This window comes from Tersicoccus solisilvae (assembly GCF_014643255.1).
Lineage (GTDB): Bacteria > Actinomycetota > Actinomycetes > Actinomycetales > Micrococcaceae > Tersicoccus > Tersicoccus solisilvae.
In genome coordinates, this window is record NZ_BMJI01000023.1 from 1 (window position 1) to 48,817 (window position 48,817).

Annotated in this window: 46 protein-coding genes and 2 tRNA genes; 15 read left to right on the forward strand and 33 right to left on the reverse strand. The window is 72.5% G+C overall.

Annotated elements, in window-relative coordinates:
- The 6 genes from IEX22_RS13650 to rpsB all read right to left on the reverse strand — a co-directional run.
- The coding region (locus tag IEX22_RS13650) for a DivIVA domain-containing protein (protein WP_188668953.1) at positions 1-393 on the reverse strand (393 nt) is incomplete at its 3' end.
- A gap of 83 nt (positions 394-476) precedes the next feature.
- Entirely contained in the window at positions 477-1,457 is a 981-nt protein-coding gene (locus tag IEX22_RS13655; protein ID WP_188668954.1) for a phosphatidate cytidylyltransferase, read from the reverse strand.
- Positions 1,458-2,015 (reverse strand): ribosome recycling factor, encoded by a 558-nt coding sequence (gene frr, locus IEX22_RS13660; RefSeq protein ID WP_188668955.1) that lies wholly within the window; start codon positions 2,013-2,015, stop codon positions 1,458-1,460. It abuts the gene before it with no gap.
- A 99-nt stretch (positions 2,016-2,114) separates the two neighbouring features.
- The gene (gene pyrH / locus IEX22_RS13665) at positions 2,115-2,858 is read right to left on the reverse strand and encodes a UMP kinase (RefSeq protein ID WP_188668956.1); all 744 of its coding nucleotides are present in this window, start codon (positions 2,856-2,858) and stop codon (positions 2,115-2,117) included.
- 143 nt (positions 2,859-3,001) lie between these two features.
- Positions 3,002-3,838: a translation elongation factor Ts gene (gene tsf, locus IEX22_RS13670; protein ID WP_188668957.1), complete on the reverse strand. Its 837-nt coding sequence runs from the start codon at positions 3,836-3,838 to the stop codon at positions 3,002-3,004.
- A gap of 146 nt (positions 3,839-3,984) precedes the next feature.
- Positions 3,985-4,929 (reverse strand): 30S ribosomal protein S2, encoded by a 945-nt coding sequence (gene rpsB / locus IEX22_RS13675; protein ID WP_188668958.1) that lies wholly within the window; start codon positions 4,927-4,929, stop codon positions 3,985-3,987.
- 518 nt (positions 4,930-5,447) lie between these two features.
- Between rpsB and IEX22_RS13680 the strand changes: the two genes are divergently transcribed.
- Positions 5,448-6,194, forward strand: coding sequence for a M23 family metallopeptidase (locus IEX22_RS13680; protein WP_306464463.1), 747 nt, complete (start codon positions 5,448-5,450; stop codon positions 6,192-6,194).
- A gap of 94 nt (positions 6,195-6,288) precedes the next feature.
- Here the strand turns inward: IEX22_RS13680 and IEX22_RS13685 are convergent, their stop codons facing one another.
- From IEX22_RS13685 to IEX22_RS13715, 7 genes are all read right to left on the reverse strand, one after another.
- Positions 6,289-7,476, reverse strand: coding sequence for an acyl-CoA dehydrogenase family protein (locus IEX22_RS13685; RefSeq protein WP_188668959.1), 1,188 nt, complete (start codon positions 7,474-7,476; stop codon positions 6,289-6,291).
- A gap of 181 nt (positions 7,477-7,657) precedes the next feature.
- Positions 7,658-7,731, reverse strand: a tRNA-Ile gene (locus tag IEX22_RS13690).
- Between the two features lie 81 nt (positions 7,732-7,812).
- Positions 7,813-9,009, reverse strand: coding sequence for a glycosyltransferase (locus tag IEX22_RS13695; protein WP_229660044.1), 1,197 nt, complete (start codon positions 9,007-9,009; stop codon positions 7,813-7,815).
- A 124-nt stretch (positions 9,010-9,133) separates the two neighbouring features.
- Positions 9,134-10,063, reverse strand: coding sequence for a DMT family transporter (locus IEX22_RS13700; protein WP_229660045.1), 930 nt, complete (start codon positions 10,061-10,063; stop codon positions 9,134-9,136).
- The gene (locus tag IEX22_RS13705) at positions 10,053-10,670 is read right to left on the reverse strand and encodes a CDP-alcohol phosphatidyltransferase family protein (protein WP_188668960.1); all 618 of its coding nucleotides are present in this window, start codon (positions 10,668-10,670) and stop codon (positions 10,053-10,055) included. Before IEX22_RS13705 ends, IEX22_RS13700 begins: the two co-directional genes overlap by 11 nt.
- A gap of 51 nt (positions 10,671-10,721) precedes the next feature.
- The gene (locus tag IEX22_RS13710) at positions 10,722-11,591 is read right to left on the reverse strand and encodes a phage holin family protein (RefSeq protein ID WP_188668961.1); all 870 of its coding nucleotides are present in this window, start codon (positions 11,589-11,591) and stop codon (positions 10,722-10,724) included.
- 129 nt (positions 11,592-11,720) lie between these two features.
- Positions 11,721-13,379 carry an SDR family oxidoreductase gene (locus IEX22_RS13715; RefSeq protein WP_188668962.1) on the reverse strand — a complete coding sequence of 553 codons (1,659 nt, stop codon included), beginning with the start codon at positions 13,377-13,379 and terminating at the stop codon, positions 11,721-11,723.
- A gap of 123 nt (positions 13,380-13,502) precedes the next feature.
- Between IEX22_RS13715 and IEX22_RS13720 the strand changes: the two genes are divergently transcribed.
- The 6 genes from IEX22_RS13720 (at position 13,503) to IEX22_RS13745 (ending at position 19,248) form a co-directional block, all read left to right on the forward strand.
- Positions 13,503-14,978, forward strand: a complete 1,476-nt coding sequence (locus tag IEX22_RS13720) for a glutamate-cysteine ligase family protein (protein WP_188668963.1) — start codon at positions 13,503-13,505, stop codon at positions 14,976-14,978.
- A gap of 28 nt (positions 14,979-15,006) precedes the next feature.
- Positions 15,007-15,753 (forward strand): ZIP family metal transporter, encoded by a 747-nt coding sequence (locus tag IEX22_RS13725; protein ID WP_188668964.1) that lies wholly within the window; start codon positions 15,007-15,009, stop codon positions 15,751-15,753.
- 171 nt (positions 15,754-15,924) lie between these two features.
- Positions 15,925-16,269 (forward strand): hypothetical protein, encoded by a 345-nt coding sequence (locus IEX22_RS13730; protein WP_188668965.1) that lies wholly within the window; start codon positions 15,925-15,927, stop codon positions 16,267-16,269.
- A 139-nt stretch (positions 16,270-16,408) separates the two neighbouring features.
- The gene (locus tag IEX22_RS13735; RefSeq protein WP_188668966.1) at positions 16,409-17,110 is read left to right on the forward strand and encodes an alpha/beta fold hydrolase; all 702 of its coding nucleotides are present in this window, start codon (positions 16,409-16,411) and stop codon (positions 17,108-17,110) included.
- A 60-nt stretch (positions 17,111-17,170) separates the two neighbouring features.
- Complete coding sequence (locus IEX22_RS13740; RefSeq protein WP_188668967.1) at positions 17,171-17,947, forward strand: trimeric intracellular cation channel family protein; 777 nt, start codon at positions 17,171-17,173, stop codon at positions 17,945-17,947.
- Positions 17,944-19,248: an amidohydrolase gene (locus IEX22_RS13745; RefSeq protein WP_188668968.1), complete on the forward strand. Its 1,305-nt coding sequence runs from the start codon at positions 17,944-17,946 to the stop codon at positions 19,246-19,248. The genes IEX22_RS13740 and IEX22_RS13745 overlap by 4 nt, the downstream gene beginning before the upstream one ends.
- Positions 19,249-19,351: 103 nt before the next feature.
- On the opposite strand, the gene IEX22_RS13750 is transcribed toward IEX22_RS13745, so the two are convergent.
- Positions 19,352-20,260, reverse strand: a complete 909-nt coding sequence (locus tag IEX22_RS13750; RefSeq protein ID WP_188668969.1) for an SDR family oxidoreductase — start codon at positions 20,258-20,260, stop codon at positions 19,352-19,354.
- An 88-nt stretch (positions 20,261-20,348) separates the two neighbouring features.
- Here IEX22_RS13750 and IEX22_RS13755 point away from each other — a divergent pair, with 88 nt between their 5' ends.
- Positions 20,349-20,915 (forward strand): TetR family transcriptional regulator, encoded by a 567-nt coding sequence (locus IEX22_RS13755; RefSeq protein ID WP_188668970.1) that lies wholly within the window; start codon positions 20,349-20,351, stop codon positions 20,913-20,915.
- Between the two features lie 215 nt (positions 20,916-21,130).
- On the opposite strand, the gene IEX22_RS13760 is transcribed toward IEX22_RS13755, so the two are convergent.
- The 4 genes from IEX22_RS13760 to IEX22_RS13775 form a co-directional block, all read right to left on the reverse strand.
- On the reverse strand, positions 21,131-21,637 hold the full coding sequence (locus IEX22_RS13760) for an HtaA domain-containing protein (protein WP_188668971.1): 507 nt from the start codon (positions 21,635-21,637) through the stop codon (positions 21,131-21,133).
- Positions 21,634-22,830, reverse strand: a complete 1,197-nt coding sequence (locus IEX22_RS13765) for a cytochrome P450 (RefSeq protein ID WP_188668972.1) — start codon at positions 22,828-22,830, stop codon at positions 21,634-21,636. The genes IEX22_RS13760 and IEX22_RS13765 overlap by 4 nt, the downstream gene beginning before the upstream one ends.
- A gap of 237 nt (positions 22,831-23,067) precedes the next feature.
- Complete coding sequence (locus IEX22_RS13770) at positions 23,068-23,559, reverse strand: rhodanese-like domain-containing protein (protein ID WP_306464464.1); 492 nt, start codon at positions 23,557-23,559, stop codon at positions 23,068-23,070.
- Positions 23,559-24,446: an aldo/keto reductase gene (locus IEX22_RS13775; RefSeq protein WP_229660046.1), complete on the reverse strand. Its 888-nt coding sequence runs from the start codon at positions 24,444-24,446 to the stop codon at positions 23,559-23,561. Before IEX22_RS13775 ends, IEX22_RS13770 begins: the two co-directional genes overlap by 1 nt.
- A gap of 124 nt (positions 24,447-24,570) precedes the next feature.
- Here IEX22_RS13775 and IEX22_RS13780 point away from each other — a divergent pair, with 124 nt between their 5' ends.
- Positions 24,571-25,419, forward strand: coding sequence for a 3-hydroxyacyl-CoA dehydrogenase (locus IEX22_RS13780; protein WP_188668974.1), 849 nt, complete (start codon positions 24,571-24,573; stop codon positions 25,417-25,419).
- On the forward strand, positions 25,416-26,276 hold the full coding sequence (locus IEX22_RS13785) for an alpha/beta fold hydrolase (RefSeq protein ID WP_188668975.1): 861 nt from the start codon (positions 25,416-25,418) through the stop codon (positions 26,274-26,276). The genes IEX22_RS13780 and IEX22_RS13785 overlap by 4 nt, the downstream gene beginning before the upstream one ends.
- On the opposite strand, the gene IEX22_RS13790 is transcribed toward IEX22_RS13785, so the two are convergent.
- The 8 genes from IEX22_RS13790 to IEX22_RS13825 all read right to left on the reverse strand — a co-directional run bounded on the left by IEX22_RS13790 (position 26,236) and on the right by IEX22_RS13825 (position 35,835).
- On the reverse strand, positions 26,236-28,476 hold the full coding sequence (locus IEX22_RS13790; protein ID WP_438816630.1) for an MDR family MFS transporter: 2,241 nt from the start codon (positions 28,474-28,476) through the stop codon (positions 26,236-26,238). The two genes, IEX22_RS13785 and IEX22_RS13790, sit on opposite strands and share 41 nt — an antisense overlap.
- A 176-nt stretch (positions 28,477-28,652) precedes the next feature.
- Complete coding sequence (locus IEX22_RS13795; protein ID WP_188668976.1) at positions 28,653-28,877, reverse strand: hypothetical protein; 225 nt, start codon at positions 28,875-28,877, stop codon at positions 28,653-28,655.
- Positions 28,878-29,045: 168 nt separating this feature from the next.
- Positions 29,046-29,118 (reverse strand) — tRNA-Asn (locus IEX22_RS13800).
- Between the two features lie 53 nt (positions 29,119-29,171).
- Positions 29,172-31,154: a DNA primase gene (gene dnaG, locus IEX22_RS13805; RefSeq protein ID WP_188668977.1), complete on the reverse strand. Its 1,983-nt coding sequence runs from the start codon at positions 31,152-31,154 to the stop codon at positions 29,172-29,174.
- A 154-nt stretch (positions 31,155-31,308) separates the two neighbouring features.
- The gene (locus tag IEX22_RS13810) at positions 31,309-31,866 is read right to left on the reverse strand and encodes a hypothetical protein (protein WP_188668978.1); all 558 of its coding nucleotides are present in this window, start codon (positions 31,864-31,866) and stop codon (positions 31,309-31,311) included.
- A complete protein-coding gene (locus tag IEX22_RS13815; protein ID WP_188668996.1) occupies positions 31,863-33,149 on the reverse strand; it encodes a deoxyguanosinetriphosphate triphosphohydrolase in 1,287 nt (428 codons plus the stop codon). The genes IEX22_RS13810 and IEX22_RS13815 overlap by 4 nt, the downstream gene beginning before the upstream one ends.
- A 178-nt stretch (positions 33,150-33,327) precedes the next feature.
- Positions 33,328-34,479 carry a tRNA dihydrouridine synthase DusB gene (gene dusB, locus IEX22_RS13820; protein ID WP_229660051.1) on the reverse strand — a complete coding sequence of 384 codons (1,152 nt, stop codon included), beginning with the start codon at positions 34,477-34,479 and terminating at the stop codon, positions 33,328-33,330.
- A gap of 177 nt (positions 34,480-34,656) precedes the next feature.
- A complete protein-coding gene (locus tag IEX22_RS13825) occupies positions 34,657-35,835 on the reverse strand; it encodes an acyltransferase family protein (RefSeq protein ID WP_188668980.1) in 1,179 nt (392 codons plus the stop codon).
- Positions 35,836-36,006: 171 nt separating this feature from the next.
- On the opposite strand from IEX22_RS13825, the gene IEX22_RS13830 reads away from it, so the two are divergent.
- The 4 genes from IEX22_RS13830 to IEX22_RS13845 all read left to right on the forward strand — a co-directional run bounded on the left by IEX22_RS13830 (position 36,007) and on the right by IEX22_RS13845 (position 42,295).
- Positions 36,007-36,987 (forward strand): CPBP family intramembrane glutamic endopeptidase, encoded by a 981-nt coding sequence (locus tag IEX22_RS13830; protein ID WP_188668981.1) that lies wholly within the window; start codon positions 36,007-36,009, stop codon positions 36,985-36,987.
- A 94-nt stretch (positions 36,988-37,081) separates the two neighbouring features.
- Positions 37,082-40,627: a proline dehydrogenase family protein gene (locus IEX22_RS13835; RefSeq protein WP_188668982.1), complete on the forward strand. Its 3,546-nt coding sequence runs from the start codon at positions 37,082-37,084 to the stop codon at positions 40,625-40,627.
- A gap of 13 nt (positions 40,628-40,640) precedes the next feature.
- Positions 40,641-41,480, forward strand: coding sequence for an NAD(P)H-binding protein (locus tag IEX22_RS13840; protein WP_188668983.1), 840 nt, complete (start codon positions 40,641-40,643; stop codon positions 41,478-41,480).
- A 167-nt stretch (positions 41,481-41,647) separates the two neighbouring features.
- Positions 41,648-42,295 carry an NADPH-dependent F420 reductase gene (locus tag IEX22_RS13845; protein ID WP_188668984.1) on the forward strand — a complete coding sequence of 216 codons (648 nt, stop codon included), beginning with the start codon at positions 41,648-41,650 and terminating at the stop codon, positions 42,293-42,295.
- A 102-nt stretch (positions 42,296-42,397) separates the two neighbouring features.
- On the opposite strand, the gene IEX22_RS13850 is transcribed toward IEX22_RS13845, so the two are convergent.
- The 6 genes from IEX22_RS13850 to IEX22_RS13875 form a co-directional block, all read right to left on the reverse strand.
- Positions 42,398-42,775: a fluoride efflux transporter FluC gene (locus IEX22_RS13850; protein WP_188668997.1), complete on the reverse strand. Its 378-nt coding sequence runs from the start codon at positions 42,773-42,775 to the stop codon at positions 42,398-42,400.
- Positions 42,775-43,233 carry a fluoride efflux transporter FluC gene (locus IEX22_RS13855; protein ID WP_188668985.1) on the reverse strand — a complete coding sequence of 153 codons (459 nt, stop codon included), beginning with the start codon at positions 43,231-43,233 and terminating at the stop codon, positions 42,775-42,777. The genes IEX22_RS13850 and IEX22_RS13855 overlap by 1 nt, the downstream gene beginning before the upstream one ends.
- Positions 43,230-43,760 carry a universal stress protein gene (locus IEX22_RS13860; RefSeq protein WP_188668986.1) on the reverse strand — a complete coding sequence of 177 codons (531 nt, stop codon included), beginning with the start codon at positions 43,758-43,760 and terminating at the stop codon, positions 43,230-43,232. Before IEX22_RS13860 ends, IEX22_RS13855 begins: the two co-directional genes overlap by 4 nt.
- A 294-nt stretch (positions 43,761-44,054) precedes the next feature.
- On the reverse strand, positions 44,055-44,975 hold the full coding sequence (locus IEX22_RS13865; RefSeq protein WP_188668987.1) for a GNAT family N-acetyltransferase: 921 nt from the start codon (positions 44,973-44,975) through the stop codon (positions 44,055-44,057).
- Positions 44,972-46,354, reverse strand: a complete 1,383-nt coding sequence (locus IEX22_RS13870; RefSeq protein ID WP_188668988.1) for a glycine--tRNA ligase — start codon at positions 46,352-46,354, stop codon at positions 44,972-44,974. Before IEX22_RS13870 ends, IEX22_RS13865 begins: the two co-directional genes overlap by 4 nt.
- A 136-nt stretch (positions 46,355-46,490) precedes the next feature.
- On the reverse strand, positions 46,491-47,573 hold the full coding sequence (locus tag IEX22_RS13875) for a DMT family transporter (protein WP_229660047.1): 1,083 nt from the start codon (positions 47,571-47,573) through the stop codon (positions 46,491-46,493).
- Between the two features lie 108 nt (positions 47,574-47,681).
- Here IEX22_RS13875 and IEX22_RS13880 point away from each other — a divergent pair, with 108 nt between their 5' ends.
- Positions 47,682-47,897, forward strand: coding sequence for an RNA-binding S4 domain-containing protein (locus IEX22_RS13880; RefSeq protein ID WP_188668989.1), 216 nt, complete (start codon positions 47,682-47,684; stop codon positions 47,895-47,897).
- Positions 47,898-47,918: 21 nt separating this feature from the next.
- Here IEX22_RS13880 and IEX22_RS13885 read toward each other — a convergent pair whose 3' ends face one another.
- Positions 47,919-48,599 carry an alpha/beta hydrolase gene (locus IEX22_RS13885; RefSeq protein WP_188668990.1) on the reverse strand — a complete coding sequence of 227 codons (681 nt, stop codon included), beginning with the start codon at positions 48,597-48,599 and terminating at the stop codon, positions 47,919-47,921.
- Positions 48,600-48,817: the final 218 nt, after the last annotated feature.

Here is a 48,817-nt window from a genome sequence, read left to right on the forward strand (position 1 = left end):
GGCGCCGCGCGCGAGCCGGGCGCGGATGACGGCGGGGGCCTGGTCGGGTCGGCGGGTGGCGGCGGCGTCGGCGCGCTCGCGCCGGGCGAAGGCGTCCTCGAGCCGGTCGAGCTCCGCGTCGACCTCCTGGGCGTCGTACCCGCCGCGGACGAGGGCGAATACCGCGTCGCGTACGTGGCCGCTGCCGATCGGCGCGTCCGCGGCATCGTCGTCCCACGCCTGCCGCACGCGGGCCAGCAAGGCGTCGACCTGGGCGGGGTGGTAGCCGCGGCGACGGTGGGGCACCCGGGTGAACGCGTGCGCCGCGCCCGTCGTGTCCGGATCTGTCGACCGCGGGACGCCCGGCGCGTCCGCCGTCGTCGCGGCGGGGCCGGACTCCCCCGTGACGCTCATCGGCCGTGTCCTTTCCGAGCCCGGGCGGGTGGCCCGGGGGTGGCCCCACGTCGTGTCCGGTCCGGCGGATCAGCGCCGGGGAGTCACAACTGCGGCATCAGCAGTTCGAACATCAAGAATGCCACCGGCGAGGCGAGAACGATGGAATCGAGCCGGTCCATGACTCCACCGTGTCCCGGCAGGATGGTGCCCATGTCCTTGATCCCGACCTCGCGCTTGACCATGGATTCTGCCAGATCGCCGAGCGTCGCGGCTCCGACCGTGGCGACGGCCATGATGGGGCCGACCCACCACGGCTGACCGAGCAGCAGGGTCGCGCAGAGCAACCCGATCACGGCCGCCCCGACGATCGACCCGCCGAATCCCTCCCAGGTCTTCTTCGGACTGACCCGGGGGGCCATCGCGTGACGGCCGAACAGCACCCCGACGATGTAGCCGAAGGTGTCGTTCGCGACCACCAGCAGCAGCATGGTGATCAGCTTCAGCGGTCCGGCGTCGGTGCGCAGCAGCAGCAGGGCGAAGCTGACCATCAGCGGGATCCACGTGAGGGCGAGCACGCCTGCCCGGGCCGCGGCCGGCGCTCCGGGCCGCGGATCGAGCGCACGCCACAGCACCGCGAGCAGGCACGCGCCGACGTAGGCCAGGGTGAGCATCTCGGGGCCGCCCAGGTAGGCGGCGAAGGGCAGCGCGGCGGCACCGATGGCGACCGGGACCCGCGGCAGGAGCACCTGCCGGAACGCCATCGCCCGGGCGAACTCGATGACGCCGACGACGGTGAAGGCCCCGACGATGCCGGTGAACAGCAGGGGCGAGAACAACAGCCCGACGATGAGCACACCGAGCAGGGCCAGCCCCACGGCGATCGCCGCCGGGAGATTGCGGCCGGCCCGGGACGGCGTCTTGCGGGCCGTCCGGTTGGCGCGGCCGTGCGCCGGGGGGAGCAGGCTGAAGCGGCGGATCCCCCGGCCGGGTGTGGCCGTCGTCGCGGCGGCCGGGACCGGCGACCCGGGCGCGGGACCGGCCGGGTGCGACCCCGGCCCGTCCGGCGTCGGGAGGTCGCTCATTCAGACGTCCAGCAACTCGGTCTCTTTGCGCTTGAGCAGCTCGTCGATCGAGTCCGTGTGCCGCTTCGTGGCCGCGTCGAGTTCCTTCTCGGCACGAGACCCCTCGTCCTCCCCCACCTCGCCGTCCTTGACCAGCTTGTCCAGGTCGTCCTTGGCCTTGCGGCGGATGTTGCGGACGGACACCTTGGCCTCCTCGGCCTTGGTGCGGACCAACTTGATGTAGTCCCGGCGGCGTTCCTCCGTCAGCTCGGGCATCACGATGCGGATCACGTTGCCGTCGTTGGCCGGATTCGCGCCGAGGTCGGAGGCGCGCAGCGCCTTCTCGATGTCGTTGAGGGACCCCTTGTCGTAGGGGGTGATCAGCAGGGTGCGCGCCTCGGGGTTCTGGAACGACGCGAGCTGCTGCAGCGGGGTGGGAGCCCCGTAGTAGTCGACCGTCAGCTTCGCGAACAGCGAGGGATTCGCGCGGCCGGTGCGGACGGAGGCGAAGTCCTCCTTGGCCACCTCGACGGCCTTGTCCATCTTGTCCTCGGCCTCGAGCAAAGTGTCGTCGATCACGCGCGTCTCCTCAGCGTCGTCGTTCTCATCGTCTCGTTCGTCATCCTATCCAGCGCGGGGCACCGGCCGGCGCCGGGTGCGCCGCGCGGCTGTCCCACCTCAGGCCGTGATGATGGTGCCGATCTCCTCGCCGAGGATCGCGCGAGAGACGTTGCCGGCGCCTTCCATCCCGAAGACGAGCATCGGCATGCCGTTGTCCTTGCACAGGCTGAACGCGGTCTGGTCCATCACCCGGATGTCCCGTCGCAGCGCCTCGTCGTAGGTCAGCCGGTCCAGCTTCACCGCGGTCGGGTCCTTCCGGGGGTCGGCGGTGTAGACGCCGTCGACCCCGTTCTTGGCGGCGAGCACGACGTCGGCGTGCACCTCGAGCGCGCGCTGGACGGCGACGGTGTCGGTGGAGAAGTACGGCAGGCCGGCGCCTGCGCCGAAGATGACCACCCGGTCCTTCTCCAGGTGACGGATGGCCCGCCGCGGGATGTACGCCTCGGCGACCTGGCCCATGGTGATCGCGGACTGCACGCGCGTCTCGACGCCGGCCTGCTCGAGGAAGTCCTGCAGGGCCAGACAGTTCATCACGGTGCCGAGCATGCCCATGTAGTCCGCGCGGGAGCGGTCCATGCCCTCCTGGGAGAGCTCGGCACCGCGGAAGAAGTTGCCGCCGCCGACGACGATGGCCACCTCCACCTTGCCGGCGGTCTCGGCGATCTGCTGGGCGACACCGCGAACGGTGGCCGGGTCGACACCGATCCGTCCCCCGCCGAACACCTCGCCGGAGAGCTTGAGCAGCACCCGCCGGCGGCGGCCGTCGGGCTCGTGGTCGTGGTCAGCGTTGCGAGTCTGCATGGGCGCCTGCCTTCCGGGTTCACGGTGGACGCGACGACGGGGGTGGTCACCCGGGCATCCAGGTGACCACCCCCGTCGACGCGTGGCCCGGTCCGCCGCCTCAGCGGCGGACCGGGTACTGCTGCTGGTGGGAGGCCGAGCGCTCAGGCGCCGACGCGGAAGCGGGCGAAGCCCACGGCCGTCGTGCCGGCCTCCTCGAGAACCTTACCAACGGTCTTCTTGGAGTCCTTCGCGAACGGCTGATCCAGAAGGGCGACCTCCTTGAAGTACCCGGTGAGGCGACCCTCGACGATCTTCGTCAGCGCGGCCTCGGGCTTGCCCTCCGCGCGAGCCGTCTCGTCGGCGATGCGGCGCTCGTTCTCGACCGTCTCGGCCGGCACGTCGTCGCGGCTCAGGTAGGTCGGGGCCATGGCGGCGGTGTGCACGGCGACGTCGTGGGCGACGGCCTGTGCGGCCTCACCGGTGCCGTCGACGGCGACGAGGACGCCCACCTGCGCCGGCAGGTCCTTCGACGTCTTGTGCAGGTACGCGTCGACGGTGGCACCCTCGACCCGCACCACGCGGCGGACCTGGACCTTCTCGCCCAGCAGGGCGCCGGCCTCGGTGACCTGCTCGGACACGGGCTTGCCGTCGATCTCGGCGGCGAGCAGCGTGTCCAGGTCGGTCGCGCCGGAGGCGATGGCGGCCTCGAGGACCTTGGTGCCGAACTCGACGAACGGGGCGGCCTTGGCCACGAAGTCGGTCTCGCAGTTGACCTCGACCATGACGCCGACGTTGCCCTCGACGCGGGCGGCGATCAGGCCCTCCGCAGTGGAGCGGCCCTCGCGCTTGGTGACGCCCTTGAGGCCCTTGACACGGATGATCTCCATGGCCTTGGCGGCATCGCCGTCGGCCTCGTCCAGCGCCTTCTTGACGTCGAGCATGCCGGCGCCGGTGCGCTCGCGCAGTGCCTTGATATCGGCGGCAGTGTAGTTCGCCATGACATCTCCTCTGGTTGATCGGTGCGGGCCGCTCGGGTGGCGGCCCCAGTCGTGACTGCGGACCGCCCCGATGAAGTGCGGTCCGCAGTCTGGCGGCAGTGCCGCCGGTGGATCGATGAGCAACCGCGGGCGTCAGCCCGCGGTCATCACTCGGCCGGGGTCTCGGTCGCCTCGGGGGCGGCCTCGGTGGACGCGGCCGGAGCCTCGGTGGCCTCGGTCTCGGTGTCGGCCGCGGCGGCGTCGGCCGGCTCGGTCACCGTGTTCTCGGCGACCTCGACGTCCGCGGCCGCCTCGGAGGTGGTCTCCGACTGCTGGGCCTGGGCACCCTCGAGCAGCTCGCGCTCCCATTCGGCCATGGGCTCCTCGGCGCCGGTGGCACCGTCCCGCCCGGCCGCGCGGTTGTTCTTCTGGATCAGGCCGTCGGCGACGGCGTCGGCCACCACGCGGGTCAGCAGGTTGACGGAGCGGATCGCGTCGTCGTTGCCCGGGATCGGGAAGTCGACCTCGTCGGGGTCGCAGTTGGTGTCGAGGATCGCGACGACCGGGATACCCAGCTTCTTGGCCTCGTCGACCGCCAGGTGCTCCTTCTTGGTGTCGACGATCCAGATCGCGGACGGGGTCTTCGCCAGGTTGCGGATACCGCCGAGGGTCTTCTCGAGCTTCTCGTGCTCGCGCTGCAGGAGCAGGAGTTCCTTCTTGGTGCGGCCCGAGGCGGCGACGTCGTCGAAGTCGATCTCCTCGAGCTCCTTGAGGCGGGAGATCCGCTTGGAGACGGTCTGGAAGTTGGTCAGCATGCCGCCCAGCCAGCGCTGGTTGACGTAGGGCTGGCCCACGCGGGTCGCCTGCTCCGAGATGGCCTCCTGGGCCTGCTTCTTGGTACCCACGAAGAGGATCGTGCCGCCGTGCGCGACGGTCTCCTTGACGAACTCGTAGGCGCGGTCGATGTAGGACAGCGACTGCTGCAGGTCGATGATGTAGATGCCGTTGCGCTCGGTGAAGATGAAACGCTTCATCTTCGGGTTCCAGCGACGGGTCTGGTGACCGAAGTGAACGCCGCTGTCCAGCAGCTGGCGCATGGTGACGACGGGCATGTCGACACTCCTTCCGGCAGCGGCGGCCCTCCGGCCTGTCTGCGCTGCCTGTTGACGGTTGATCGCTCCCGGACGTGCGTCCGGGCCGCCCGGCGGGCGGTCGCTCCTGGTGCCCGGGACGGTGGATCACCGTGGACCTCCCGACCGGACTCTCATCCGGACCGTGGGGAGGAACCGTCGGTCAGGGCCACCGGGAACCGGCGACCGTCGACGTCTGCGCGCGGACACGCGTAGTCAGCCGAGGACACTCGGCTGCTGGCACCAGTCTACCGCAGCCGCTGAGCGCTCGCGTCCGCGGCGGCGGCCGGTGGGCCGGGTGCCGGCCATGGGTCGGATGGGATCCACGCGGGTCCGGCGTGTGCCCGAGCCCCGTCCCACGACACACCGGGAATGACCGGGCCATGGCGCTGTTTCCCCCACGGCGTCTTCTCCCTCCCCAGTCCGAATGCGATCACCCGTTGTCCCCATCGCACCACCGCGGACCTCCGGGGCGCGCCGTCGTCGGGCAGGGTCGGCCCATGAGAACCGACATGGGACCGCGGCAGTGCGCGATCGGCCGGCTGCACCTCGATGGTCCCCGGCCGATCGCCGAGAACGGGTCCCGGGAATGCGGCACGAACGATGCCGACACGAGCGGGTCCGGGTCGACCGCCGCGGACGGAGCCACCCCCGCCGCCCGGCGCAGCGACCGGGCCGCCATCGGAGTGACGCGGCATCGTGCCCCGGTGAGCGTCGTGCTGCTCGCGGGCCTGCTGGGTCTGTCCCCCGCCGCCGTACCGGCCGACGCCGCGGCGACGACGGCGACGTCGGTGGCGGCCATGCCGACCCCCGCACCCCGCGGCTGGCAGTGGCCGCTGCGTCCCCGACCACTGCTCGTGCGGCCGTTCGACGCGCCGGAACAGCGGTGGTCGGCGGGTCACCGTGGCGTCGATCTCGCCGGCGCGCCGGGTGCACCCGTGCACTCCCCCGCGGCGGGCACCGTGGTGTTCGTCGGCGTCGTGGTCGATCGCCCGGTGCTGACCATCGCCCACGCCGACGGTCTGCGCACCAGCGTCGAACCGGTGACCGCGGCGGTCGAGCGGGGCGATCGCGTGGCGGCCGGCCAGGTCGTCGGCCACCTGATCGCCGGCCCCTCCCACTGCTCGCCCGCCACCTGCCTGCACTGGGGCGTCCGGCTCGGGGAGGACTACGTCGACCCGCTCAGCCTGATCCTCGACCGGAGACCGTCGGTCCTGCTGCCCCTCTCCCCGGGGCGTGGTCGGTGATCGGCGGACAGCCGCCGTCGCGCGGGGGAAGGACGCGGACGAGGGGTCCGCCGCCGGCCGGACCGGGCCGGCCCGCGAGGGGTGCGACGTGGGATCACACGAAGGCGGAGATGCCCGTCACGGAGCGGCCGGTGATCAGCTTGTTGATCTCCTGCGTGCCCTCGTAGGTGTAGATCGCCTCGGCGTCGGCGAAGATCTTCGCCATCTCGAAGTCGACGACGATGCCGTTGCCGCCGAGCAGGCTGCGGCCCATCGCCACCGTCTCGCGCATCCTGGCGGACGCGAACGTCTTGGCCAGTGCGGCGTGTTCCTCGGTGGCCTGGTCGTTCGCCTCGAGCTGGGCCACGCGGACCAGCAGGCCCATCGAGGCCATGGCGTTGCCGAGCATGGTGGCGAGCTGGTCCTGGACCATCTGGTTCGCGGCCAGCGGCTGGCCGAACTGGTGCCGCTCGACGACGTGCTTGCGGGCGACGTCGAACGCGGCCATCTGCTGCCCGACCGCCTGCCAGGCCACCCCGATGCGGGTGGAGCGCAGCACCTTGTTGGTGTCGCGGAAGCTGTTGCCGTGAGCCAGATGGAACTCGTCCGGCACCACCACGTTCGCGAGGGTGATGTCGGCGTTCTGCACGGTGCGCAGGGAGATCTTGTTCTCGATCTTCGTGGCGGAGTAGCCGGGACGGGAGGTGTCGACGAGGAAGGCCTTGACCTTGTCGTCCGCCACGTCGCGGGCGTAGATGACCACCCAGTCGCTGAAGGTCGCGTTGCCGATCCAGCGCTTCTCGCCGTTGAGCACCCAGCTGTCGCCCTGCCGCTCGGCGGTGGTGCGGGTGCCGCCGGCCACGTCGGAACCGCCGAGCGGCTCGGTCAGCCCGAAGGCACCGATCTTCTTCATCGCGTAGATGTCCGGCAGCCAGGCCTGCTTCTGCTCCTCCGAGGCGAGCAGTTCGATGGAGCCGGTGAACAGGCCGTCGTGCACGCCCATGAAGGTCGCGATCGAGGTGTCGGCCCGGGTGAACTCCGCGTGGATGAACCCGGCCAGCAGCGGCGAGTAGCCGAGCCGGCGCACGGGCGAGACGATGTCCAGCTCGGCCAGCTTCGGGATCAGGTGATGCGGGAACTCGGCGGCGTTCCAGGCGTCGCGGGCGATCGGCCGCACCTCGGCGTCGAGGAACTCGCGGACCTCCTTCAGGCGAACCCGTTCCTGGGCACTGAGGAGGTCCTCGAAGTGGAGGAAGTCCCCGTCCGCGTAGGGGAGGTTGGTCGGATCGACGTCGTGGGCCATCGCGTGCCTGCCTTGTTCGAGTCGGGTGTCTCGCGGTGGCCGACCGGCGTCGGCGGGCCATCGCTGCTGAAAGTTACTACTCAGTAACAATGGCCGATTATGCCAGCTGTGTGCGGAACAGGAAAGGCCGAGGACGCGGCACGGCTCCGGTCGCCGAGACGGCGGCCGGAGCCGTGAAGGGTAGGGCCGGTGGGGCTTGAACCCACGACCAAAGGATTATGAGTCCTCTGCTCTGACCAGCTGAGCTACGGCCCCCTCGCTCCCGCGCCGGAGCCGGAGCATCCTCATCCTAGGCGCAGCCCGGCGGACGGGCGGGTTGACCGGCGGACGGTACGGTCAGACGGTCAGCGCGGTGTAGTCGGTGCCGCGGTAGAGCGCCTCGAAGGTGTCCAGGGTCACCCCGAGGTCGTGCTTGTTGACCATCTCGCGGCTCGTCTTGCCGAGGCTCAGCCGCTCCTGCTCCGGCAGTTCGAGGATGCGACGCAGCTTGTCGGCGAGGTCCGTGCTGTCGTTCGGCCGGAACAGGTAGCCGTTGCGGCCCTCGTCCACCAGGTGCGGCAGCGCCATCGCGTCCGCGAGCACCACGGGTTTGGACGCGCTCATCGCCTCGAGTGTGACCAGCGACTGCAGCTCGGCCGTGCCCGGCTGGCAGAACACGGTGGCCCGCAGGTACGCGCGACGGAGCTCCTCGTCGGAGGCGAGCCCCAGGAACCGGACCCGGTCCCCCAGGCCCACCTCGGCCACCTTCGCCTCCAGCGCCGGCCGCACCTCGCCGTCGCCGACGATCTCCAGGTGGGTGTCCAGGCCGGCCGGCAGCTTCGCGACCGCGTCGATCAGGACGTCGACGTGCTTCTCCTGCGCGAGCCGGCCGACGAAGAGCACGGTGGGGTGCGCCGGCGACTCCAGTTCCTCGCCCGCGAGCTGCTCGTACTTGGCGGCGTCGATGCCGTTGGAGACGGGCAGCACCTGGCGCAGGAACGCGTGGTCGTGCATCGCCTTCGCGGCCAGCGGCGTCGGGGTGGTGACGACGGCAGCCTGCCCCATCACCTTGCCCATGTCCCGCCACGAGTTCTTCGCGACGATGTCCAGGAACCAGCGCGGGAACGGCAGGAACGGGTCCAGGTTCTCGGGCATGAAGTGGTTGGTGGCGATCAGCCGGATGCCCAGCTTCGCGGCCGTGTCCGCGAAGGACTTGCCGATCATGTAGTGGCACTGCACGTGCACGACGTCGGGCCGCTCCTCCTCGAGGATGCGCCGCACCTCGCCGTTGATCTCCCACGGCAGGCAGAGCCGGTAGTACGGGTGGGTGGGGGCCTTGTGGGACCGGAGCCGGTGCACGACGACGCCGTCCTCGATCCCGGCGTAGCTCGGGCCGGCGTCGTTGCGCGCGGCCACCGCGTGGACCTCGTGCCCGCGGGCCAGCATGCCCTGCGCGAGCCGCTGGCAGAAACGTGCGGCTCCGTTCATGTCCGGCGGGTAGGTGTCCGCGGCGATGAGGATCTTGAGCGGTCCGTCGCTGGGCGCTGAGGTCACGGGGAAGAGCTCCTGGTGGGGATCGGGGCCGCCGCGGGCGTCCGGCCCGGGGTCACCCGCGACGCTATCAGAGGGCGGGCGCGCGGCTCGGCTGACGCGCCTCCGGCGGGACCCGGACGCCGGCTCAGCCGCCGGTGCGGTCCGCCGCCGCGTTCTTCGCGTGCCGCTTCTCGGCCTTCCGGCTGATCACGTCCGGGTGGTAGCGCGAGAGCATGACGACGCCGACGATGGCCGAGACGGCCGCGATGACCATGGCGATCGCCACCAGGGCGGGCGGGTTCGCCCGCGCCTCCCCCAGGATGGCGATCCCGATGCCGATGCCGACCATCGGATCGATCACGGTGAGCCCCGCGATGACCAGGTCGGGCGGCCCGTGCGAGTAGGCGCTCTGCACGAACCAGATGCCGAGACCGCCGGCGGCGACGATGGCGATGTACAGGTACACCGGCACGCCCAGCAGGTGCACACCGCCGCCCGCGAACAGGTGGGTGAAGAGCAGCCGCGAGAGCACGGCGACGAACCCGAACAGCACGCCGGCGCCCACGATGTAGATGAAGGCGTTGAGGCGGCCGCGGAATCCGACCGCGAGGGACCCGAAGATCAGCAGCACCACGGCGAGCAGCAGGCACGTGGTCAGCTCCTGCGCCGTGGTGCCCTCGTGCGCCGGGTTGGTGATCAGCAGCGCCATCAGCACGAAGAGCGTGCTGCCGAACATGCACAGGACGATGGAGAAGATGGTCACCCGGTTGAGCTTGAGGTTCTGCTCCCGGGCGTTGACCACGGTGGTGATGACGAGGGCGACGGCGCCGAGCGGCTGGACGATCATCAAGGGGGCGTTGGCCAGGGCCGCGATGTTCAGGCCCATGCCGAGGCCCATCAGCACCGTGCCGAGCACCCACCGCGGATTGGCCAGCAGGCGCATCGCGCCCCTGCCGTGCAGGGAGAGGCCGCCGGTCTGGGCCTGCACCGCGCTGCCCTGCCGCTGGCTCCCGTAGGCCAGGCACACCGCCGAGGCGAGGGCGCACGCGATGGCGATGACGTATTCAGGCCTCACGGTCCACGATCCGTCGGCTCTGGAACTTGCGGATCATCGACCACAGGTATCCGGCGGAGGCGGCGACATGGCAGACGCAGCCGAGACCGAGCAGGACGAGGGCGACCGCGGTCACCGGCGTGCCCGCGAACAGGCTGAGGTGGCCCAGCAGCAGCAGCGGCGCCCCGACCAGCAGGATCGCGGTGCGCGCCTTGCCCATCAGGCTGACCGGCAGGTCCGGGTGATTGCGGAACAGGACGAGCGAGACGACCAGCAGCACCCCGTCGGGCACGAGGATCGCCAGGATCAGCCACAGGGGCGCGATCCCGGAGGCGACGAACGCGATGGCCACGATGATCAGGGCGAGCCGGTCCGCGAGCGGATCGAGGATCATCCCGACCCGGGACACCTGCCCCAGCCGCCGCGCCACGAATCCGTCCACCCAGTCCGTGCTTCCGAGGACGGCCAGGACCGCGAGGGCCCAGCCGAACCGCTGCGCCACCATGAGCGCGAAGAACACCGGGACGAGCAGGAACCGGACCAGCGTGATGACGTTCGGCACCGTCCAGAACCGGTCCACGACCGGCGCCCGTCCCGGGACGGCGGCGCCGGCGCTGGTCAACCGCATGGTCCCTCCGGCACGCTCAGGGCACGCCCGGCCGGGCGCGGGGTGGATGGGTCAGAGCTTCTTGACGAGCCGGCGCACGAACACCGCGAACGCGCCGCTCGAGACGGCGAACACGCTCAGCGGCACCCAGCGATCCCGCAACGTCTCGGCGGGCTCGCCGGCCGTGCGCGGCGCGCCGGCCGGGTTGGTGGCGGACGTCTGCGGGCCGGTGCCGCTGACGCTGCCGGAGCTGGCATGCAGCCGGGTGGCCACGTCGTCGGAGAAGGACTCGGCCCGGGCGACGGCACGGCCGCTGAACGCCTGCCACTGGCTCTTGACGTCGACCTTGTGCCCGAGGTCGTCGCGCAGGTTCGCCAAGTGGGCGCGGCGCTGACCCGTGCGGGTCTTCAGCTCGTGCTCGGTGGCCGGCGGGTTCGCCGCCTTCTCCTGCTCCTTGGCCTGCTTCTTGCGCTCGTCCTCGGCCCGCTGCTCGGGCGTCTTCTGCGCGTCCAGGGTCCGCTCGTCGAAATCGCGGCCCTCCTTGAGGACCCCGATGTCGTACTTGACGCCGCGGATCGCCTGCTCGGGCTTGAGCGGCATCGCCTTCTTCAACCGGGACAGCCCGACCAGCGCCGCGATCGCCAGGATGACGAGGAAGACGGCCCCGACCACGAGGGCGGCCAGCCAGATGCCCCAGTTGAACCAGTTCGCGACGCCCGAGACGAGGGCGATCAGCAGCATGATCACGAGGAAGGCGAGGAAGACCAGCCCGACGACGAAGAACGCCGCCGCGATGCCGACCTGGATGCCCTTCGCCTTCATCTCCAGGATCGCGAGATTGAGCTCGTCGGCGAGCTGCTTGGGCACGAGGCGGGACATGACCGTGGTCATCCCCCCCAGTGATCGGGAGTTGCCGGTGCGGGGGGTGGCCTGGTGACTCATCGCTGCTGCTCCGTCCGTTCGTCCTGACCCTGGATCATGGTCAAAAGTATCACCGGCTGACGGTCTGCCCGGGCAAGGGGGTGCCTCATCGTGCCCGGTCATCGCCCGACCGGGCCGGTGATCGAACGGTCAGCGCGTGGCGGGAGTCCCCGTCAGGGCGCCGTCCGCGGCCGTCGCCGGCCGGTCGTCGCCGGCGTCGTCGCGCCGGGCGGCCTGCTGCAGCCGGGCGGCCGCGGCTCCGATGTTCCGGCTCATCGAGGGGAAGATCACGCCGTGGAAGGGCAGGATCGCCAGCCAGTACACGCGGCCGGTGAGGCCCTTGGGGAAGAAGATCGCCCGCTGGTGGTAGGTGCTGCCGCCCTCGTGATCCGCTCCGGCCGAGTCGCCGGTCTCCTCCGCGTCGGGGCGCACCTCGAGCTCGAGCCACGCCTTGCCGGAGACCTTCATCTCGGCCCGCAGTCGCAGCAGCCGGCCGCGCTCGATGTGCTCGACCCGCCACCAGTCGACGGCCTCGCCCGTGTGCAGGCGCTGGGGGTCGCGCCGGCCGCGGGAGAGGCCCACGCCGCCGCTGAACTTGTCCATCCAGCCGCGCACCGCCCAGGCGAGCGGCAGGGAGTACCAGCCGTTCTTCCCGCCGATCCCCTCGATCACCCGCCACACGTACTCGGGCGCGGCGTCGCAGTGGTGGGTGCGCTCGTCGACGTAGACCTTGTGGCCGGCCCAGTCGGGATCCGAGGGAAGCGGATCGGCGTCGTGGGTGGCACCGCTCGCGCCGGCCCACGTCGTCTCCACCTCGTTCTCGCGCATCCGCAACAGGGCCAGCTCGACGGCGCGCCGGTACCCGGTCAGGCCGTCCGGCGGCGCGGGGATGTAGTCGTCGATGTCGTGCTCCGCGCTGACCGCGTCGTGCTGCAGCGACTGGACCAGCGGGAACGCCATGGACATCGGGATCGGCGTGACCATGCCCACCCACCAGCCGGCCAGGCGCGGGGCGGGCAGCGGCAGGGCGAGGATCACCCGGCGGGGCAGGCCCGCGGCGGTGGCGTAGCCGTTCATCATGGCGGCGTAGGTCAGCACCTCGCGGGAGCCGATGTCGAACGTGCGGTTCAGTCCCTCGGGCAGGTCGAGGGCGTGCAGCAGGTAGTGCAGCACGTCCCGGACCGCGATCGGCTCGATGCGGTTGCGCACCCACGACGGGGCCGGCATCACGGGCAGTTCCTCGGCCAGGTGCCGGACCATCTCGAAGGATGCGGACCCGGAGCCGATGATCACCCCGGCCTGGAAGACGACGGCGTCGGTGGGGCCGTCCAGCAGGACCTTGCCGACGGCGGCGCGGGAGCGCATGTGCGGGGAGAGCTCGACGTCGGTCGGGTGCAGGCCGCCCAGGTAGATCACCCGCTCCACGCCCGCGGCGGCGCAGGACCGGGCCATGATGCCGGCCATCGCGGCCTCGGTGCGTTCGAAGTCCTTGCCGGAGGACATCGAGTGGACCAGGAAGTAGACGGAGTCGACGCCGGCGCAGGCGCGCTCGGTGTCGCGCTGCTCGGACAGGTCGCCCTGGACGATCTCGACGTCGTCGTGCCACGGCACGTCCAGCAGCTTGTCGGCGTTGCGGACCAGCACGCGGACGCGGTGGCCGGCGGCCAGCAACCGGGGCACGAGGCGCCCGCCGATGTACCCGGTGGACCCGGTGACGAGGACATGGTGCTGCCGATCGGAGGACGTGTCCTGACCGGTCTGGTCGTGACCCGTGACGTCGGCCGGGCGGGCATCGCTGAGGCGCTCCATGACGCAACACTACGCGGTCCTCTCGATCATGGAGAGATCCTCCTGCCCGGATCCGGCGCCGGGCGGGCACCGTCGTGGTGGCTCCGACTAGGCAACCCGTTCCGCCTGTGGTTGGGTTGCGCCATGGGTGACGACGTCTCCTCCGCGACCTACAGCCGGCAGCAGCGCACCCGCTACCGCCGGCGCCTGATGGAGAGCCTCGAGACCTTCGACCGGTACCTCTCGGGAGCGACCTTCCAGGACACCGGTTCGATCGGGCTCGAGGTCGAGCTCAACCTGGTGGACGCCACCTCCCGGCCGAGCCTGCGCAACGCCAGCGTCCTCGACCGGATCGCCGATCCCGCCTTCCAGACGGAGATCGGCGCCTACAACATCGAGATGAACTACCCGGTGACGATGATCGCCGGCCGCGGCCTCGCGGACATGGAGGCGGGGCTGCGAGCCCGGCTCAACCACGCGGAGGAGCGCGCCGCGGAGGCACGGGCCGGCATCGTCATGGTCGGCATCCTGCCCACCATCACCGAGCAGCTGCTCACCGACCCGGACTGGATGAGCCCGGAGACGCGGTACGAGGCGCTGAACCTGTCGATCCTGGCCGCGCGCGGCGAGGACGTGCAGCTGGACATCCAGGGCGAGGACGACCTGCAGCTGTACACGGAGAGCGTCTCCCCCGAGGCGGCGTGCACCAGCGTGCAGTTGCACGTGCAGGTCTCCCCCTCCGGCTTCGCCTCCGCGTGGAACGCCTCCCAGGTGCTCGCGGGTCCGCAGGTCGCCCTCGCCGCGAACTCCCCGCACTTCCTGGGCCGCCGGCTCTGGCACGAGACCCGGGTCGTCCTGTTCCATCAGGCGATCGACTCCCGGCCACCCGAGATGCGCGCCCAGGGGGTCCGGCCCCGGGTGTGGTTCGGCGAGCGCTGGATCACGTCGATCTTCGACCTGTTCGAGGAGAACGTGCGCTGGTTCCCGGCGCTGCTGCCCGAACTGCGGGAGGACCGCAAGCTGCCGCCGGACGTGCCGGGCCGGCCGCCGCGGCTGCACGAACTGCGGCTGCACAACGGCACGGTCTACCGGTGGAACCGGCCGATCTACGACCCCGGGGTGGACGAGGCGCACCTGCGCGTGGAGAACCGGCTGCTGCCGGCCGGCCCCACGGTCGCCGACATCGTGGCGAACGCCGCGTTCTACTACGGCGTCGTGCACGTGATGCGGCACTCCGACCGACCCCTGTGGTCCCGGATGGCGTTCTCCACCGCCCGCGAGAACTTCGAGCAGTGCGCCAAGTACGGGCTCGACGCGCAGGTGTACTGGCCCGGCGTCGGGGACGTCCCGGTCGACGAGCTGATCGTCCGGCAGCTGCTGCCGATGGCGGAGACCGGGCTGCACCAGCTCGGCGTCGACCCCGACCTCGTCGCCCACTACCTCGGCATCCTGCGCGACCGCGCAAAGAGCGGGCAGAACGGCGCGCGCTGGCAGCTCGACACCTCCGCAGCCCTCCAGGCCGGAGGGATGGACCGGGACGAGGCGATGCGCGAACTCGTCCGCCGCTACCGGAAGCACATGCACGCCAACCTGCCCGTGCACGAATGGCCGGCCCCGTGACCGGTGCCGTGGCCCCGTTCCGCCGCCGATGATCGACGCCCTGCTGTGGGGGACGGTGGCCGCGTCGTCCCTGCTGATCGGCGCGATCCTCGGCATCGTGCGGTCCTGGCCGTCCGCGCTGGTCGGCGGGGTGCTGGCGTTCGGCGGCGGCGCGCTGATCGCGAGCGTGGCGTTCGAGCTGGCCGAGGAGGGCATCGAACGCGGGGGCCCGTGGCCGGTGGGCGTCGGCCTGGCCGCGGGCGCCCTGAGCTACTACCTGGCGAACCGGCTCGTCTCCGGCGAGGGACTCACGCCGTACCGGCGCCGGCACCCGGGCCGGCGGTCGCAGGACTCGCGGCGGCAGTCGGGCGGCACGTCGCTGGCCGTCGGCGCGGTGCTCGACGGCATCCCCGAACAGGTGGTGCTCGGCATCGGGCTGGCCGGGGGCGCGGGCGTGAGCGCCTCGCTGCTGGTGGCCATCTTCGTGTCCAACCTGCCGGAATCGATCGGGTCCTCCAGCGACATGCTCGCCTCGGGCTCGAGCCGTCGCCGCGTGATCGGCCTGTGGGTCGCCGTCTCGGTGGTGTGCCTCGCGTCGACCGTCCTGGGGTACCTCATCGCCGACCTGGCCACCGGCGGCCTGCGCGGGCTGATCGACGGGTTCGCCGCCGGCGCGCTGCTGGTGATGCTGGTGGATTCGCTCGTCCCGGAGGCCCAGCAGAAGTCGGGCAACACGGCCGGCCTGGTCACCGTGCTCGGCTTCGCCCTCGCCGCGTTCCTCTCCCTCGTGGCCTGAGACCGGCACCGGCCGCGCCGACGGCGTCGGCGTCGGCGTCGGCGATCATCAGCCGACTGAGAAATCACTGTCGCGGGAGGCGATCGAGCCGCTAGCGTGACGACCACGGCACCGAGCCGGTGCCGGGCGCGGACGTCCTCCGTGTCACGCGAGGTGAACGAAGGGGTGGCCATGAGCGAGACCAACGATGCCGGAGCCGTGAACGAGACCGGGACCGGCGGGTACGGCAGCCCGCAGCCGGAGGACGAGGTGGCCGGCGACTCGGTGGCGACCGGCGGCTCCGCCTCGGACGCCACCGGCTCCACCGACACCACGGGGGCCGGCGACGACTCGGTCGCGGACGGCGACGGACCCGACGGCGCCGCGGATCAGTGGACCGACAGCACGTCCGACGCCGCGGCGGAGGACGGGGTGTCCGGGGCCTCCGTCGAGGGCGCCGACGGCGTCGTCGACCGGGGCGACGGCGACGCGGGCGACGCGGCCGGCTCGCCGGACGCCTCCGACGTCGCCGACTGAGTCCTCGCTCGCGACCCGGTCGATCGTCCTGCGCCCCGACCGGGATGACTCGACACGGCGCCCCGGCGACCAGTACGTTCGCCGGGGCGCCGCGCCATCGCGGACCGAAGATGTCCGGAGACCGCCGTAGGGTCGCGGCATGGACATCCTCCTCGTTCCCGGGTTCTGGCTCGACGGCGATTCCTGGGCACCGGTCGCCGGTCCCCTGGAGGCCGCGGGCCACCGCGTGCACCCGCTCACCCTGCCCGGCAAGGAGTCGGTGGACGCCGATCGCGCCGGCATCGGCCTGCGGGACCACGTCGACGCCGTGGTCGCGCGTATCGATGCCCTCGACGACGGTCCCGTGGTGCTGGTGGGCCACTCGGGAGGCGGCGCGATCATCCACGCGGCCACCGATGCGCGCCCGGACCGCGTGGCGCGGGCCGTCTACGTGGACAGCGGCCCGCTGGGCGAGGGCGGGGTGATCAACGACGAGATCCCCACCGACGGACCGGATGCGCCGTTGCCGCCCTGGGAGTTCTTCGAGGACGAGGACCTGACGGACCTCACCGAGCAGCTGCGTGCCGCGTTCCGGGCGCACGCCGTCCCGGAGCCGGCCCGCGTGACGAGCGACCCGCAGCACCTGCACGACGAGCGCCGGTTCGACGTGCCGGTCACCGTGATCGCGTGCGAGTTCCCCGGAGACCAGCTGCGGCAGTGGATCGCCGCGGGGCATCCCTTCGTCGCCGAACTGGCGCGCATCCGGGACGTCGACATCGTCGATCTGCCGACCGGGCACTGGCCACAGCTCACCCGCCCCGCCGATCTCGCCGAGGCACTCGTCGCCGCCGTCGGGCGCTGACGCCCGCCATCATCAGCCTACTGATCGACGATCGGGCTAGGGTGGGCGGCGGGAGGTCACATGTCGCCAGACGCCACCGTGGACCAGGTCGTGCGGTTCGTCGATCTCGCCGGGGTGCTGGCGAACGCCGTGCTCGGCGGCATCGCGGCGCGCACGGCCCGCCTCGACGTGGTCGGGTTCGTGGTGCTCGCCATCCTGTCCGGGCTCGGCGGCGGCATGATCCGCGATGCCCTGCTGCAGGCGGGCCCGGTCGTCGCCCTGACGGACCCGCTGTACCTGGTGATGGCGCTGATCGGGGCCGGGATCGCCTTCATCATCCCCTTCCGGGGCCGGATGCCGCGCCTCGTCCTCGCCCTGCTCGACGCCCTCTCCCTGGGCTGCTGGGCGAACGTCGGCGCCCAGAAGACCCTCGACCTCGGGCTCACCGTCATCCCCGCCCTGCTGATGGGCGCCCTCACGGCGGTGGGCGGCAGCACCGTCCGCGACGTCATGCTCAACAAGAAGCCCGCCATCTTCGGCGGCAACACGCTCAGCGCCACCAGCGCGCTGCTCTCCAGCGCCATCACCGTCGGCTTCTACGCGGTCAACTCGCAGTGGCTGGGATCGATCGCGGCGATCGTGAGCGCGACCGCGCTCTCCCTGCTCGCGCGCCGGTTCGACTGGGGCCTGCCCACCGAGGTGCACCCTGCCCGGCGCGCCAAGCAGGCGTCGACCTGGCTGCGTGGCTGGTGGAGCGGCATCGGCAACCGGGGCCGCACGGGCGACCATGAGCAGGACCGGCAGGACGCGCCGCACCGACCGAGCACCGTGGACGACCCGAAGGAGCAATCGACATGAGCACATCGGAGCACTCCCCCCGCTCCGGCGGCGCGAGCGCCCACGCCGTCACCGAGATCCTGGCCGGCCAGGACGACATGAAGGACTGGCTGCACGACCTCTACCGGACCTTCCATCGGCATCCGGAGTTGAGCAATCAGGAGGTCAAGACCGCGGAGCGGGTTGCCACGGAGCTGAAGGACCTGGGCTACGAGGTGACCGAGGAGATCGGCACCACCGGCGTCGTGGGCGTGCTGGCCAACGGCGACGGCCCGACCGTGCTGATGCGCGCGGACATGGACGCCCTGCCGGTCAAGGAGGACACCGGCCTGGACTACGCCAGCACCGACACCGCGACCGACGCCGACGGCAACACCGTGCCCGTGGCGCACGCCTGCGGGCACGACGTGCACGTTGCCTCCCTGCTGGGCGCCGCGCGCCTGCTCGCCGAGGCGAAGGACGCCTGGAGCGGCACCTTCGTCGCCCTCTTCCAGCCCGCCGAGGAGGACGCGACGGGCGCGAAGGAGATGGTCGACGACGGCCTGGCCGACCTGATCCCGGCGCCCGAGGTCGCGTTCGCCCAGCACGTGCTGGCCTTCCCCGCCGGCCAGGTCAGCCCGCACGCCGGTCCCTTCCTCTCCAGCGCCGACAGCATGCGGATCACCGTGCACGGCCGCGGCGCCCACGGATCGATGCCGCAGCTCTCGGTCGACCCGGTGGTCCTCGCCTCCTCGATCGTGCTGCGGCTGCAGACCATCGTGGCCCGCGAGGTGGCGCCCGACGACTTCGCCGTCGTCACCATCGGCCGGATCAGCGGCGGCAGCAAGAGCAACATCATCGCCGACCGGGCCGTGCTCGAGCTCAACGTCCGCACCTTCGACACCGCGGTCAGCGAGCGGGTGCTGGCCGCCATCGAGCGCATCGCGATCGCCGAGGCGCAGGCGTCCGACGCGCCCCAGGAGCCCGAGTTCGAGCTCTACGACCACTACCCGCTCACCGAGAACGACGAGGCGACGACCACCCGGCTGACCGAGGCGTTCACCGCCCACTTCGGCGGCCAGGTCACCGACCGCGGCCGCCAGTCGGCGAGCGAGGACTTCAGCGACATCCCCTCCGCCCTGGGCGTCCCCTACAGCTACTGGGGCATCGGGGGCGTCGACCCCGACACCTACGCCGCGGCGGAGAAGAAGGGCACCGTCAGCGCCGACATCCCGGCCAACCACTCCCCGCAGTTCGCCCCGGTGCTGGAGCCGACGCTGTCCACCGGCACCGCCGCCATCGTCGTGGCCGCGCTCGCCTGGTTCGGGGGCTCGGGCAACTGAGGCCCGCGGCCGAGGACACGCCAGCTCGTCAATAGTTGTTCCATCCAGCCCGGATCCGGCCGTCGGTGAACATCTATTGACGAGCTGGCGGGCGGGGCGTCGGTCAGGCGGGGGCGCCGGCCTTCGCGTAGGCGCCGGCGGCGATGTCCTCGATCAGGGTGGGGCCGGTCGGGCTCCAGCCGAGCAGCTCCCGGGTGCGGGCGCTGGAGGCACTCATGTCCAGGCCGAAGAAGCGCCCGATGAAACCGAAGTGGTCGACCGCGTCCTGCGGGGCGATCGAGGCGACGGGCAGGTCGAGCGCCCGTCCGATCGCCTCGGCGATGTCCCGGGTCGGCACGCCCTGCTCGGCCGCCGCGTGCAACCGGGTACCGGCCGGCGCCTGCTCCAGCCCGAGCCGGACGAGCCGAGCAGCATCGGAGCGGTGCACCGCGGCCCACGCGTTCGTGCCGTCGCCGACGTAGCCGGAGACGCCCCGGCGTCGCGCGGCCGCGACGATGAGCGCGATGAAGCCGTGGTCGCCCATCCCGTGCACCGTGGGCGCGAAGCGGGCGGCAATGCTGCGCACGCCGTGAGCGACGTGGTCGAGCGCCAGGTTCTCGGCGCCGCCGCGGGGAGAGTCGGGGCCGACGGCGCGGGACGGGTCGGACTCCTCGCCGGGCCGGCCCTGGGCCAGCCCCGCCAGGCCGGAGGCGAGGAGCAGGGGCCGATCGGATCCGTCGAGGGCAGTCACCAGAGTCTCGACGGCGGCCCGTTCGGCCCGGTCGGACTCTCTCGGGTTCGCCCAGTCGTGCTTGTTGGCCAGGTGGATCACTCCCTCCGCGGCCTCGGCTCCGCGGCGCAGGGCGGCCGGGTCGTCCAGGTCGCCGCGCAGCACGCGCGCGCCCCTGCTCGCCAGCGCGTCCGCCGACGTCTCACTGCGGGCCAGGCCGGTGACCTCGTGCCCGGCCGCGAGCAGCTCGTCGACCGTCGCCGACCCGATCCACCCACTGGCTCCCGTGACGAAGACGTGCATGGTTCCTCCTTCATCGTGCGACTTTGATGACAGTCGCTGCCGTCACTCTACGCGCGATGTCAGCCACTGTCACCACTACGATGGGGACATGGTGCGATGGGAGCCGGGCGCGCGGGAACGCCTGCAGGGTGCTGCCCTGGAGTTGTTCGGCAGTCAGGGTTTCGACGGGACGACGGTGGCGGAGATCGCCGCCCGGGCGGGGCTGACCGAGCGGACCTTCTTCCGCTACTTCGCCGACAAGCGGGAGGTCCTCTTCACCGGTCAGGACGCCTTCGAGCGACTCTTCTTCGCGGGCCTCGACGCGACGGGATCGGACGAGCCGATGACCAGCATCGGTGCTGCCATCGGCAGAGCCGCCGACTTCTTCCCGGACGAGCACCGCCCGTGGTCCCGGGCCAGACAGCAGGTCATCGACGCGCACGAGGCGCTGCGGGAGCGGGAACTGCTCAAGCTGTCCTCCCTGGCCGCCGCGCTCACCCGAGCACTGACGGACCGGGGCGTCGATCCCACCAGCGCCGCCCTCGCGGCGGAGACCGGCGTCACCGTGTTCCGCACGGCCTTCGCCGCCTGGATCGCCCCGAGCGAGACCCGCTCGTTCCCCCAGCTCCAGGATGCGGTGATGCGGCGCCTGCACGCGCTGATCGACGCGGACTGACGTCGCCACCGGGCCGGGCGCCGGGCCGGACGGAGCCGACCGGCGTCGCCTGCGACATCCGGACGGCGGTCGGCGTCGCGCTCACGACACTCGCCGGGCATGTCCTGTTCCACGAGCGCCTGACCTGGCGGATCGGGCTGGGCACCGCGCTCATCATCGGCGGGATGGTGCTGATCGAGACCGGCACCACCGGTCACCGACACCTCCCCGGCGGCCTACCGGTCCCGGGCGGGAAGGACGAGCCTGACGGGGGCGAGCTCCTCGCCGATCCGGTACTGGGCGCCGAGCAGGAACCGCCCGTGCGCCGTCAATGTCGCCGTCAGCTCCAGGGTGCGCGCGTCGGCGCCCTCCACGGCGTCGTCGACGAGAGCCAGGTCCGCGATCACCAGGGTCGCCGTCGGATCGCGGTGGCCGCGGTCCCGAACGGCCAGTTCCCCGGTGCGCCCGGTCAGGGTGATCCGGGGATCGGCGAGCAGCACGTCCAGGGCGCCCCAGTGTCCCGTGAACCGCACCGAACCGGTGAAGACATACGATCCGTCCCCGGCCGCCGCCGGCGCGGTGACCGGGTCGGTCGCGACGTCGGTGGCGGCCCACGGGAAGTGGAAGCCCTCCTCCGTCCGGTTCGCCGGGTCGGCGACCTCGACCTCGCCGGCCGCAGGCCCCTCGACGTAGGCGATCAGGCTGTCCTTGATCCCCCAGGTCAGACCGGCGGCGCGCGTCACGCGGCCTCGAGCTCGACGACGGGAAGCTTGTCCAGGCTGCGGGTCATGTTGCTGACCACGCGCGAGGACGCCCCGACCGAGAACCGGCGCACCCGGCGGGTGAGCGCCGTGAGCACGGCCAGCGCCTCCAGCCGGGCCAGGCCCTGACCGGCGCACCCGTGGATGCCGTACCCGAAGCTGAGGTGGTCGACCGGATTGCGCTCGACCCGGAAGGTGTCCGGATCCTCGTAGTGCCGCTCGTCGCGGTTGCCCGACCCGAAGAGGATGGCCGCCCGGGACCCGGCGGGGATCACCGTGCCCTCGATCTTCACGTCCTCCTTCACCAGCCGGCCCCACGTGTTGACCGGCGGCTCCAGTCGGAGCCCCTCGTTGTAGGCGGCGGACAGCAGCGACGGATCCTGCCGGATCAGTTCGTACTGATCCGGGTGCGCGGCGAGCAGGGCGATCACGTTGCCGATCGAGGCGATGGTCGTGTCCATGCCGGCGGCCACGTACTGGTGGATGATCATGCCGCAGGTCTCGTGGGCGATCTCCCCGCGGTCGGCCGCGTCGAAGATGGCCCGGCCCATGCTGCCCTCGGTCAGGTCGGAGGCGCTGACGTGGTGCGCCCACCCGAACAGCTCGCCGGCGACCGGGAAGTTCTCCGCCGTGCGCTGGTTGGCCGGGCCGAGCACGTTGAAGGCGGCCTCGCCCCAGCGCAGGATGTTCTCCCGCGGCCGGCCGGTGACGCCGATCAGGTCGGCGACCACGTGCAGCGGCAGGGCCCGGGCGAGATCGTCGATCGCGTCGAACCGGCCCCGCTCGACCAGCTCGGCGACCATCGCGTCCGCCTTGGCGTCGATGTCGCCCTTGAGCTTGCGCAGCGATCGCGGCGAGAGGTTCTCGGAGAGCACCGCCCGCATGGGGCCGTGGGCGGGCGGATCCGTGGTCAGCGTCGTGCCCCGCAGCGCCTCGTTCATCTGGTCGTTGAAGGCGATCTTGTTGGAGGAGAACACCTCCGGGTTCGCCAGCGCGTCCCGGATCCCGTCGTAGCGGGTCAGTGCCCAGAGGTCGTTCGCCTCGATGTGCACGACGGCGGCGCTCTCACGCAGCCGGGCGAACGTCGGATACGGGTCCAGCAGGATCTCGTCGGAGAACAGATCCACGTCGGGGAAGGCGTCGGTGTCGGCGGAGACGATCGTTTCGGCAGTCATGCGGGACCTCACGGGAATGTCGGTGCCCCGGGTGAACGGTCAGGGCGCTGGAGACGGCGAGCGCGAACCGGACGCCGTCCCCTGATTCCACGTGATCTCCGCCTCATCTGTCCAATGCATGCTGTTCATAGCGGGGATCCAGGTGAGGAATGGGAAGCTCGCGTCGGTCGTGGCGCTGACGGCGGCATCCGCGCCGCACGCCCCGTCGGGCAACGATCCGGGCACCGGCCCGAGTCCTCAGGGTCGTTCGTCCGCGGGCTCCTGCGACACGGGCAGGCCGGCCGCCTCCCACGCCTCGTAGCCACCGATGACGTCGGTGGCCCGCGTCAGGCCCAGCTGGCGCAGGTTCCAGGCGGCCAGCGACGAGGAGTACCCGTGCCGGCAGACGAGGATCCAGCGCAGGTCCCACGCCGTGGCCTCGGGAATGCGGTACACGAAGGTCGGGTCCAGCCGCCATGGCAGCACGGTCAGGTCGATCACGAGCGCGCCGGGCAGGCCGGCGGCGGCCGCCCGGTGGGCGCCGGTCCGCACGTCGACGATGAAGGCGCCGTCGCGCTGCTCGGCGAGGGCCTGCGCGGGAGTGAGCCGGTCCAGCCCGCCCCGCGCCCGCTCGAGCAGGGCCATCGACCCGCGCACCGGCGCGACGGGGTCGGTTGGGACGCGGTCGGTTGGGACGGGGTCGGTTGCGACGCGGTCCGATGCGGCCAGGTCCGCGTCGAACGGTGCCATCAGGTCGAACTCGGCCAGTCGGCGCCCACCCGCTGCCACGCGCCGTCGAGGGCGGCCAGCACGTCGTCCGGCAGCGGGCCCCGCTCGGCCGCCTCGAGGTTGCGGCGCAGGTGGTCCGGCTTCGCGGTGCCGACGATGGCGGTGTCCACGCCCGGGGCCCAGGCCGTGAAACGGAGGAACAGCTCGTTCCAGGGCCGGCCCGCGGGGTCGAGATCGAGGGCACGGAACCGCTCCCAGTAGAGCTCGCCGTAGTGGCCGACCGGCCGCTCCGCGAACCGCCACGGGGCGTTGGCGATCGGCCGCTTGGCGATCACCCCGGGCCGGCCGTCGTCGGCGGCCGCCGGCGCGACCACGCGACGCAGGTTCGCCTGGTCCACCACGTTGATGCTCGTCTCGATCGCCCCGAACCGGCCCGAATCCGCCGCGGCCGCGAGGTGCTCGTTGTCCCCGCTGTAGCCGGCGACCCCCACCTTGCCGGCGGCGACGGCGGTGTCGAGGGCGTCCTGCAGATCGCCGCGACGCAGCACGTCGGCCGGGCAGGAGTGCAGGAAGAAGACGTCGAGCCGATCGGACCGGGTCAGGCGCAGGGAACGGTCGATGCCGGCGCTCACGGCGCCGGGCGTCCAGTCGGCGTGCCCGTCGACGGCCTGACCGCCCTTGGTCGAGAGCACGAACTCGTCCCGGCGGCCGGACAGGTGCCGGCCGATCCGTTCCTCGCTCAGGCCGTAGCTGCCGGCCGTGTCGATCAGGGTGATGCCCGCGTCCAGGGCCCCGTGCAGGACGGCCGCCGCGTCCTCCTCGGTGACGTCTGTCTCGCCGATCTGCCCGGCACCCAGCCCGAGTAGGGAGACCCGCAGCCCCGTCCGTCCGAAGGTCCGTTGCTCCACGATGGTCCTCTCGACGGTCGTCCCGGTCTGCACCCACCCTAGGGCAGGACCGCGATTGATACGTTTGCTGATCAGTCGGCCGCGACGGCCGGATCGACCCCGTCCCGTTCCCTCAGGAGGAGACATGCAGAAGGTCACGGTTCTCGGCAGTGGCGTCCTCGGTTCCCAGATCGCGTTCCAGTCGGCCTTCCACGGCAAGGACGTCGTGGTGCGCGATCTGGACGACGCGATCCTCGTCCAGCTGCCCGCACGCTGGGAGTACCTGGCCGCCCAGTACCGCCGGGATCTGCCGGACGCCTCCGAGGAGAAGCTGGCGGCCGCCGTCGCCCGCATCCGGGTGACCAGCGACCTGGCCGACGCCGTCGGCGACGCCGACCTCGTCATCGAGGCGGTGCCCGAGGTCCTGGACGTCAAGCGGGACACCTGGGCCGCGGTCGGCGGGGTCGCCCCCGAGCGGACGATCTTCGCGACCAACTCCTCCACCCTGCTCCCCAGCGCGATCGCCGACGCCACCGGCCGGCCCGAGCGCTTCCTCGCCCTGCACTTCGCCAACACCATCTGGCGGCAGAACACCGCCGAGGTGATGGGCCACCCGGGGACGGATCCGGCGTGCTTCGACGCCGTCGCGACCTTCGCGGACGAGATCGGGATGGTGGTGATCCCGGTGCTGAAGGAGCAGCCCGGTTACGTGCTGAACTCGCTGCTGGTGCCGTTCCTGACGGCGGCGTCGACGCTCTTCGTCCGCGGCGTGGCGGACGTGCCCACCATCGACCTGACCTGGCGGAAGGCCACCGGCGCCCCCCTGGGCCCGTTCCAGATCTACGACGTGATCGGGATGCAGACGCCGTACCAGCTCAGCCGGACGAGCCCCGACCCGGAGCAGCGGGAGTTCGCCGCGATCCTCAAGCGGGACTACATCGACCAGGGCAAGCTGGGCGTCGCCTCCGGCCAGGGCTTCTACGACTACCGATGAGCACCGCACCGGCTCCGGGCTTTCGCGCCGCCCGGCTGACGTCGTTCACCCACGCCGGTCTGACGTTCGATGTGACCGACACCGGCCCCCTCGACGGGGAGGTCGTCGTGCTCCTGCACGGGTTCCCGCAGACGGCCACGTCGTGGGCCGGGGTGAGCGCCCGGCTGGCCGACGCGGGTTACCGGACGCTGGCGCCGGACCAGCGTGGCTACTCCCCCGGTGCCCGGCCGCGCGGGCGACGCGCCTACCGGCTTGCGGAGCTGACCGGCGACGTCGTGGCGTTGATCGACCGGATCGGGACCGGCCCCGTGCACCTGATCGGACACGACTGGGGCGCCACCGTGGGCTGGTCCGTCGCGGCGCACCATCCCGATCGCGTCCGGACGTGGACCGCGGCCTCGGTGCCCCACCCGGCGGCGTTCTCCCGGGCGCTGCGCTCGCCCGACCAGGCGCGGCGGTCCTGGTACATGGCGTTCTTCCAGGTGCCGAGGCTGCCCGAACGCGTCCTCTCCCGCACCGGGGCCGGCGGGCCGACGCTGCTGGCGGGCGCCGGGATGGACGACGTCGCGCTGGCGCGGTACCGGCACGAGATGGTGGAGGGCGGGGCGCTGCCGGGAGCGCTGGGCTGGTACCGGGCGCTGCCGTTCCTCACGCCGGTGCCGCGGGTCGCCGTGCCGACGGCGTTCGTGTGGAGTTCGGGCGACTCGGCCGTCTCCCGGCGGGCCGCCGACCTCTGCGGCCGGCACGTGAGCGGGCCGTACCGGTTCGTCGAGCTCGGTGGCACCCACTGGATCCCCGACCAGCAGCCCGAGGCGATCAGCGAGGCGTTCCTGGCGGGGGTGACGCGGTCGGGCTGAGCCCACCGGCTGCCGGCCCGACGACGGACCCGGCGGCGGTGACGGCCGGTTCGGGTCCCGCCTGCGCCGCGGCGGCCCGTTCCTGGTCGGCGGCCTCCTGCAGGGCGGAGGTCTGCCGCAGGGGCGGCACCCGGAAGAACCAGGAGAGGACGAACGCGAGCAGGATGACGCCGAGGCCCACCCGGTAGATGGTGACGGCCGAGTCGATGAACCCGGTCATGAACGTGCGGGTCAACCGCGCGTCGGCCCCGTTGAGGAAGGACGTGTCGCTGGTCAGGCCGCTCGTCCCGCCCCCCTCGTCCGCGCCCGCGCCGTTCCCGCCCACGCGGTCCGCGATCGCCGGCGTGAGCTGGTCGACCCAGTGGCGCCGCTGGCCCGCGTCGGCCCAGTCCACCACGAGCCGGCCGCCGGACACCGTGGCCTGCCCCTCGCGGGCCGCCGCGGCGAGTGCCTGCGCCTCTGCGGCGGGGCGTGCGGCCGCAACCTGCCGCTCGATCAGCACGGCGGCCGCGGCGGCCGGGACCCGGCCCGCGTCCACCTGCCTCTGCACCGCGGTCGTCACCCGGCCGGTGACCTCGGAGTCGGCCGCCTCCCGGGCCCGTTGGGCGCCCTGGTCCAGCCCGGACTGGACGTTCTCCTTCAGCGGTCCCACGATCGGGTTCCAGATCCGGTCCATCACCGCGGCGTTGGCCGGAGCCGACGCGACCGAGGGCGTCAGGGCGGCGTCGAGCGACGAGGCGAGGTCGTCCCGGTCCCCCATCGCGTGAGCGATGTTCGCGGGGATGACGGCGAACAGCACCGAGAGCAGCACCGCGGTGCCCATAGTGCCGCCGATCTGCCGGAAGAAGGTGGAGGAACTGGTGGCGACGCCCATGTCCCGCGGTGCGACGGCGCTCTGCGTCGCCAGCGTCAGGGTCTGCATCAGCTGCCCGAGGCCCAGGCCGATCAGGAACATGCCGATCATGACGTACCAGAGCGGCGCGTCGATGCTCAGGAACACCAGCACCAGGTAGCCCAGCGCGGTGACCGCGGTGCCGGTGACCGGGAAGATGCCGTACCTGCCCGTGTGGGAGATGATCTGCCCCGACCCGGCGGCGGCGATCATCATCCCGAGCACCATCGGCAGGGTCGCGAACCCGGACTCGGTCGGGGTGAGGCCGACGACGATCTGCAGGTAGAGCGGCAGGGTGAGCATCGCCCCGAACATCGCGAAGCCGACGAGGAAGCCGAGCACCGTGGCCATCGAGAACGCACGGGAGCCGAACAGCTTCAGCGGGATGATGGCGTCCTCGCCCATCGCACGCTCGACCACCAGGAAGGCGACCAGCCCGACGGCGCCGAGCACGTAGCAGGCGACGGCGCCGGCCGAGGTCCAGCCCCAGTCGCGGCCCTGCTCGGCGACGAGCAGCAGGGGGACCAGGGTGACGATGACCGCGGTGGCGCCCCACCAGTCGACCCGGGGCACGCGGTGCGCGCCGAGCCGGGGCAGGTGCAGGAACGCGATGACCATCAGCAGGGCGACGACGCCGATGGGCACGTTGACGAGGAACACCCACCGCCAACCGGCGATCCACAGCACCTGGTCCGCCCCGGCGAAGACCCCGCCGATGAGGGGGCCGAGGACGGCGGAGATGCCGAAGATGGCGAGGAAGAAGCCCTGATACTTCGCCCGTTCGCGGGGCGCCAGGATGTCGCCCATGATCGCCAGGGGCAGGGACATCAGGGCGCCGGCGCCGATGCCCTGGAACGCGCGGAACCCGGCCAGCATGATCATCGACGTCGAGAAGCTGGAGAGCAGCGACCCCACGATGAACACCGTGATGCCGAAGAGGTACAGCGGGCGCCGCCCGAACAGGTCGGAGAGCTTGCCGTAGATCGGGGTCGCGATGGTCGAGGCGATCAGGTAGGCGGTGGTGACCCAGGCCTGCTGGTCGAGGCCGTGCAGGTCGTCACCGATGGTGCGGATCGACGTGCCGACGATCGTCTGGTCCAGCGAGGCGAGGAACATGCCCGCCATCAGGCCGAGGATCACCAGCAGGATCTGCCGGCGGCTCATGATCGGCTCGTCGCCGGCTCCGGCTCCGTCTCCGTCCGGCGCGTCCGTCGTCGGCGGCGATGCCTCGGCGCGGGCGGGCACCGCCGCGGAGTGCCTGCCGCGCGATCCTCGGGGCCGCAGCCCGGTCGTGCTCGAGGTGGCCATGAGAACCTCGGTTCGTGTTCGGCCCTGCTGCCGCCGGGATGCCCGGTGGTCGGGTGCTGATCGCCCGACGGTGAGAACGATGTGCGGGCGGCGATTGTTTCCCGGTCGCGAGATCCACGGGTCCCGCACGGGCGGGGGCCGGCCGGGCCAGCCGGCCGGCCCCGTCGCGCGCCGCGTCAGCCGGCGTGCTTGCCCAGCTGGGCGAGGGCGACCGCCGCGGCCACGTACTTATTGCCGCCGAGGTCGCCGATCGTCTTGACGTTCAGCGCCTCGGCGAGCTTCTCGGCCTTCGCGTCGGTGACGCCCGCGAGGGCGGAGACCGGCGCGTCGAGGACCTCCTCCAGGGAGGAGTCCTCGTAGGCGCGGTCGAGGAGCTTGGCGAGATTTACGGACACTGCCATGGTCGATCTCCCTCCACGTCCGGACCCGGGTGGTCCGGCCGAGCCCGAGTCTAGGGTCGGGTCGCGGAAAGGGAACATCAGTGGGCTGATCAGCGGGAACGTCGCCGCCGCCGGCGGTATGACGAGGACCCCGCGATCGATGTGATCGCGGGGCCCTCGGCGGTTGTGCTCCCCCGACTGGACTCGAACCAGTAACCCTTCGATTAACAGTCGAATGCTCTGCCAATTGAGCTACGGGGGAAGGAAGCAGGTACTACCGTACCAGCCCGCACGGGCCCGGATGAAATCGGCGGATCACTGCGGGCGCAGGGCCCGGCGCTGCAGTTCCAGGTCCATCAGCTCGCGCTGCAGGGCCCGCGCCCGGTCCGCGTCCGCGCCGCCGTCCAGCCGCTGCAGCTGGGCCAGCATGTCCTGCTTCCGGCGGGCGATCTGGGCGTCGAACAGGTGGTGCAACACCCCTTCGGCGTAGGCCCGGAGATTCTCCTCGGTGGACGCCGGCAGCGGGGTCACCGCGAGCTCGGAGACGAATCCGCGCAGCACCTCGGGCACCTCGTCCAGCACCGCGTCGACCCAGCGTGACGCGGGCGCTCCCGCGGCGCCGGCCGCGACGATTCCCTCGTGCACCGCGCGGTGCGCGGGCTCGCGCAACACCGCCGCGTCGAACCGGTCCCAGTCGGACGCGGTGAGGGCGCTGGGCACCTGCAGCACCACCTCCAGGGCCTTGCGTTCCATTCCGACCGCCGGATCCCGCCAGTCCGGCCGGGGGAAGCTCGGACCCGTCCCGGGCAGGGGGCGGGCGGGGACGCCGTCGCCGTCCACCCGGGTGGCGCCGGCCGGCCGGTCACGGTCGTCTCGCCGCCACGGCGACGCGGACGCTGCGGGCTGCTCGGGCGCTCGCCCGGCAGGCGCGTGCCGGTCCGGGCCGGCCTGACGGTTCCCGTCGCGACCGTGCTGGGGGCGGCCCGCCGCGGCCACCGCGGCGGTGACGTCCTCCACCGGCATCCCGAGCCAGCCGGCCAGCTCCCGCGCGTACCCGGGCCGGATCGCCGCGTCCCGGATGCCGGCGACGACGGGGGCCGCGGCCCGCAGCGCACGCACCCGCCCCTCGACGGTGTCGAGGTCGAAGTTCTTCAGCGTGGCCCGGATGGCGAACTCGAACAGCGGGCGACGGGACTCGAGCAGGTGCCGGACGGCGGTGTCGCCGCCGGTCAGCCGCAGGTCGTTGGGATCCTTGCCGGTCGGCTCCACCGCGACGTAGGTCTGTGCGACGAACCGCTGGTCCTCGTCGAACGCCTTCAGCGCGGCCTTCTGGCCGGCCTCGTCGCCGTCGAAGGTGAAGATGATCTCGCCGCCGGTCCCGTCGTCGGAGAGCAGGCGGCGAACCAGGGTGATGTGGTCGCCACCGAACGCGGTGCCGCAGGTCGCGACCGCCGTGGTGATCCCGGCGAGGTGGCAGGCCATCACGTCGGTGTAGCCCTCGACGACGACGAGCTGCCGGGACCGCGCGATGTCCTTCTTCGCCAGGTCCAGCCCGTAGAGCACCTGCGATTTCTTGTAGAGCGTCGTCTCGGGGGTGTTGAGGTACTTGGGACCTTGGTCGTCCTCGTGCAGGCGCCGCGCACCGAAACCGATGGTCTCCCCCGCGATGGTGCGGATGGGCCAGATCAGCCGGCCCCGGAACCGGTCGTAGAGCCCGCGGTTGCCGGCGGAGAACATGCCGGTCTGCCCGAGTTCCTCGTCGGTGAAGCCCTTGCCGCGCAGGTGCTTGAGCAGGTGGTCCCAGCCCTGCGGCGCGTAGCCGACGCCGAAGTGGGCGGCGTCCTGCCCGGTGAAGCCCTTCTCGGTGAGGAAGTCGCGGGCGATGGCGGCACCGGGCGTGGTCAGCTGGGCGACGAAGTACTCGGCGGCGACCTTGTGCGCGTCGACGAGGCGCTGCCGCTTGCCGACGTCCTCCCGGCGCGGGCCGGAGCCCTGCTCGTACTGCAGCTCGTAGTTCAGCCGGTGCGCGAGCTTCTCGACGGCCTCGGTGAAGGTGACGTGGTCCATGGCCTGGACGAAGGCGAAGACGTCGCCCTTCTCGCCGCAGCCGAAACAGTGGTAGCGGCCCACCTGAGGCCGGACGGTGAACGACGGCGTCCGCTCGTCGTGGAACGGGCACAGGCCCTTCCAGCTGCCGACGCCGGCGGTGCGGAGGGTGACGTGTTCCCCGACGATATCGCGCAGATCCGTGCGCTCGCGGACGGCGTCGATGTCCTCCCGCCGTATCAGTCCCGCCACGGATCCAGTCTAGCCAGCGGCACCGACACTCCCCGCCGCGGCCCGTCGACTGCTCCTTCCCCTACCGCCAGGTCGTCAATAGATGTCGCATCCGCACCGATTTTGCGTCCCGATGGAGCATCTATTGACGAGCTGGCCGGGGGAGACGGAAGGGTCAGCGCAGGAGGAGGAACGCGATGACGCCGACGACGGCGAAGGCGACCACGGCGACGATCGACCCGACGAGCACCTTCTTCTCCGCCAGGCCGGTGTTGGCCCGCCGGGTCCAGCCGGAGCCGGCGAGGGCGTCGTCGACGAAGGCGAAGATCGACCCGATCGGGTTGCGGGCCAGCTCCCGGGGCGCATCCCAGCGGACCCCGTCACGGCGCAGCCCGCCCGTGCCGCCGCGACCGACGCGCGGCACGAGCGCCGGTCCGCCGATCACCGGTTCGGGCCGGTCCGGGTTCGCCCCGTCCCGCCACGCCAGTTCCCGGGCGGCGGCGCGCAGCACATAGGTGCGGCCGGCCTCGTCCAGATCGAGCGTCACTTCCGGGGCCACGGGCAGCCCGGCGTCGCGCAGCCGCCCGCCCCACGCCCCGGCCGCCAGCGCGAGCCGGACGACGGCCCCGTCGCCGGCGCGCTCGACGGTGAACGGGCTGCCCTGCGCCCGACGCTTGAGGTCCTTGATCAGGGCGGCGCGGCCGACCGTGACGCCGCCGCCGTCGCCGCTCACCACAGCCGCGTCCGCTGCCGGCCGAGCGGGCTGAGCCGACCGTGCCACGCGAGGGCCGACATGTCGGTCAGGGAGGCGACCTGGTCGACGACGACCCGCAGCCGCGCGTCGTCGTCCGCGGCGGCCCGCCAGTCGACGGCGAACATCGGGTCGAGGTGCTGGTCCCCGGTGGACGCGAGGAGGGTGACCAGCTCGGCGAGCACCTCCCGCTGCTGTTCGTACACGGGCTGCCGGTCGTAGCTGGTCATGACGAAGGTGGTGGCGATGCCCTTCATCACGGCGATCTCCGTGACGGTGTCGGCGGGGACGACGACGTCGGCGGCGTACCGGGTCAGGGGGTCCGGTCCGTAGATCGCCCGGGTGGCCTCGAGCGCGCTCTGGCAGAACCGGCCGATCAGCTGGCTCGTCATGTCCTTCAGGGCCGCGCGGCCGGCCCGGTCGGCGCCGGCGTCGAGCACCCACACCGGGTCGGCCTCGAGGCGGGCGAGGGCCGCGTCCACCTCGGCCGGGTCGGTGTGCGGCAGGTACCACTGGCGGGTGTACTCGATCACCCGGTCCCGGGTGTCCCGGTCGGTGAGCAGACCCAACTGCAGGTGGCCGGAGACGATGGCGTCCTCGACGTCGTGCACCGAGTAGGAGATGTCGTCGGCCAGGTCCATCACCTGGGCCTCGATGCAGCTGCGGCCCGGTTCCGCGCCGTCGCGCAGCCACGCGAACACCGGCAGATCGTCCTCGTAGACGCCGAACTTGCTGGTGCGCACGCCGTGGATCAGCGGCGCATCCTTCGCGGACCACGGGTACTTGCAGGCCGCATCCAGGCTCGCGCGGGTCAGGTTCAGGCCGGCCGACCCGCCCGTACCGGTGGCCACCTTGGGCTCGAGCCGGCTGAGCAGGCGGAGGGTCTGAGCGTTGCCCTCGAAGCCGCCGATGTTCTGCGCGAGCTGGTTGAGGGTGGCCTCCCCGTTGTGACCGAACGGCGGGTGGCCGAGGTCGTGGGAGAGGCACGCGGCGTCGACGACGTCGGGGTCGCAGCCGAGCAGCCGGCCGAGTTCTCGGCCCACCTGGGCCACCTCGAGGCTGTGGGTGAGGCGGGTGCGGACGAAGTCGTCGGTGTCCGGGGAGACGACCTGCGTCTTCGCCCCGAGTCGGCGCAGCGCGGAGGAGTGCAGCACGCGGGCGCGGTCCCGCTCGAAGTCGGTGCGGTGCCGCTTCTTCGGGGCCTCCGGCACCCAGCGCTCGACGTCGGCGTCGGTGTACCCGGCCGGCAGGCCCCCGGGGGGCAGGGCGGCGCCGCCGGTCCGCGCGGTGACTCGGACGGTACCGGCCGGCGACGCCGTCGGCTCGGCCGTGGCGGGGAGCGCGTCGGCCGGCGCGGTCAGCGGCTCGGCCGGGCGATCGGCCGGCACGCCGGCGGCGCCGTCCGTGGTCCCGCGATCCGCCGTCCTGCCGTCCGTCCCCCGCTCAACCACCGGAGACGTCCAGTTCGGCGGCGGCGATGGTGGCGCGCTGCTCCTCGTTCAGGGCGCGGGACTCGAGCCACCGGTCCGGCAGCGCGGTGCGTTTCGGGCTGCCCGCCCGGCCGCGGGGGCCCTCGGCGGCCTCACCCGGGTAGGGCAGGGTCAGGTCCAGCTCGCCGAGCAGCTCGTCGAGCCCGGCCAGGGTCTCCACCTGGGCGAGCCGGGCGCGCAGGTCGCCGCCCACGGGGTAGCCCTTGAAGTACCACGCGACGTGCTTGCGGATGTCCCGCAGCGCCTTGGGCTCCTCGCCGTAGTTCTCGACCAGCAGCTCGGCGTGCCGGCGGAACGTGGCCGCGACGACGTCGACGCCCGGCCGGAACCGCCGGTCGCTGCCCTCGAAGGCGGCCTGCAGGTCCCCGAACAACCACGGGCGGCCCTGGCAGCCGCGGCCGACGACGACGCCGTCGACCCCGGTGGCCCGCACCATGCGGACGGCGTCCTCGGCGGACCAGATGTCGCCGTTGCCGAGCACCGGCACGTCGGGCAGCGCCTCGCGCAGCCGGGCGATGGCGTCCCAGTCCGCGGTGCCGGAGTAGTACTGGTTCGCGGTGCGCCCGTGCAGGGCGACGGCCGCGACCCCGGCGTCGCGGGCGATCCGGCCCGCCTCCAGGTAGGTGAGGTGGTCCTCGTCGATGCCCTTGCGCATCTTGACGGTCAGCGGGATCCCGGCCCCGCCGCGGGCCCTGCCCGCCTCCCGCACGGCGGCGTTGACGATCGCGGTGAACAGGTCCGTCTTCCACGGCAGCGCCGACCCGCCGCCCCGGCGGGTGACCTTGGGCACCGGGCAGCCGAAGTTGAGGTCGATGTGGTCCGCGCGGTCCTCCTCGACGAGCATCCGCACCGCGGCCCCGACCGTCACCGGGTCCACGCCGTACAGCTGGATGCTGCGCACGGCCTCGTCGTCGTCGTGCTTGATCAGTCGCATCGACTCGGGCGTGCGCTCGACCAGGGCGCGGGACGTGACCATCTCCGCCACGTACAGCCCGCCGCCGTATTCGCGGCACAGCCGCCGGAACGCCGTGTTGGTGATGCCGGCCATCGGGGCGAGCACGACGGGCGTGTCCACGGTCAGGTGGCCCAGCCGCAGGGGCGGCAGGTCGAGCTTGAGCGGGGCGCTCGGATTCGGGTCGGGTGTGCCGTCCGGCGCGCCCGGCGCAACGGGTGCGCCGGCGCGAGCCACGGCGGTCTCGGTCACGGTCGCGGTCACCCCTCCATTGTCACAGAGGACGCGCGGACGGGCCGACACGGGTTCCGCTGGCCTCGGGGCAGCGGCTCAGCCGGCGGCGTGCCGCTCCTCACGGCGCGACGGCAGCGCCCGGCTCATCAGCTTCGCGACCCTGCGGTGATTCCGCTCGACGAGGGCGTAGAACGCCATCGCGAGCAGGTTCGAGAGCGTGAACCCCCCGAGCACGAGTGCCCACGCCGGGACGTCGTCGTGCAGCCAGACCCACAGGTAGGTGATGACGGAGAAGTGGATGAGGTAGAGGGAGTAGCTGTAGTCCGAGACGAACTGGACCAGCCGCGTCGTCAGGCCCTGCGGGTCCAGGGACGCGGGGATCCGCTTGACCAGGAAGTACAGCGAGCAGAACGCCACCGAGGCCGGGACGATGGTGGCCGCGGAGTCCAGGTTGTTGTGCGAGGTGAGGCAGCCGTAGACGAAGGTCGCCACCCCGAGGCCCACGAGCCACCCGTGCACCCGGGCGGGCAGGGCGTCCAGCCGGTCGGCGGCGAAGGCGTACCCCATGCCGATCAGCCAGGCCAGGGGCAGGGCGATGTTCCGGCCCAGGTACGCCAGCGGCATCATCGCCGCGAACAGGAGCACCAGACCGCCGATGACGCCGAGCCTGCGGCGCCGGGCCACCACGAGCGCGAGGATGCCGAAGGTGACGTAGATCCACCACTCGATGACGACGGTCCACAGGGGCGCCCCGGTGCCGACGGCGTGCACGGCCAGTTGCTTGATGCCGGTGGCCTGGGCCGCGGTGGCCAGCGCCGGGTGGTTGAAGGTCATCAGGAACGCCTGCACGATGGCTGACGGCGAGAGGTCCACCACCCGGAACGGCGTCGCGCCGCTGCCGCCGAAGACCAACCGGTCCGCGCCGATGATCAGGGCCAGGGCGACGAACATGGGAAACAGGACCCGCGCGGCCCGGTCCACCAGGTACCGCCCGAAGGTGTACCGGGGGTCCTGCCCCTTGCGCTTGACCGTGCCGGCGATCAGGTACCCGGAGAGCACGAAGAAGACGACGACGGCGAAGGACTGGATGTAGAACGGGTGTCCCTGGCCCTTGGGCGGCATGAAGATGTGCGGGTAGCTGATGTTCAGCAGATGCCCCACCACCACCAGCTGCGCGGCGATCCCCCGGGTGAGGTCGAAGTAGAAGACGCGTTGCGTCGTCCGGGGCGCTCGGGCACCGGCGGGCGCGGGGCGTTCGGGGGTGGCAGCGACCATGGTTCTCCCAGGGATTCGAGATGAGGGGCGCAGGTTCACGGTAGCGGGTGCCCGGCCGGTACCGCTATGATCCACGCCGCACGGGGGTGCAACCCGCGGGGCGACGCCCAGCCGGGGACGATAGGTTCGACGCACGTGGTTCGACGCACCGCCTCGTGAAGGAGCCCACCCATGTCCTCCCCGGTCCCGCCGGGCGCCGTCCGCCCGGGGCCGCACACCGCGACCGGCACCGTGCCCGGCCCGCCGGTCCCCGTCGCGCTGCGCTGGGCGAATCCCGCCCAGCTGACCCCGGTGTTCCCGCTGCGGCCGCGGTGGTCGGTGATCGACGTCGTGCTGGCGGCGGCGGCGTTCGTCGTGCTCCCCCTGGTCCTCGGGCTCGCGCTCGGTCCCGTGCTCCGCGGACGCGCGTTCGACGAGGGCGGCGGCATCTTCCTGTCCCTGGTGCTGACGTGGACGGTCCTGCTCGGGGCATGCCTGATCTCCTCACGGACGCGCGGGTTCGGCTCGCTCGCCCGCGACTTCGGCCTGAGGTTCCGGTGGGTGGACCTGGTGATCGGGCTGCTGGCATCGGTGGTCCTGCGGATCGTGACCGCGGTCGTCGCCGTGATCGTCGTGCTGCTGACCGGGGCGACCGAGCCGCTGCAGAGCAATGGCGACCTCTTCCTGGCCGGCAGTTCGACCGTCTGGTTGATCGTCAACGCCGGCATCGGGGCGACCCTGATCTCGCCGCTGCTCGAGGAGCTGTTCTTCCGCGGCCTGCTGCTGCGGGCGGTGCAGAACCAGGTGTGGCTGGGCCGCTGGCGGCGGCAGCCCGCGGCACCGGTCCCGGGCACCGCGGCGCCGCCGACGAAGCCGGCCCGGGTGAACCCGGCCCGGGTGCGCCCGGCCACCGTCAAGCGCCCCCTGGTCCGCTCCTCCGTCATCGCCGCCCTGCTCAGCGCCGTCGTCTTCGGGTGCGCCCACCTCGGTCAGCTGGACGATCCCCGCTCCGTCGTCATCCAGTTCGCGTCCATCTTCTGCATCGGCCTGGCCAACGCGGGGCTCACCCTCTGGTTCGGCCGGCTGGGGCCGGCCGTCCTCACCCATGTGTTCTTCAACGGCACGTCGATCCTGCTCGCACTCCTGCTGACCTCCGCCGGGGTGGCGAGCTAGGGTCGCCGCCGACGCCCGTCCTCGACGCTCTCGGCCGACGAAGCCGGCTTCCATACTGGGGACAGAGCACCGCAAACGAGGAAGGCACGCCAGCATGATCACGCCCCCGCAGACCGACACCGCCACCCGCCCCGCCGACCCGCGTGCCCTGGCCGACGACGCCGTCGCCCTCGTCCGGCGGTGGCTGGCCGAGGCGGCCGCCATCCCCGTGGACGCCTCCGCCCGCAACCTCGCCGGCGTGCTGCGCGACCCCGCCGGCCTGCCCTTCACGGTCGGCTTCGTCGACGGCGTGATCCGGCCCGAGGACGACGGCGTCGCCGCCCGCAAGCTCGCCGAGATCGCCGCCGACGTGCCCGCGTTCCTGCCCTGGTACCTCAGGGCCGCGGTCCGCGCCGGCGGGGCCCTCGGCCCGGTGGTCCCCGGCGTCGTCATCCCCGCCGCCCGCGCCGCACTGCGCCGGATGGTCGGGCACCTGCTCGTCGACGCGACCGAGGACAGGCTCGGGCCCGCGCTGGCGCGGATCGCGGCCGCGGGCGACCGGCTCAACATCAACCTGCTCGGCGAGGCGGTGCTCGGCACCGCCGAGGCCGGCCGCCGACTGGAGGGCACCGCGGCGCTGCTGGCCCGGGACGACGTCGACTACGTCTCCATCAAGGTCTCCTCGACGGTGACCCCGCATCCGCTCTGGGCCTTCGACGAGGCCGTCGCGGACATCGTCGCCCGGCTCACCCCGCTGTACCGGCAGGCCGCCGGCTCCCCGGCCCACAAGTTCATCAACCTGGACATGGAGGAGTACAAGGACCTGCGGCTCACCGTCGCGGTGTTCCGGGCCGTCCTCGACCAGCCGGAGTTCGCCGACCTGACCGCCGGCATCGTCATCCAGGCCTACCTGCCGGACGCCCTCGCCGCCGTGGACGAACTGACCGGGTGGGCGAAGGAGCGGGTGGCCGCCGGGGGCGCGCCGATCAAGGTCCGCGTGGTCAAGGGCGCCAACCTGCCGATGGAGCACGTCGAGGCGGACCTGCACGGCTGGCCGGCGGCCACCTGGCCGACCAAACAGGCCACCGACGCGAACTACAAGGCCGTCCTCGTGCGAGCGCTGACGCCGGAGAACCTGGCCGCCGTGCGGATCGGCGTGGCCGGGCACAACCTGTTCGACGTCGCGTTCGCCTGGCTGCTGGCCCAGTCCCGTGGCGTGACGGAGCTGATCGACGTCGAGATGCTGCTGGGCATGGCGCAGGCCCAGGCCACCGCCGTGCGCCGCACCGTCGGCCGGCTGCTGCTCTACACGCCGGTGGTGCACCCGGAGGAGTTCGACGTCGCCATCGCCTACCTGGTGCGCCGGCTCGAGGAGGGCGCCAGCCCGGACAACTTCATGTCCGCCGTCATGGACCTCGCGGACGAGCCCGCCCTGTTCGAACGGGAGAAGGCCCGGTTCCTGGCCTCCCTGGCCGACCTGCCCGCGCTCGACGGCGCCCTCCCGCCGCCCGCACGGACCCAGAACCGGGCCACCGAGCGCCCGTTGGAGGAGCCGCGCCCGGACCGGTTCGCCAACACCCCCGACACGGATCCGTCGCTGCCGGCCAACCGGGAGTGGGGCCGGCTCGCGCTCGACCGCGCCCGCGACTCCCGCGCCGGCGTCGACCTGCTGGAGGCGTCCCGGGTCGAGGACGCCGCCGCGCTCGACACGCTGCTGCGCTCGGCCGCGGAGGCCGGGGCCGCGTGGGGCGCCCGCAGCGGCGCGCAGCGGGCCGAGATCCTGCACCGGGCCGGGCAGATGCTCGCCGCCCGTCGGTTCGACCTGATCGAGGTGATGGCCGCCGAGGCGGGCAAGACCATCGACCAGGCCGACCCCGAGGTCAGCGAGGCCACCGACTTCGCCCACTACTACGCCGATCAGGCCCGGGGCCTGGACACGGTCGACGGCGCCACGTTCGAGCCCGCCCGGCTGACGCTGGTCACCCCGCCGTGGAACTTCCCCGTCGCGATCCCCGCCGGGTCCACCCTCGCGGCGCTCGCCGCGGGCAGCGCCGTCGTGCTCAAGCCCGCCGGGCCCGCGTCCCGCTGCGGCGCCGTCCTGGCCCAGGCCCTGTGGGACGCCGGGGTGCCGCGCGAGGTGCTCCGGTTCGTGCAGGTCGGTGAGGAGGAGCTCGGCCGGGAGCTGGTGGCCCACCCGGCCGTCGACCGGGTGATCCTCACCGGCTCCTACGAGACGGCGGAGCTGTTCCGGTCCTTCCGGCCGGACCTGCCGCTGCTGGCCGAGACCAGCGGGAAGAACGCCATCGTCGTCACCGGCAGCGCGGACCTGGACCTCGCCGTCCGGGACGTCATCGCGTCGGCCTTCGGCCACGCCGGGCAGAAGTGCTCGGCGGCGTCGCTGGTCATCCTCGTGGGGCCGGTGCGCCGGTCGGCGCGGTTCCTGCGCCAGCTCGAGGACGGCGTCCGGTCCCTGGTGGTCGGGTGGCCCCAGGACCCGCGCACGCAGCTGGGGCCGATCATCGAACCGGCCACCGGCAAGCTGGCCCACGCGCTGACCACGCTGGAGCGCGGCGAGCACTGGCTGGTGCAGCCGCGGCAGCTCGACGGCGAGGGCCGGCTCTGGTCCCCCGGCGTGCGGATGAACGTCAAGGCCGGGTCCCCGTTCCACCAGACCGAGTACTTCGGCCCGGTGCTCGGGGTGATGACGGCGGACACGCTGGCCGAGGCGCTCGCGCTGCAGAACGGCGTCGCCTACGGGCTGACCGCGGGTCTGCACTCGCTGGACCCGGAGGAGATCGGCCACTGGCTGGAGCACGTCGAGGCGGGCAACGTGTACGTCAACCGCGGCATCACCGGCGCCATCGTGCGGCGACAGCCCTTCGGCGGGTGGAAGCGCTCGTCGGTGGGACCGGGCACGAAGGCCGGGGGGCCCAGCTACCTGATGGGGCTGGGGTCATGGCGGCGCAGCCGTGCGACGGCGACGCCCGCCGGCGTGCTGCTCCCGGCGGTGGCGGCGCTCGCCGCGGCAGCCGCTTCTGCTCCGGGTGCCGGCTCCGCTTCCGACGGCTTCCTCGCGCGCGCCATCGCCTCGGACCAGGCGGCATGGGAGAGCGAGTTCGGGCTCGCCCGCGACGTCTCCGGTCTGCGCGCCGAGCGGAACGTCCTGCGGTACCTGCCCGTGCCCGTCCGGGTACGCCTGGCCGAGGGCGGCGACGTCACGGAGCTGCTCCGGGTGGCGGCCGCCGGGCTGCGCTCCGGGTCGCGGTTCGGCGTCTCGACGCCGGAGCGCCTTCCCGAGGCGGTCCGCACCGCCCTCGCCGCCGCGCACGTGGACGCCGTCGTCGAGACCGACGAGGCGTTCGCCCGCCGGGCCGCCGTCCTGCCGGGCGGCCGGATCCGCCTGGTCGGTGCTGCCGGCGCGACGGGCACGGCGGCTCACCTCGACGCCGTCGCGGCCGCCGTCGGGGCCCGGCCGGACGTGGCGCTGTACGCCGGCGAGGTCACCGAGGCCGGCCGGGTCGAGATGCTGCCGTTCCTGCACGAGCAGGCCGTCAGCATCACCGCGCACCGCTTCGGCACCCCGGACCACCTGACGGACCGCCTGATCTTAGCGTGGGCGCTCCGCCCGCGGGCGTCCCTTGACGAGGTGCCAGCGGGATGAGAGGAAGGACGTCATGACGACGCTGACCATCACGGGGTCCACGGGCGAGGTCGGCGGCCGGGTCGCGCACGCTCTCGCCGCCGACGGCGTCGCCCAGCGACTGCTGGTGCGGAGCGCGTCACGGGCACCCGACCTGCCCAACACCGACGTCCGAGTCGCCGGTTATGCCGATCACGACGCCGCGGTCGAGGCACTGCGCGGCACCGACGTGCTGTTCATGGTCTCCGCCGGCGAGAGCGCGGACCGGGTGGAGCAGCATCGCTGCTTCATCGACGCCGCCGTCCGCGCGAACGTCGAGCACGTCGTCTACACCTCCTTCGCGGCCGCCGCCGACGACGCCACGTTCACCCTGGGCCGCGACCACTGGGCGACCGAGGAGCTGCTGCGCGAGTCGGGGCTGGCGTTCACCCTGCTCCGGGACAACTTCTACCTCGACGTCTTCGAACTGTTCGCCGACCGGGACCGGGTGATCCGCGGTCCCGCCGGGGACGGGCGGGTGGCCGCGGTGGCCCGGGCCGACGTCGCCCGGGTCGCCGCCGCCGTCCTCCGGGAGCCGGCCGCGCACCGGAACGTCACGTACACGCTGACCGGCCCGCAGGCGCTGACGCTGGATCAGATCGCGACGACGTTGACGGAGGTGCGCGGCGAGCCGTACCGGTACGTCGACGAGACGCTGGGCCAGGCCCGCGAGTCCCGTTCGTCCTACGGTGCGCCGGACTGGCAGGTGGAGGCCTGGATCTCGACCTACACGTCGATCGCCTCGGGCGTGCTGGCCGCGGTGACCGACGACGTCGAACGCGTCACCGGCACCGCCCCGATCACCCTCGAGCAGCTGCTCCGCACCGCCCCCTGACCTCCCCCCTCCCCTCCCCGCCAGCCCCGCCCTCCCCGCCCTCCCCGCCAGGTCGTCAATAGATGTTCCATCCGCCCGGAATCGAGCCCAGATGCGACATCTATTGACGACCTGGCGTGTGGAGGGTGGCCGGGAATGGGGGCCGGGCCGGCGTGGTTGGCGTCACCATGACCACCATCGGATTCATCGGCAGCGGCAAGATCGGTTCGACCCTGGCGAAGCTGGCCGTCGACCACGGCTACGACGTCGTGCTGAGCAACTCGCGCGGACCGGAGACCCTCGAGGACCTCGTCGCCCAGCTGGGGCCGAAGGCCCGGGCGGAACGGGCCGACGAGGCGGCGCGGCTGGCCGACATCGCCGTCGTCACCATCCCCCTGAAGGCCTACCGGGACGTGCCGGTCGGCTCCCTGGCCGGCAAGATCGTCATCGACACGAACAACTACTACCCGCAGCGGGACGGGTCCTTCCCCGAGCTGGACGCGGAGGAGACGACGACCAGCGAGCTGCTCCAGGCCCACCTGCCCGAGTCGCACGTCGTCAAGGCGTTCAACCACATCCACTTCCAGGATCTCGCCACGCAGGGCGTGCCGGAGGGCACTCCGGGACGGCGGGCGCTGGCCGTGGCCGGGGACGACGCCGCGGCCAAGCAGCAGGTCGCGATGCTGATCAACGACTTCGGGTTCGACGTCGTCGACGCCGGGCCGCTCGCCGAGGGCTGGCGGTACCAGCGGGACACCGAGGCGTACGTGGCCCGGTACGACGCCGACGGCCTGCGCACGGCCCTGAGCAACGCGAAGCGCTACCGCGACAGCTGATCCCCTCCCTCGCCAGCTCGTCAATAGATGTTCCATCGGCGCCGATTTCGGCCCGGATCGGACATCTATTGACGAGCTGGCGGTGTGTAGGTCGGGAGGGGGTTAGAGGGCGCCGGTGAGCCACAGGCCGAGTGCGGCGGCCGCGACGGTGACGACGGCGGTGCCCGCCGCGTTGGCGAGGGCCGCGAGCCGTCGCCGGCCCTGCGCGAGCCGCACCGTCTCCACGCTGGCCGTGCTGAACGTCGTGTAGCCGCCGAGCAGGCCACCGCCGAGGACGAGCACCCAGGCGCGGTCCAGCCCGTGGGCCGCGGCGAGGCCGGTGACGACGCCGAGCAGCAGCGAGCCGGTGACATTGATGAACACGGTCGCCCACGGGAAGGTGCCGCGGGTGCGGGCGCGGACCAGGCCGTCGACGACGAACCGCAGCGCCGCGCCCACGCCGCCGGACGCGGCGATGCCGAGGAACAGGGCCGGCCCGATCACGACGCCGCCTCGTCACGGTCCGCCGCGCCGCGAGCCGTCCGCCGCCGTGCGAGCACCGCGCCGGCCACGACACCCGCCCACGCCGCCGCGGTTCCGACGAGCACGCTGCCGGTCAGGTAGAGCAGGCCCGTGCCGAGCGCCGGGCCGAGCAGCTGGGCGGTGTCCAGCGCGAGCGCGCTGTAGGTCGTGAAGCCGCCCAGCACGCCGGTGCCGAGGCCGAGGCGGGCCGCCCGGCGCCCGCCCTCGTCGCGTCCTTGCCGGGCGAGGGATTCGAGCAGCCAGCCGAGCACGAACGCGCCGGCGACATTGATCCCGAACACGGTCAGTGGGAAGCCGTGCGCCGGGGCCGGGAACGCCAGCACGAGGGCCTCCCGCAGCGCCGTGCCGATCGCCCCGCCGAACGCCACGAGCAGCACCCAGCGCACCCGCAGATGGACGGGCCGGGACCCGTTCACGCGCGCCCCCGCGTCCGGCCGGCCACCCGGGCGGCGGAAGTCGGCACGACGAGCACGGGCACCGACTGCCGGTGCGCCAGATGGGTGGCCACGGAGCCCTCGACGAACTCGCGCACGCCGGCCCGGAACGACCGGTCCGCGGTCCCGACGACGATCAGTTGCGCGTCCACCGCCGAGGCCACCGCGGCCAGCGCGTCGGCAGGATCGCCGGGCAGCAGCCGGAGCGCGGGATCGAGCCCCCGGTCGGCGCGCAGGGCCGCGACGCGCGCCTCGAGCAGCGCCCGCAGCCGGGGCCGGGCGTCGTCGTCCTGCTCATCGGGGTCGAGCGCCACCACCGGCGCGTCCGGGTCGGCGACCGACCTCGGGTCGACGGGCAGATGGGTGGGGTCGGCGGCGACGAGGATCAGCGGCGCGCCCAGCCGGACGGCGAAGTCCGCCGCGGTCTCCAGCACGAGACCGGGCTGGCGATCCGTGACGCCGACCACGACCGGCCCGCGCCGGTCCGGGACGAGAGGTGAGGCGGGCATGCGCGCTCCTGTCCGTGGTGACGGGGCCGCCCGCAGCAGGGCAGCCCGATGACGGGACAGGGACCGTTGTCGAGCCGCACGCACACCGTGGGTTCGAGGTTGGGGACGGCGGGCCCCACCGCCGTGACGCCGCCCGGGCACGCGTGCGGACCCGCGCGGCGACGTTCCCATTGAACCACTGGAACCGCATGCGATCAGGAACACGGGCCGATGCACGTGACCGGGCACCAGCCCGGACACGCCGACCGGGGCCGACCCCACGGGGCCGGCGCCGTCGGGAACGCGGTCGAGACCTCAGTCCGCGACGATGAGCGTGCGCTGGACGACCTCGGCGCGTCCCTCGGCGATCAGCGGGGCGAGCAGGTCGGTCAGGTCCCCCATCGACTCGTCCACCTCGACGGCCACCGGGTAGGTGGCGACGAGCAGCGCGAGCAGCTGGCCCAGCGCGAACGAGGGGTTGTGCACGGAGGGGTCGTAGCCGAGCAGCACGTCGGTCGGCTCGTCGGCGGGCCGCTCCGCCGGCGGAGCGACGGTCGGGTCGTCCGGGGCGGTGCCCGCGTAGCTGATGGCGAAGGCGCGGATCGCGCCGTTCTCCCGCAGCACGACGGCGCCGTGGGCGCCGGACGCGTCGCCGAGGAACAGCTGGTTGACGCGGCCGACGGAGAGGTCGGCGGGCGGGTCCCAGTCGTGCACCGCGCGGTAGAAGTCCCACAGCGCCCGGGTGAGCTCGACGGAGCCGGTGGCCAGGTCCTCGATCACCTGGGAGCCGTCCTCGTGCAGCGGCACCAGCGGCAGCGCCTTCGGGTGCACGACGACGACCTGCGAGTGCTGCAGCGGGGCAAAGCCGGCCGAGGCGGCGAAGGAAGCGCCGGGAGAGTCCAGCTCCACCTTGCCGCGCAGCCGCTGCACGGGCGCGGCGCCGAGTTCCTGCCTCAGCATGGCCAGCAGGGTGGAGCCGATGCCCTCCCGCTGCCGCTCGCGGGCGACCTCGATGTACACCCACAGTCGCTCCGGGTGCACCGACGCCTCGCTCACGACGCCGGCCGCGACGGGCACGCCGTCGTCCTCGGCGACGATGGTGCGCACGAACGGCGACTCCGACGCCGGGCGCAACAGGGCACGGCCCTCCGCCAGCGCGGGGTGGGACGCGTCGCCGAGGATCTGCAGCAGGGCCAGGTCGTCGCCGTCGGCCCACGGCCGGTACGTGATGCTCATGCGCCGGCCAGCCGCTCGGAGAGGTAGCGGGTGACCTGGTCCAGCGAGACGCGCTCCTGGCCCATGGTGTCCCGCTCGCGGATGGTGACGGCCTGGTCCTCGAGGGTGTCGAAGTCCACGGTGACGCAGAACGGGGTGCCGATCTCGTCCTGTCGGCGGTAACGGCGGCCGATGGCGCCGGCGTCGTCGAAGTCGATGTTCCAGCGCTGGCGCAGCTCGGCGGCCAGGTCCCGCGCCTTCGGGGACAGGTTCTCGTTGCGGGAGAGCGGCAGCACCGCGGCCTTGACCGGGGCCAGCCGCGGATCCAGCTTGAGCACCGTCCGCTTGTCGACCCCGCCCTTGGCGTTGGGCGCCTCGTCCTCGGCGTACGCGTCGACGAGGAACGCCATCATCGACCGGGTCAGGCCGAAGGACGGCTCGATGACGTACGGGGTGTACCGCTCGCCGGAGTTCTGGTCGAAGTACTGCAGCTTGGTGCCGGACGCCTCGGAGTGGTTGGTCAGGTCGAAGTCCGTGCGGTTGGCGACACCCATCAGCTCGCCCCACTCGCTGCCCTGGAACCCGAACCGGTACTCCAGGTCGATGGTGCCGGCCGAGTAGTGGGCTCGCTCGTCCTCGGGGACGTCGAAGCGGCGCATGTTGTCCGGGTTGATGCCCAGGTCGGTGAACCAGTCCCAGCAGGACTCGACCCAGTGCTCGAACCAGCGGTTGGCGTCGTCGGGAGCGGTGAAGAACTCGATCTCCATCTGCTCGAACTCGCGGGTGCGGAAGATGAAGTTGCCCGGCGTGATCTCGTTGCGGAACGCCTTGCCGACCTGCCCGATGCCGAACGGCGGCTTCTTCCGCGCCGCGGTGACGACATTGAGGAAGTTGACGAAGATGCCCTGCGCCGTCTCGGGGCGCAGGTAGTGCAGCCCCTCCTCGTTGTCGACCGGCCCGAGGAACGTCTTCATCAGCCCGGAGAACTGCTGCGGCTCGGTCCAGTTGCCCTCCTGGCCGGTCTCCGGGTCCCGGATGTCGGCCAGGCCATTGACCGGCGGCTTGCCGTGCTTGGCGATGTACGCCTCGACCAGGTGATCCGCCCGGTAGCGCTTGTGCGTGTGCAGGGACTCGACGAGCGGATCCGTGAAGGTGGCGACGTGCCCGGAGGCCTCCCACACGCGCTTGGGCAGGATGATCGAGGAGTCGAGGCCGACCATGTCCTCCCGGCCGCGCACGAACGTCTGCCACCACGCGGCCTTGATGTTCTCCTTCAGCTCCGCCCCGAGCGGGCCGTAGTCCCACGCCGAGCGGGAGCCGCCGTAGATCTCACCCGCCTGGAAGACGAAGCCGCGGCGCTTGGCCAGGTTGATGACGGAATCGAGGCGCGATGCTGGCATGTGGTGTGAGCTCCAATGGGGTCGTGGCCGCTGGATGCGGGCCCAGGCCGAGGGACGTCGTCCCCCGGGTCCGCGGACGCGGGCGAACGCGCACGCGGACGCGCGGAGGGGCGGGCCGGGAAAGGCAGCTACCACCCTACCGCGCGGGCCGTTCCACGCCGGTGGGCTCGGCGGTCGCGGGCCCGGCGCTGCGGGCGGCCTCGTCGTGGGCGCGCCTGCCGGCCTCGGCGAAGCGCCGCTGGGAACGCCACGGCAGGGTGGCGACGAGCACCGCGATGAGGGTGAGCGCCGTCCCCCCGACGGTGGAGAGCGCGACGTGCGCGCCGGCCGCGGGGGCGAACACGTCGAGGCCGAGGGAGCCGAGCAGCTGGCCGGCGATGGTTCCGAGGCCGAGCAGGAGTACCCCCAGCCGCGGCGCCAGCAGCGCGCTCAGCGAGATGGCGACGATACCGAGCAGGCCGGGCAGGTACGCCCACCACATTGCCGGGAAGGTCCCCGTGGTCGGCGCGACGAGTTGCTTGATCGCCCAGGCGATCAGCAGGACGATCAGCCCGACCGTGAAGTTGGTGACCGCGGGGATCATCGGCGTGCCCGCGATCCTCCCGATCCGCCCGTTCATGGCCTGCTGGAAGCCGTACAGGAGCCCGGCCACGACGGGCAGCAGGATCGGCCCGACCACCGCGGCCGGGTCCGTGCTGGTGCCGAAGCTCGACTCGACCGCCCACACGACGGCGACGACGGTCAACACCGAACCGGCGATGCGCGGCAGCGTCGGTGGCCGTCGCTCGCGCGCCCCGAAGCCGGTGCCGTCCACGAGGACCCCGCTGATGGTCTGCCCGGCGACGAGGGCGACCGTGAAGATGGCGACGCCGAGCACGCCGACGGTCAGGCTCTGCGCCAGCACGACGTTCGCGCCGATCGCGCCGGCGACGAGGTACCAGGCCGGCAGCTCCCCGGCCCGCACGCTGCGGAACACCCGGGCGAGCCGGCGGCGGCCGGCGGGAATCACCGCGACCCCGGTGACCAGGACCACGGTGCCGACGCCGAAGCTGAGCGCGGCCGCGGCGAACCCGTCGCGGAACTGGCCCGCGACCGCCCCGTTGATCCGCGACTGGAGGGCAAAGGCGAGGCCGGCGACGACGGCGAGCAGGACGCCCACGGGGATGGGCAACGTGCGCCGGGGGCGGGTCACCGCCGCGGCATCGGGGGAGGAAGTCACGCGTCCCAGCCTAGGACCGAGCCGGGGGCCGGCCGCCTCGCGGCGTCATCGCCAGGCGCCGCCGCCCGCCGCGAACCCCACCATCCGACCCCGTGGGACACTGGGCCGGTGAGCGACTTCGAGGAGATCGGCCTGCGCGACGAGACCATCCGGCTCGGCCAGCTGCTCAAACTGGCGAACCTGGCCGAGGACGGCATCGACGCCAAGCGACTGGTCGAGGAGGGCCTGGTCAAGGTCAACGGGGACATCGAGACCCGGCGCGGACGCCAGCTGCGCTCCGGCGACGTCGTCGAGGTGAACGGGACGGGCGTGCGGATCGCCTGACGGCCGCTCCCCCGGGCCGGTTCAGCGCAGCAGGTGGTGGGTGAGGAACTCGCTCACGTGCCGCAGCTCCTGCTCGTTGATGCCGTGGCCCATTCCGGCGTAGAGCACCTTCATCAGGTCCACCTTCTCCCGCAGCCACCCGGCGGTCTGCTCCGCGAGCGGGGCGGGGATGACGTCGTCCTGCTGGTCCCGGCCCCAGAACATCGGGGGCCGACGAGCGGCCAGCGCGGCGTCGTTGAAGTAGCCGTCGGCGGGGGCGTCGATGTTGCCGTCCTCCACCAGCACGAAGCCGGAGCAGCCGACGACGACCGCGAAGTCGTCCGGCGCGTGGCGCAGCATCGACGTCGCCACGGCCATTCCCTGGGAGAACCCGAGCAGGCTCACGCTGGCGAAGTCGCCGCGGACGCCGTCGAGCCAGGAGAACAGCGCTCGGCAGGCGTCGATCGCGATGCTCGTGGAGTAGCCCACGGCGCTGCCGGCGTCGTCGAACTGCAGGTCGAACCACGAGAAGCCGGGGTCCATCCGATGCGGGGCGCGGACGGCCGCGTAGGTGATGCCGGACGGCAGGAAGGGCACCAGCGCGGCGAGGTCGCGCTCATCGGCGCCGTAGCCGTGGAGCAGGATGACCAGCGGCGTTCCCGCGCGCTCGGCTGCGGGCGCGGACCACCACACGGACAGATCAGGGGACGTCACCCGCGCCATTGTGCCACGGCCTCGATCCACCCTCCGCCCCCCCTCCGCGCACCCTCCGCCAAGCCCTCCGCCCACCCTCCGCCAAGTCGTCAATAGATGTTCCATCCGGGTCGATATCGACCCGGATGGAACATCTATTGACAGTGAGGATGATGGTGGGTGTCCCGCAGCGGTCGTCCTGACTCGTCTGTTGACTGACCGTGGGTCTTGAGCTCGATCTGTCGGTC

What these genes read in the sequence shown, in the direction of transcription:
- IEX22_RS13655 (WP_188668954.1), bottom strand. Translation starts at nt 1,457, where the DNA reads ATGAGCGACCTCCCGACGCCGGACGGGCCGGGGTCGCACCCGGCCGGT.
- pyrH (WP_188668956.1), bottom strand. Translation starts at nt 2,858, where the DNA reads ATGCAGACTCGCAACGCTGACCACGACCACGAGCCCGACGGCCGCCGC.
- tsf (WP_188668957.1), bottom strand. Translation starts at nt 3,838, where the DNA reads ATGGCGAACTACACTGCCGCCGATATCAAGGCACTGCGCGAGCGCACC.
- rpsB (WP_188668958.1), bottom strand. Translation starts at nt 4,929, where the DNA reads ATGCCCGTCGTCACCATGCGCCAGCTGCTGGACAGCGGCGTTCACTTC.
- IEX22_RS13680 (WP_306464463.1), top strand. Translation starts at nt 5,448, where the DNA reads ATGAGAACCGACATGGGACCGCGGCAGTGCGCGATCGGCCGGCTGCAC.
- IEX22_RS13685 (WP_188668959.1), bottom strand. Translation starts at nt 7,476, where the DNA reads ATGGCCCACGACGTCGATCCGACCAACCTCCCCTACGCGGACGGGGAC.
- IEX22_RS13705 (WP_188668960.1), bottom strand. Translation starts at nt 10,670, where the DNA reads ATGCGGTTGACCAGCGCCGGCGCCGCCGTCCCGGGACGGGCGCCGGTC.
- IEX22_RS13710 (WP_188668961.1), bottom strand. Translation starts at nt 11,591, where the DNA reads ATGAGTCACCAGGCCACCCCCCGCACCGGCAACTCCCGATCACTGGGG.
- IEX22_RS13715 (WP_188668962.1), bottom strand. Translation starts at nt 13,379, where the DNA reads ATGGAGCGCCTCAGCGATGCCCGCCCGGCCGACGTCACGGGTCACGAC.
- IEX22_RS13720 (WP_188668963.1), top strand. Translation starts at nt 13,503, where the DNA reads ATGGGTGACGACGTCTCCTCCGCGACCTACAGCCGGCAGCAGCGCACC.
- IEX22_RS13725 (WP_188668964.1), top strand. Translation starts at nt 15,007, where the DNA reads ATGATCGACGCCCTGCTGTGGGGGACGGTGGCCGCGTCGTCCCTGCTG.
- IEX22_RS13730 (WP_188668965.1), top strand. Translation starts at nt 15,925, where the DNA reads ATGAGCGAGACCAACGATGCCGGAGCCGTGAACGAGACCGGGACCGGC.
- IEX22_RS13735 (WP_188668966.1), top strand. Translation starts at nt 16,409, where the DNA reads ATGGACATCCTCCTCGTTCCCGGGTTCTGGCTCGACGGCGATTCCTGG.
- IEX22_RS13740 (WP_188668967.1), top strand. Translation starts at nt 17,171, where the DNA reads ATGTCGCCAGACGCCACCGTGGACCAGGTCGTGCGGTTCGTCGATCTC.
- IEX22_RS13745 (WP_188668968.1), top strand. Translation starts at nt 17,944, where the DNA reads ATGAGCACATCGGAGCACTCCCCCCGCTCCGGCGGCGCGAGCGCCCAC.
- IEX22_RS13750 (WP_188668969.1), bottom strand. Translation starts at nt 20,260, where the DNA reads ATGCACGTCTTCGTCACGGGAGCCAGTGGGTGGATCGGGTCGGCGACG.
- IEX22_RS13755 (WP_188668970.1), top strand. Translation starts at nt 20,349, where the DNA reads ATGGTGCGATGGGAGCCGGGCGCGCGGGAACGCCTGCAGGGTGCTGCC.
- IEX22_RS13765 (WP_188668972.1), bottom strand. Translation starts at nt 22,830, where the DNA reads ATGACTGCCGAAACGATCGTCTCCGCCGACACCGACGCCTTCCCCGAC.
- IEX22_RS13770 (WP_306464464.1), bottom strand. Translation starts at nt 23,559, where the DNA reads ATGGCACCGTTCGACGCGGACCTGGCCGCATCGGACCGCGTCGCAACC.
- IEX22_RS13780 (WP_188668974.1), top strand. Translation starts at nt 24,571, where the DNA reads ATGCAGAAGGTCACGGTTCTCGGCAGTGGCGTCCTCGGTTCCCAGATC.
- IEX22_RS13785 (WP_188668975.1), top strand. Translation starts at nt 25,416, where the DNA reads ATGAGCACCGCACCGGCTCCGGGCTTTCGCGCCGCCCGGCTGACGTCG.
- IEX22_RS13790 (WP_438816630.1), bottom strand. Translation starts at nt 28,476, where the DNA reads ATGGCCACCTCGAGCACGACCGGGCTGCGGCCCCGAGGATCGCGCGGC.
- IEX22_RS13795 (WP_188668976.1), bottom strand. Translation starts at nt 28,877, where the DNA reads ATGGCAGTGTCCGTAAATCTCGCCAAGCTCCTCGACCGCGCCTACGAG.
- IEX22_RS13825 (WP_188668980.1), bottom strand. Translation starts at nt 35,835, where the DNA reads ATGGTCGCTGCCACCCCCGAACGCCCCGCGCCCGCCGGTGCCCGAGCG.
- IEX22_RS13830 (WP_188668981.1), top strand. Translation starts at nt 36,007, where the DNA reads ATGTCCTCCCCGGTCCCGCCGGGCGCCGTCCGCCCGGGGCCGCACACC.
- IEX22_RS13835 (WP_188668982.1), top strand. Translation starts at nt 37,082, where the DNA reads ATGATCACGCCCCCGCAGACCGACACCGCCACCCGCCCCGCCGACCCG.
- IEX22_RS13840 (WP_188668983.1), top strand. Translation starts at nt 40,641, where the DNA reads ATGACGACGCTGACCATCACGGGGTCCACGGGCGAGGTCGGCGGCCGG.
- IEX22_RS13845 (WP_188668984.1), top strand. Translation starts at nt 41,648, where the DNA reads ATGACCACCATCGGATTCATCGGCAGCGGCAAGATCGGTTCGACCCTG.
- IEX22_RS13860 (WP_188668986.1), bottom strand. Translation starts at nt 43,760, where the DNA reads ATGCCCGCCTCACCTCTCGTCCCGGACCGGCGCGGGCCGGTCGTGGTC.
- IEX22_RS13865 (WP_188668987.1), bottom strand. Translation starts at nt 44,975, where the DNA reads ATGAGCATCACGTACCGGCCGTGGGCCGACGGCGACGACCTGGCCCTG.
- IEX22_RS13870 (WP_188668988.1), bottom strand. Translation starts at nt 46,354, where the DNA reads ATGCCAGCATCGCGCCTCGATTCCGTCATCAACCTGGCCAAGCGCCGC.
- IEX22_RS13885 (WP_188668990.1), bottom strand. Translation starts at nt 48,599, where the DNA reads ATGGCGCGGGTGACGTCCCCTGATCTGTCCGTGTGGTGGTCCGCGCCC.